We start from the raw sequence: 56,249 nt of genomic DNA, 5'->3' as shown, positions 1-56,249 counted from the left end.
GCATCTGCTCAAGGCCCAGCGTCACCTGGTCGACAAGGGTGCCGAGGTGCTGCTGGAAATGATCCAGCCGGTGCCGAATGCCGCGCTGCTGACTCCCGGCATTGTCGACGTGACCCAGGTGGCTGAGCGCATCGACGAAGAGTTTTTCGGCCCGCTGCTGCAGGTGATCCGCTATGACGGCTTCGATGCCGCCATTGCCGAGGCCAACAACACCCAGTACGGCCTGGCCGCCGGCCTGTTGTCCGAGTCCGCCGAGCGCTACCAGCAGTTCCTCGTCGAGAGCCGCGCCGGCATCGTCAACTGGAACAAGCAGCTGACCGGCGCCGCCAGCAGCGCGCCGTTCGGCGGCGTGGGCGCCTCCGGCAACCATCGCGCCAGTGCCTACTACGCCGCCGATTACTGCGCCTACCCGGTCGCCTCGCTGGAAAGTGAAACCCTGAGCCTGCCTGCCACCCTGACCCCGGGAGTGAGTCTGTGATGTCCGCCTATGAAATGAACTTCGACGGCCTGGTCGGCCCGACCCACAACTACGGTGGCCTGTCCTACGGCAACGTGGCGTCGCAGAGCAACAGCCAGGCGGTGTCCAACCCCAAGGAAGCCGCCAAGCAGGGCCTGGGCAAGATGAAGGCGCTGATGGACATGGGCTTCAAGCAGGGCGTGTTCGCCCCGCAGGAGCGCCAGGACGTCGCCGCCCTGCGCAGCCTGGGCTTCACCGGCAGCGATGCCGAGGTGATCGCCAAAGCCGCCAAGGAGGCCATGCCGCTGCTGGCCGCCTGCAGCTCCGCCTCCAGCATGTGGACCGCCAACTCCTGCACCGTCAGCCCCAGTGCCGACACCGCGGACGGCCGCGTGCACTTCACCGCCGCCAACCTCAACTGCAAGTTCCACCGCTCGATCGAGCACCCGACCACCAGCCGCGTGCTGCGTGCCATGTTCAGCAACGAGCAGCACTTCGCCCACCACGCCGCGCTGCCGGCGGTGGGCCAGTTCGGCGACGAGGGCGCGGCCAACCACACGCGCTTCTGCAAGAGCTACGGCGAGGCCGGCGTGGAGTTCTTCGTGTTCGGCCGCAGCGCCTTCGACAGCCGCTTCCCGGCACCGCAGCGCTACCCGGCGCGGCAGACCCTGGAAGCCTGCCAGGCGGTGGCCCGCCTGCACGGCCTGGGTGACGAGGGCGTGGTCTATGCCCAGCAGAACCCGGCGGTGATCGACCAGGGTGTATTCCACAATGACGTGATCTCGGTGGGCAACGGCGAAGTGCTGTTCTACCACCAGGACGCCTTCCTCGATACCGACAAGGTACTGGCCGAGCTGGGCGACAAGCTGGCCCGCCGCGGCGGCAACTTCCAGGCCGTGCGCGTGCCGGCCAGCGCGGTGAGCGTGGAGGATGCGGTGCGCTCCTACCTGTTCAACAGCCAGCTGCTGACCCGCGCTGACGGCAGCATGCTGCTGATCGTGCCGGAGGAGTGCCGCAACAACGCCAATGTGTGGAACTACCTGAGCGAGCTGACCCGCGGCAACGGCCCGATCCGCGAGGTGAAGGTGTTCGACCTCAAGCAGAGCATGCAGAACGGCGGTGGCCCGGCCTGCCTGCGCCTGCGTGTGGCGCTCAAGGAGCACGAGCTGGCAGCGGTGAATCCGGGCGTGGTGATGACCCCCGAGCTGTTCACCACTCTCAATGCCTGGGTCGACAAGCACTACCGTGACCGCCTGGCGGAAAGCGACCTGGCCGACCCGCAACTGCTGATCGAGTGCCGCACGGCATTGGATGAATTGACGCAGATCCTTAAACTGGGCTCCGTGTACCCTTTCCAACTCGCCTGAGAGCACTGAAACATGTCCGACGCCCTGCAACTGATCCTCGAAGATTCCGACGGCACCCAGCTGGAGACCTCCTGCACCCGCTTCGCTGTCGTCTGGCAGGGCAAGGAAGTGTGGATCCAGGCGGTTGGCGACCAACTGCTGATCGGCGTGGACGTGGAGGAGGGTGATACCGAGTACGCCAACCTGCTGCTGCGCCCGCAGGCCACCAACCTGGTCGGCCTGCAGCTAGAGATGGAGCCGGCGGATCTCGCCGGTGACGACGAGGATCATGTGCACGGTCCTGACTGCAATCACTGAGCCCGACTGAGGTAATCCCATGCTCGCCCTCGGCAAACTGCTCGAACTCACCCTGGCCGGCCGCGAGCCGACCGAGAAGATTCAGCTGACCCGCGAGGGCGCGCGCCTGCACTGGCTGGGTGAGGGTGTGCTGGAAGTGACGCCCACCGCGCAGGATGACAGCGGCCTCGACCTGCTGCTGTCGGCCGGTATCCATGGCAACGAGACGGCGCCGATCGAGCTGCTCGATCGCCTGCTGCAGGCCGTCGCCTCGGGGCAGTTGCTGCCCAGGGCGCGCATCCTCTTCCTGCTCGGCAACCCCGAGGCCATGCGCCGTGGCGAGCGTTTCGTGGAACAGGACATCAACCGCCTGTTCGACGGCCGCCATGAGCAGAGCAGTGGTTTCGAGGCGCTGCGCGCCAACGAGCTGGAGCGCTTCGCGGCTGCCTTCTTCAGCAAGGAAGGCCGGGCGCGCCTACATTACGACCTGCACACGGCGATCCGCGGCTCGAAGATCGAGCAGTTTGCCCTCTATCCCTATGTCGAAGGCCGCGAACACTCGCGTGCCGAGCTGGCGCGCCTGCGTGCCGCCGGCATCGACGCGGTGCTGCTGCAGCGCAAGACCGGCATCACCTTCAGCTCCTTCACCTACGCGCGCCTGGGCGCCGAGGCTTTCACTCTGGAACTGGGCAAGGCGCGCCCCTTTGGCCAGAACCAGCAGGTCAACCTCGACCTGCTGGAGAAGCGCCTGCGCGAACTGGTAGAGAATTGCGAGCCGCAGGCCGACTCGCTGGACGGCATGCAGCTGTTCGCCGTGTCCCGCGAGGTGATCAAGCACAGCGATGCCTTCAAGCTGCACCTGCCGGCCGACATCGAGAACTTCACCGAGCTTGCGCCGGGCTTCCTGTTGGCCGAGGACATCGCCGGCACCCGCTGGCTGGTGGAAGAGCAGGGCGCACGCATCATCTTCCCCAATCCCAAGGTCAAGAACGGCCTGCGCGCCGGCATCCTGATCGTCCCCACCACGCTCTGACCGGGTTCTGGCTGGCGGATTCGGGTCACAACGTGGCCCGATAGAGGCTTTCTATCCAAATTCCCCGTAAACGGGCTGTCCCTGCAGCGCCGGGCCGATATAATGCGGCCCTTTGCCGGCGTTTGCCGTGCTGTCGTTTGCCTGGATGAAATCAATGAAAAGCGCAGAAATCCGTGAAGCCTTCCTCCGCTTCTTCGAAGAGAAGGGGCACACCCGCGTCGCCTCCAGTTCGCTGATCCCCGCGAACGACCCGACCCTGTTGTTCACCAACGCCGGCATGAACCAGTTCAAGGACTGCTTCCTCGGCCTGGAGAAGCGTGCCTACACCCGCGCCACCACCAGCCAGAAGTGCGTACGCGCCGGCGGCAAGCACAACGACCTGGAAAACGTCGGCTACACCGCGCGCCACCACACCTTCTTCGAAATGCTGGGCAACTTCAGCTTCGGCGACTATTTCAAGCGCGACGCCATCACCTACGCCTGGGAATTCCTGACCAGCGACAAGTGGCTGAACCTGCCGAAGGAAAAGCTCTGGGTCACCGTCTACGCCACCGACGACGAGGCCTACGACATCTGGACCCAGGAAGTCGGCATCCCGGCCGAGCGCATGGTGCGCATCGGTGACAACAAGGGCGCACCCTACGCCTCCGACAACTTCTGGGCGATGGGCGACACCGGCCCCTGCGGCCCTTGCACCGAGATCTTCTTCGACCACGGCGAGCATATCTGGGGCGGCCCGCCCGGCTCGCCGGAAGAAGATGGTGACCGCTACATCGAGATCTGGAACAACGTGTTCATGCAGTTCAACCGCACCGCGGACGGCGTGCTGCACCCGCTGCCGGCGCCGAGCGTGGACACCGGCATGGGCCTGGAGCGCATCAGCGCCGTGCTGCAGCACGTCAACTCGAACTACGAGATCGACCTGTTCCAGAGCCTGCTGAATGCCGCGGCCAAGGCCATCGGCTGCGCCAACGAAGGCCAGGCTTCGCTGAAAGTCGTCGCCGACCATATCCGCTCCTGCGGCTTCCTGATCGCCGACGGCGTGACCCCGTCCAATGAAGGCCGTGGCTACGTGCTGCGCCGCATCATCCGCCGCGCCTGCCGCCACGGTAACAAGCTGGGCGCCAAGGGTAGCTTCTTCTACCAGATCGTCGCCGCGCTGGTGGCGGAGATGGGCGAAGCCTTCCCCGAGCTGAAGCAGCAGCAGGCGCATATCGAGCGCGTGCTGAAGACCGAAGAAGAGCAGTTCGCCAAGACCCTGGAGCAGGGCCTGAAGATCCTCGAGCAGGACCTGGCCGAACTCAAGGGCAGCGTCATTCCTGGCGACGTGGTGTTCAAGCTGTACGACACCTACGGCTTCCCGGTCGACCTGACCGGCGACATCGCCCGCGAGCGCGAGCTGACCCTCGACGAGGAAGGCTTCGAGCGCGAGATGGAGGCCCAGCGCGAGCGCGCCCGTTCCGCCAGCTCCTTCGGCATGGACTACAACAGTCTGGTCAAGGTCGACAGCGACACCGTCTTCCTCGGCTACCAGGGCACCAGCGGCAGCGGCAAGATCGTCGCCCTGTTCAAGGCCGGCGCCGCCGTCGACAGCCTCGCCGAGGGCGAGGAGGGCGTGGTGGTGCTGGACCAGACCCCGTTCTACGCCGAGTCCGGCGGCCAGGTCGGTGACTGCGGTTACCTTGAGAGTGCCGGTGTGCGTTTCGACGTGCGCGATACCACCAAGGCCGGCGGCGCCTTCCTGCACCACGGCGTGGTCGCCGAGGGCGGCCTGTCCGTTGGCACTTCGCTGAAGGCCGAGGTTGACGCCTCGGTGCGTCAGGCTACCGCGCTGAACCACTCGGCGACCCACCTGCTGCACGCCGCGCTGCGCCAGGTGCTGGGCGAGCACGTGCAGCAGAAGGGCTCGCTGGTCGACAGCCAGCGCCTGCGCTTCGACTTCAGCCACTTCGAGGCGATCAAGCCCGAGCAGCTGAAGGCCCTGGAAGAGCTGGTCAACGCCGAGATTCGCAAGAACTCCGCGGTCGAGACCGAGGAAACCGACATCGAGACCGCCAAGGCCAAGGGCGCCATGGCGCTGTTCGGCGAGAAATACGGCGATGACGTGCGCGTGCTGACCATGGGCGGCGGCTTCTCCGTCGAGCTGTGCGGCGGTACCCACGTGTCGCGTACCGGCGACATCGGTCTGTTCAAGATCACCAGCGAAGGCGGCGTAGCCGCCGGCGTGCGTCGTATCGAGGGCGTCACCGGTGCCGCCGCGCTGGCCTGGCTGAATGGCGCGGAAGAGCAGCTGAAAGAAGCCGCGGCGCTGGTCAAGGGCAGCCGCGACAACGTGCTGGACAAGTTGTCCGGCCTGATCGAGCGCAACCGCCAGCTGGAAAAGGAGCTGGAGCAGCTCAAGGCCAGGGCCGCCAGCGCCGCCGGCAATGACCTGGCCGGTTCGGCCGTGGAGGTCAAGGGCGTCAAGGTACTGGCCGCGCGTCTCGATGGCCTGGAGGGCAAGGCCCTGCTGGCCATGGTCGACCAGCTGAAGAACAAGCTGGGCAGTGCGGTGATCCTGCTCGGTGGCGTATTCGAGGATAAGGTGGTGCTGGTTGCCGGTGTCACCCAGGACCTGACTGCCAGGCTCAAGGCCGGCGACCTGATGCGTCAGGCCGCCGCCGCCGTGGGTGGCAAGGGCGGTGGTCGCCCGGACATGGCTCAGGGCGGCGGCGTCGATGCCGGCAAGCTGGACGAGGCGCTGGCCCTGGCGGCGACCTTCGTCGAACAAGGCGCCTAAAAGCAGGGAAACCAGGGCTCGCAGTGCGTCCGGCGGGCCTTGGCAGTGTGACCCGATGCGGGTTTAATGGGCGCCCTTCGAGGAATCAGGCGGCTTTTTGACATGGCTTTGATCGTACAGAAGTTTGGGGGCACCTCAGTCGGCACCGTGGAGCGTATCCAGCAGGTTGCCGAGAAGGTGAAGAAATTCCGCGAGCGCGGCGACGACATCGTCGTCGTGGTTTCCGCCATGAGCGGTGAGACCAATCGTCTGATCGACCTGGCCAAGCAGGTCAGCGACGGCCAGCCGGTTCCGCGCGAGCTGGACGTGATGGTTTCCACCGGTGAGCAGGTGACCATCGCCCTGCTGGCCATGGCCCTGATCCAGCGCGGCGTGCCGGCGGTGTCCTACACCGGCAACCAGGTGCGCATCCTCACCGACAGCGCGCATACCAAGGCGCGCATCCTGCAGATCGATGACCAGAAGATCCGTGCCGACCTCAAGGCCGGCAAGGTCGTGGTGGTCGCCGGCTTCCAGGGTGTGGACGAGCAGGGCAACATCACCACGCTCGGTCGTGGCGGCTCCGATACCACCGGCGTGGCCCTGGCCGCCGCGCTGAAAGCCGATGAGTGCCAGATCTATACCGACGTCGATGGCGTCTATACCACCGATCCGCGCGTGGTGCCGAAGGCCCAGCGCCTGGACAAGATCACCTTCGAGGAGATGCTGGAAATGGCCAGCCTCGGCTCCAAGGTGCTGCAGATCCGCTCGGTGGAATTCGCCGGCAAGTACAACGTCCCGCTGCGCGTGCTGCACAGCTTCCAGGAGGGTCCGGGCACCCTCATTACCCTTGATGAAGAGGAATCCATGGAACAGCCGATCATCTCCGGCATCGCCTTCAATCGCGACGAAGCCAAGCTGACCATCCGTGGCGTACCGGATATCCCCGGCGTGGCCTTCAAGATCCTCGGCCCGATCAGTGCCGCGAACATCGAAGTGGACATGATCGTGCAGAACGTGGCGCACGATAACACCACCGACTTCACCTTCACTGTGCACCGCAACGACTACAACAACGCCATGGGCGTGTTGGAGAACACCGCGCGCGAGCTGGGTGCCCGCGAGGTAATCGGCGACACCAATATCGCCAAGGTCTCCATCGTCGGTGTTGGTATGCGCTCGCACGCCGGTGTCGCCAGCCGCATGTTCGAGGCGCTGGCCAAGGAAACCATCAATATCCAGATGATCTCCACCTCCGAGATCAAGGTCTCCGTGGTCATCGAGGAGAAGTACCTGGAGCTGGCCGTGCGCGCGCTGCACACTGCCTTCGATCTGGACGCTCCGGCCCGACAGGCCGAGTGATGCTCTACCCGAAAGGCGCGGCGATCCGCGCCTTTCGCTTTTTTGGTCGGTTTGGCGGGGAACTTTCCTTTTGTCCGGGCTGGTCAATACTTGGGTGAAGGCGTCGCACTTGATATGCGCGGGGCTGCCACCATTTTATTTCTGCAGACTGTTGTCCCGTAATTGAATCCGTAAGGAGAAAGGAATGCTGATTCTGACTCGCCGGGTCGGAGAGACCCTGATGGTGGGTGATGATGTCACCGTCACCGTGTTGGGCGTGAAAGGTAATCAGGTGCGCATTGGCGTCAATGCTCCCAAGGAAGTCGCCGTGCACCGCGAAGAGATTTACCAGCGCATCCAGAAAGAGAAGGGCGACGAACCAAGCCACTAATTTTTCTCGAAATTTTGTCTTTGCAAACGGGGAAAACATGGTTATCATGCGCCCCGTGTTGCGGAGAGGTGGCCGAGTGGCCGAAGGCGCTCCCCTGCTAAGGGAGTACACCTCAAAAGGGTGTCGGGGGTTCGAATCCCCCCTTCTCCGCCATATTCACAACCTTGGTTGTGTTTGCGCTAAGTCCGATAAGTTATTGAAATTATTCGGAAAAGTGCTTGACCTGATGGTTAAGATCACTAAAATGCGCAACCCACGCACTCATAGCTCAGCTGGATAGAGTACCCGGCTACGAACCGGGCGGTCGGAGGTTCGAATCCTCCTGAGTGCGCCATACAGCAAAAGGCTCGCAGCGATGCGGGCCTTTTGTCTTTTCAGCGTTTGCCTTTTGCCTTCACACAGCCGTATTCGTCGAAGTTCACCTTGCGCTTGTTGCCCTTGTCGTCGGCGTAGTGATAGCGCGTCTGGCCGTCGTTGGTGGTGATCTTGTCAGGCTTGCCGAGTGCGCTCTCCACATCGCGCTGGGTCATTCCGCCGCGGACCTGCTGGCGAATCACCGCGCGGCGCCGTTCGCTGCTGCTGAGCCGGTTGCCGCAGCCGTCCTGCTTGGTGCCGACCACGACCAACTGTTCGTTCTTGTCTTTGCCCTTGGCCTTGCTATGCGGCTTCTTGGTCTTGGCCAGGGGCACGGCCTTGCCTTTTCCGGGCGTGGGGTTGTGGGCTTCCTGCAGGTCCAGGCTGGCGCTCTCCGGGCAGCCGTGCAGCGTGTAGGTGATGTGGCCTTTGCTGTCTTCGCAGCGGAAGACCGTGGAGGCTGAGGCCGGGGCGGAAGGGTAGAGCAGAAGTGCGCAAATTCCTGCGCAGATTGAGCGCTGCATGATTCGTCCTCCTTGACGAGTGCCATTGCAGCCTAGCCTCGCTTTTCGATGTTGCCAGTGTGCCTTGTGATCGGCTGCTTGCGTCGGAAAAGCAGGTTGTGTGCTGGTCTAGGAAAATGGCGCAAGCGCTTGTTCTAGGCTCGATTTTGTCGCGCCCAAACAAGTCGCAGTGCTATCATTGTCGTGTCAGCCCCGCCGGGGCTTGTGGATAACCACCATGGACTTACCCAGTAGTTACTCAAATTTCCTTCCGCCCGATCTGATCGATTGAGCCCCGCGGCGCGCCCTGCTGCTGGGGTGGAGCGTGCCGTATGACTGAAGTAGAAGCTAAAAAGCCGCAAGAGAGCCTGCAGGACCGCCTCGCACAGGTGGTTGATCTGCTGCATCGCCATAAGCTTGTGGAGGGCCTGACTCACCGCCAGGAAGGCCTGCACCGTGACCTGGTGGAAAACCTGGTTCACCGGCAGAACCTCGCTGAACTGCAGCGCAAGCTTGATGAGCTGCACTCCGCCGACGTTGCCCATATTCTCGAAGCCCTGCCGCTGGCTGATCGCCTGACCGTCTGGCAGCTGGTCAAGGCTGAGCGTGACGGTGACATCCTCCTCGAAGTGTCCGATGCGGTCCGTGAGTCGCTGATCGCGGACATGGATGACCATGAAATCCTTGCTGCGGCCAAGGAGATGGATGCGGACGAGCTGGCGGACCTGGCGCCGGAGCTGCCGCGTGACGTGGTGCTCGAGCTTATGGAGTCGCTCGACGCACAGCAGCGTGAGCGGGTGCGGTCAGCGCTGTCCTACGAGGATGACCAGGTCGGCGCGCTGATGGACTTCGAGATGGTCACCATCCGCGAGGACGTCAGTCTGGAGGTGGTGCTGCGCTATCTGCGCCGCCTCAAGGAGCTGCCAGGGCACACTGACAAGCTGTTCGTGGTCGACTACGACGGCGTGCTCAAGGGCGTTCTGCCGATCAAGCGACTGCTGGTCAACGACCCCGACAAACAGGTCGGTGAGGTGATGGCCAGTGATCCGGTGAGTTTCCAGCCGGGCGAGGACGCTCACGACGCGGCGCAGGCCTTCGAGCGCTACGACCTGATTTCCGCGCCGGTCGTGGATGGAGAGGGGCGGCTGATCGGTCGTCTGACCATCGACGAGATGGTCGACCTGATCCGTGAAGAGAGCGAAAGCGAAGTGCTCAACATGGCCGGTCTGCGTGAGGAAGAGGACATCTTCGCCTCGGTGTGGAAGTCGGTTGGCAACCGCTGGGCCTGGCTGGCCATCAACCTGATCACGGCTTTTATCGCTTCGCGGGTGATCGGTCTGTTCGAGGGTTCCATCGAGAAGCTGGTGGCGTTGGCTGCCCTGATGCCGATCGTGGCGGGCATTGGTGGTAACTCGGGCAACCAGACCATCACCATGATTGTGCGTGCCCTGGCGCTGGATCAGGTCAGCACCGGCAACACCTCGCGGCTGATGCGCAAGGAGCTGGGGGTGGCGCTGATCAACGGTGTGCTATGGGGTGGGGTGATCGGTGTGGTTGCCTACCTGCTGTATGGCAGCTGGTCGCTCGGCCTGGTGATGACCGGCGCCATGACGCTCAATTTGCTGCTGGCGGCGCTCATGGGGGTGTTGATTCCCATGACGCTGATGCGCGCGGGGCGAGACCCTGCGATGGGCGCCAGCGTGATGATCACTGCGATGACCGACAGCGGTGGCTTCTTCATCTTCCTGGGGCTTGCGACGCTGTTCCTGCTCTGATCGAAGGGCATAAAAAAGCCGGCGTGAGCCGGCTTTTTTATTGGTTGGGCGATCAGGCCTCTTCGGCAGCCATCTCGGCATCGTGGGCGATCAGGGAGACCAGGGCATTCTGCTGGCGACGCGACAGCTGACGGAAGCGCTGCAGCAGCTCGCGCTCGTGCAGGGATAGCTCGGGGCTGTCCAGGCGCAGGTTCAGCTCATCGCCCAGAGAGTCCTCCTGGATCAGACTCTGCTCCAGGCGAGCGATGATCTCCGAGTTCATGCTGCGGTGATGATTACGCGCCACGTCGGCGATGCGTTCACGCATACCGTCGGGCAGGCGGACTACAAACTTGTCAGCCGTACGGCTGGAATAGATGGCCTGTTTCATAGGGCGTATACATTAAACCGGTTAGTTCAGGAAAGCGATGCTGGCATTCAGCTATTGATTGTCGCTGCTTTGACCATGATAGGCACTAGCCGTTCAGCCGGGATTCGCATCGGATTATTGGGGCGCCGGACAACTAATTGACGCCAATTACATGTCAAAGTGTGGTCCTAGTGGCGGCGCTTTGCCAGCACCAGTTGTCCGAAATGCGTACAGATAGGCAAAAGCAGTCGCGCCTTTTTGCGTGCTGCATTCTGTGATGCCCATTCTAGAGCCTTCTCGCTGGATTTTGCGGATTTCTGTTGGTGGCCGGAAAACGGCTGCGCGGTCATGGTTGCCGATAGTGAATAGCTGGCCGATTCCATGCTGCGAATGGCATGACAAATGCGCGACCGACCGTTAACATGCCGCCCCGTTGTGTGTCCCAGTAGCTCAATCGGATAGAGCATCCCCCTCCTAAGGGGAAGGTTGGAGGTTCGACCCCTCTCTGGGACGCCAGAATGTCAAAAGCCCGCAGCCATTCAGGCGTGCGGGCTTTTTTGTGGGGGCATAAACGAAAAAACCGGCCTAGGGCCGGTTTTTTCTGATCGACTTTCGTCGATTCGGGGATTGGTCGGAGCGACTGGATTCGAACCAGCGACCTTCTCGTCCCGAACGAGACGCGCTACCAAGCTGCGCTACGCTCCGAAGATGGCGCGCATTTTACCGAAAAAGTTTTGCTGCACAAGGGGTTAGCTGAAAAGTTTTTTTGCCCCACGTCCCTGTGGGGTAATGCATCAGAGTTCCTTGACGGTAATCACCTGATCCTTGTTGATCTTCGCGGGTTTGCCGTCGAGCTGTTCGAACTCGTAGAAGCCCGAATCCTCATCGAATGCCGGGGTGTCCACGGTCTGGATCTGGCTGCCATCGTTGAGGGTAATCACGCTGGGGGTCGAGCAGCCGGCGAGGACAATGAAGCCGAGGCTGGCGAAGAGGATGGGCAGCTTCCGTCGGTTCATGGGTAACTCCTTGATTTGCTGGTGAGTACCGTTGGTCTGACGGAATCCTGCGGCTCAAGTTCAACCCGCTGTGGTTTGCGACAGCAGCTGGGGGGTATTCAGATTGGCCAGGCGTGGGTCGTCCAGGGCGCAGCGGCAGGCGCGCGCATCCAGGCGCAGCAGGGCCCGCAGGGGGCTGCGTTGGCCTTTTTGCCACTCCTCGTGCAGCCGCCCGAGTGCAGATCTGGGCAGCAGGCAGAACATGGGCTGCCACTGCTCGTCCTGCTTCACCATCACCGGCGTTGCCGGGTTGCCTTCTGCCGTTTCGCGCAGCGCCTGCAACAGGGCGTGATCAATCAGCGGGGCGTCGCAGGGCAGCACCAGAAGCCAGTCATGGCGGGCGGCGGCGAGGCCGGCGAGGATGCCGGCCAGCGGGCCGGGGAAGTCGCTCTCGGCATCGCTCACCAAACGGTCGGCGTAGGCCGCGTAGCGCTCGGCGTTGCGATTGCAGGAGATGATCAGGTCGTCGGTCAGGGGGCGTACCGCCTCATGCAGGTGGGCAATCAGCGGCTGGCCGCGCCATTCGATCAGCCCTTTGTCCTGCCCGCCCATGCGCTGGCCACGGCCACCGGCGAGCAGCAGGATGGAGCAGGGCGGCAGGTCCGGGCGGGTCATGGCAGGCGCTCTGGTGCGGGGCCTGTGATATAACACCGGCCAGTTTTCACCACAACCGGACCCTGCCATGAGCCACAAGGCCGAGGCGGCTTTCGTGCCGCTGAACATCGCCGTTCTTACCGTCAGCGATACCCGTTCCCTGGATACCGACACCTCCGGCCAGCTGTTCGTCGACCGCCTCAGCGCTGCCGGCCATCACCTGGCCGCACGGGTGCTGCTCAAGGACGACCTGTACCGCATCCGCGCCCAGGTGGCGCAGTGGATTGCCGAGGATGAGGTGCAGGTGGTGCTGATCACCGGCGGCACCGGTTTCACCGGCCGCGACAGCACGCCCGAAGCGGTGGCCTGCCTGCTGGACAAGCAGGTGGATGGCTTCGGCGAGTACTTCCGGCAGATCTCGGTGGCTGATATCGGTACCTCCAGCATGCAGTCGCGCGCCCTGGCCGGCCTGGCCAACGGCACCCTGGTGTGCTGCCTGCCGGGCTCGACCAATGCCTGTCGCACCGCCTGGGACGGCATCCTCGACGAGCAGCTGGACAATCGCCATCGCCCCTGCAACTTCGTCCCGCACCTGAAGCAGGCGGCGCCCTGCGGTAGCCGCGGATGAGCCTGCTGCCGGTCGAGGAAGCGCTGGGTCGCCTGCTGGCGCTGGCCGAGGCGACGCCGATCGATGCACGTGAGATCGTTTCGCTGGCCGCTGCCGATGGACGTGTGCTGGCCACCGATCTGGTCGCCGGTCTCGACCTGCCGCCCTGGCCAAACAGCGCCATGGATGGCTATACCCTGCGTCTGGCCGACTGGCAGGGGGAGCCGCTGGCGGTGAGCCAGCGCATCCTTGCAGGCCAGGCGCCGGAACCGCTGCAGCCGGGTACCTGTGCGCGCATCTTTACCGGCGCGCCGCTGCCGGCGGGCGCCGACACGGTGGAAATGCAGGAGAACGCCGAGATTCTGGCGGATGGCCGGGTGCGCTTCCTTGAGCCGATCAAGGTCGGGCAGAACGTCCGCCCCCAGGGGCAGGAGACCCGTGCCGGTGAAGTGGTGCTGCCGGCCGGCACCCGCCTGGGGCCGGTCGAGCTGGGGCTGGCCGCCTCGCTCGGTTGCGCGGTGCTGGTGGTGCGACGCAGGCCGCGAGTGGCGGTGGTGTCGACCGGTGACGAGCTGGTCGAGCCCGGGCAGCCGCTCGGTCCGGGGCAGATCTACAACAGCAACCGCAGCCTGCTCTGCGCCTGGTTGCAGCGCCTCGGCTGCGAGGTACGCGACGCCGGCATCCTGCCGGACGATGCGCAGCGCACCCGCGAGGCGCTGGCCGCTCTCGGCGACGCCGACCTGATCCTCTCCACTGGCGGCGTGTCGGTGGGCGAGGCCGATCACCTCGGCCAGGTGCTGCGCGAGGAGGGCGAACTGGCCCTGTGGAAGCTGGCGATCAAACCGGGCAAGCCGCTCACCTGCGGGCATTTCCGTGGCGTACCGGTGCTTGGTCTGCCGGGCAATCCGGCCTCTACCCTGGTGACGTTCGCCCTGCTGGCCAGGCCCTACCTGTTACGCCGCCTCGGCGTGCAGCGGGTCGCGCCGCTGAGCGTCGAGGTCGCGGCCGGCTTCGCCTGGAGCAAGCCGGGCAAGCGCCGCGAGTACCTGCGCGCGCGCCTGGAAAACGGCCGCGCCGTGCTCTACCCGAACCAGAGTTCCGGCGTGCTGCGCAGCGCGGCCTGGGCTGATGGCCTGGTGGAGGTGCTGGAAGAGCGGAGCTATGCCGAAGGCGATGTGCTGCGTTTCATTCCGCTGAGCGAAGTGTTGGGCTAGGTCCGAGGCGCGGGTTTCACCCGCCCTACAGGCGCCCAGTAGGGCGGGTGAAACCCGCGCGGCCGATGCAGCAGTTCAGAGCGGCGCGCCCTTGCGCCGCTCGCGGTACTCGCCCGGGGTCATGCCGGTCCAGGCCTTGAAGCTGCGGTGGAAGGAGCGCGATTCGGTGAAGCCGAGGTAGCTGGCGATGTCCTGGATCGCCAGGTCGCTGCGCAGCAGGTAGTGCTCGGCCAGTTCCTGGCGCAGCTGATCGAGGATTTCCTGGTAGCTGGTGCCGGCCTGCTGCAGGTGGCGCTGCAGGGTGCGTACCGTCATGTGGAATTTCTCGGCGACCTTTTCCTTGCGTGGCAGGCCGTCCTTGAGCAGCAGGCGCAGGGCGTTCTTCACCCGTTGCGGCAGCGGCTCGTTGTCGTCCAGGCCGGCCATCATGGTCAGCGCGTGTTCTTCCAGGGTGCGCAGCAGGTTGGCGTCGGCCTGGCGCAGCGGGATGGCCAGGTAGTCCAGCGGCACCAGCAGGGCGTTGCACGGCTGGCCGAAGCGCACCGGGCAGCCGAAGAAGGCCTCGTAATCCTCCTGCGGCGCCTCGGCGGGGCGCTCATGCTCCAGCCAGACCTCGCGCGGCGACCTGTCCATGTCGGCGATCCAGCGCGCGTAGAGCATCCACGAGGCCAGCACGTTCTCCACCATGTGGCGGCGGATGCCGGCGCTCTCGTGGCGGCAGTTCCAGATCAGCCGTACATGGTCGCCGGCCATCTCCAGGCGGCTGGTGCCCATGTCGCCGACCAGTTTCTCGTAGGGCACGATGCGGCTCATGGCCTCGCCCAGGGTCGCGCAGTTCATGGTGATGTAGCCGAGCACGCTCCAGGAGCCCGGCTGCACGTAGCGCGCCGAATGCAGGCCGAACAGCGGGTCGCCGGAGACCTGCATCAGGTGCTGCAGCAGGCGCTCGTGGGCTTCGCTGGGGATGCGCCGGCCGTTGTCGGCCAGGTCTTCGAGGGTCACGCCAGCGGCGCTGCGCGCGGCCTCCAGGTCCAGGCCGAGGGCTTCGGCATGGCGCAGGTACTTGAGCAGGGCGGGAACCGAGGTATAGCCGAGGGTCAGCATGGTTTTCTTGTTGTTCTGCTTGTCATGATTGGCGACAGCCGCTGGCCCGATCCGACAGTGACCGGCGCGGGCGGCTGGCTAGTATAGGCAGCCATCGAGAATGACCGGAATAGTGGGAGCACGCATGCGACGTTGGAATGGATGGGGCGACGAGGCCACCGTGGTGGAGCTGCCGGCGCATGGCGCGGCCTTCCTGGAGAACCTGGTCGGCAGCGGGCAGCGCCTGAAGGATGCCACGCTCGAACAGGTACTGGCGCAGGTGCCCGAATCGCGTCTGAGCCTGCGTCATCCGCTGATCAGCGTCGATGCCGAAGTGCGCGTGCGCCACGCCCGCGGCCAGAGCCTGCCGGACTGGCTGGCCATGCGTTCCGGCGAGTTCGGCGTGTTCCCCGACGGTGTCGCCCTGCCGGAAACCGCCGCGCAGATCCGCGAGCTGCTGGCCTGGGCCAAGGAGCAGGACGCCATCGTCATCCCCTACGGTGGCGGCACCTCGGTGGCCGGGCACATCAACCCAGTCGAGTCCGCCAAGCCGGTGCTGACCCTGTCGCTGGAGCGCATGACCCAGCTGCTCGACCTCGACGAGCAGAGCCAGATCGCCACCTTCGGCCCCGGTGCCAACGGCCCGCAGGTGGAAGCGCAGCTGCACGCGCGCGGCTACACCCTTGGCCACTTCCCGCAGTCCTGGGAGCTGTCCACCCTCGGCGGCTGGGTCGCCAGCCGCTCCAGCGGCCAGCAGTCGCTGCGCTACGGGCGCATCGAGCAGCTGTTCGCTGGCGGCAAGGTCGAGACCTTCGCCGGCACCCTGGACATCCCGACCTTCCCGGCCTCGGCCGCCGGGCCGGACCTGCGCGAGCTGATCCTCGGCAGCGAAGGCCGCTTCGGCGTGATCTCCGAGGTCAAGGTGCGCGTCACCAAGCTGGCCGAGCAGGAGAAGTTCTTCGCCGTGTTCCTGCCCAGCTGGCAGCAGGCCCTGGCCGGGATCCGCGCCCTGGTCCAGGCACGCATCCCGCTATCCATGCTGCGCCTGTCCAACGCCATCGAGACCGAGACCCAGCTGGCCCTGGCCGGCCACCCCGAGCAGATCGCCCTGCTGGAGAAGTACCTGGCCCTGCGCGGCGCGCGCGCCGGCAAGTGCATGCTGACCTTCGGCGTCACCGGCAACCGCAGCCAGAATGCACTGTCGGTGAAGCAGGCGAAAAAGCTGCTGAAGAGCTTTGGCGGCGTGTTCACCGGCACCCTGCTGGGCAAGAAATGGGCGGAGAACCGCTTCCGCTTCCCCTACCTGCGCCACGGCCTGTGGGAGGCCGGCTACGCGGTGGATACCCTGGAGACGGCCACCGACTGGAACAACGTCGACCACCTGCTGAACCAGGTCGAGGCCAGTCTGCGCCAGGGCCTGGCGGAGGAGGGGGAGCGGGTCCACGTGTTCACCCACCTGTCGCACGTCTACGGCCAGGGTTCGAGCATCTACACCACCTACGTGTTCCGCCCGGGCGACAGCTACGCAACTACCCTGGCGCGCTGGACCAAGCTCAAGCGGGCGGCCAGCCAGACCATCGCCGCCAACCGCGGCACCATCAGCCACCAGCACGGCGTCGGTCGCGACCACGCGCCGTACCTGGCGGCGGAGAAGGGCGAGCTGGGCATGGCGGCGCTCAAGGCCATGGCGCAGCACTTCGACCCCGAACGCCGCTTGGCGCCCGGCGTGTTGCTGGAAGACTGAGATGAGCTGGAACGCGCAGTGGCGCGAAGCCGCGCTGCCCGAGCTGGCGGCGCGCGACTGGGACCTGATCGTCGTCGGCGGCGGCATCAGCGGCGCCGGCATCCTGCGCGAGGCGGCGCGACGTGGCTGGAGCTGCCTGCTGCTGGAGCAGCGCGATTTCGCCTGGGGCACCTCCAGCCGTTCGTCGAAGATGGTCCACGGCGGCCTGCGCTATATCGCCAAGGGCCAGCTGGGCCTGACACGCGACTCGGTGCGCGAGCGCCAGCGCCTGCTCGGCGAGGCGCCGGGGCTGGTCGATGTGCTGCCGTTCCTGTTCCCGCACTACCGTGGCAAGTTTCCCGGCCCCCGAGTGTTCGGCGGCCTGCTCGGCGTCTACGACGCCCTGGCTGGCCAGCGTCTGCACCGCTACCACCCGGCCGGCGAGCTGCGCTACCTGGCGCCGGGGCTGAACGATACGGAGCTGCTAGGCGGCACCCTGTTCACCGATGCGGTCACCGACGACGCGCGCCTGGTGATGCGTGTGCTGGGCGAGGCGCGGGCCGAGGGCGGCGAGGCGCTCAATGGCATGCGCGTGATCCAACTCAGTCGCGACGGCGAGCGGGTGAACGGCCTGGTCGCCGAGGACAGCGAAAGCGGCCGGCGTTTCAGCTTCCGCGCCCGCGCCGTGGCCCAGGCTACCGGTGCCTGGGCTGACGAGCTGCGCCAGAAGAGCGGCCTGGAACATATCCGCCCGCTGCGCGGTAGCCATCTGCTGCTGCCGGCCTGGCGCCTGCCGGTGGCCCAGGCCATCAGCTTTATGCACCCGGAAGATGGCAGACCCGTCTTCGTGTTTCCCTGGGAAGGCGCCACGGTGATCGGCACCACCGACCTGGACCATGGCGAGGCGCTGAATCGCGACGCGCGGATCACGGAGGATGAGGTCGAGTACCTGCTGGCGGCCTGCGCCAGCGTGTTCCCGCATGCCAAGGTCGGTCGCGCCGACGTGCTGTCTACCTGGGCCGGCGTGCGCCCGGTGGTTAGCGAGGGCGAAAGCACCGGCAAGAAGCCGTCGGACGAGAAGCGCGAGCACGCCCTATGGGTCGAGTCCGGCTGCGTGACCCTGGCCGGCGGCAAGCTGACCACCTTCCGCCTGCTGGCCCTGGAAGTGCTGCGCGCCTGTGCGCCGATGCTCGGGCGCGAGGTGGCGGATGTGGGCCAGGCGCTATTCCATGCCGCGCCGCCAGTGGCGCTGCCCGGCCTGAGCCTGAGCCAACAGCGCCGCCTGGCCGGGCGCCATGGCCAGGCGCTGCCGCGTCTGGCTGCGCTGATTGGCGAGCTGGGTAGCGAGTGCATCGGCGCCAGCACCACGCTTTGGGCCGAGCTGGCCCTGGCCTGTGACGACGAACTGGTGCTGCAGCTGGACGACCTGCTGCTGCGCCGCACCCGTATCGGCCTGCTGCTGGCGGGTGGCGCTGCCGCCGAGCTGCCGCGCATCCGCGCCCTGTGCCAGCCGCGCCTGGGCTGGAGCGATGCGCGCTGGGACGAACAACAACAACGCTATCTGGCGCTCTGGCGCCAGTGCTACAGCCTGCCGGGTGAATCTTCGTGAGCGAACAACGCTATCTGCTGGCCATCGACAACGGCACCCAGAGCGTGCGCGCGTTGCTCTTCGACCTGGCCGGCAACCTGGTCGGCAAGGGCAAGGTGGAGCTGGAACCCTACTATTCCGAGCATCCCGGCTGGGCCGAGCAGGACCCGGAATACTACTGGCGCAGCCTCGGCGAGGCCTGTCGGCAGCTGTGGGCCAGCGTCGACATCGATAAAAGCCAGATTGCCGGTGTGTCGCTGACTACCCAGCGCGGCACCCTGATCAATGTCGACGCGGCCGGTAAGCCGCTGCGCCCGGCCATCCTCTGGCTCGACCAGCGCCGCGCCGACGTGGCGGGTCGCATGCAGGGCCCCTGGGGCTGGCTGTTCAAGCTGATCCGCGAAGAGGAGACCATCGACTACTTCCGCAGCCAGGCCGAAGCCAACTGGATCGCCCAGCAGCAGCCGGATATCTGGGCGCGCACGCACAAGTTCCTGCTGCTGTCGGGGTTCCTCACCCACCGCCTGTGCGGCCGCTTCGCCGACTCGGTGGGCAGCTGCGTGGCCTACCTGCCGTTCGACTATAAGCGCCTGTGCTGGGCCAAGCCGAGCGACTGGAAGTGGCAGGCGATTCCGGTGCGCCAGGACATGCTGCCGGAGCTGGTCAAGCCGGGCGAGCGTATTGGCGCCATCAGCGTCGAGGCCAGCCGGCACACGGGCATTCCCGAGGGCCTGCCGCTGATCGCCGCCGCTTCGGACAAGGCCTGCGAGGTGATCGGCGCCGGCGGCGTGGAGCCGAGCACGGCCTGCCTGTCCTACGGCACCACGGCGACCATCAACACCACCCGCAGCCAGTATCTGGAAACCATCCCGCTGATCCCGCCGTACCCGGCGGCGATTCCCGACCACTACAACACCGAGGTCATGGTGTTTCGCGGCTTCTGGATGGTCAGCTGGTTCAAGGAGCAGTTCGGCCATGCCGAGCGCCAGCGTGGCCTGGAGCTGGGGGTGGAGGCCGAGACGCTGTTCGACGAGCTGGTCGAGAGCGTGCCGCCGGGCTCCATGGGTCTGATGTTGCAGCCGTTCTGGTCGCCGGGCATCCGCGAGCCAGGGCTGGAGGCCAAGGGCTCGATCATCGGCTTCGGCGACGTGCACACCCGTGCGCACCTCTACCGCGCCATCCTCGAAGGCCTGGCCTATGCGCTGCGCCAGGGGCGCGAGAAGATCGAGCGGCGCTCCGGCACGCGCATCCAGCGTTTGCGCATCTCCGGCGGCGGCTCGCAGAGCGATGCGGCCATGCAGCTGACTGCCGACATCTTCAACCTGCCGGCCGAGCGCCCGCACCTGTACGAGACATCCGGCCTCGGCGCGGCCATCGACTGCGCCGTCGGCCTCGGCCTGCACCCGGACTTCCCCAGCGCCATCGCCGCCATGACCCGGGTCGGCAAGGTGTTCCAGCCCAACCCACAGGCCGTGGCGGTGTACGAGCGGCTGTACCGCGAGGTCTACCTGCGCATGTATCAGCAGCTGAGGCCTTTGTACCGCAGCATTCGCGAGATCACCGGCTACCCGGCTTAACCATTGCCTAGTCGCTGCGCGGCGTCGGAAACTGCCGCGGTATGACTGCCGACAGGGATGTGCATGAAGATCGTATGGGGTTTGGTAATCGGGATCTCGATCCTGCATTACGCGGTGATGGGTTACGCGGGCGACTACCCCTCGCGTGAGGCGGAGAACCTGATGAGCTGGGCCTTCGCCCTGATGTTGGCCTACTGGTGCCTGGCGGATGCCAAGCGGCGTGGCTATCACCGCCCCTATGAGTTTGGCGCCTTTCTATTCTTCCTCTGGCCAGTGGTTCTACCGGCCTATCTGCTACATACCCGTGGCTGGCGTGGCCTGCCGCTCTGTGCTGGTCTATTCGTACTTGCCCTCCTGCCCTGGTTGAGTGGGGTTGCGGCGTATTACGCATACTGAAAAGCGCAGGGCTTTGGCGAGGGCACTTCATTCATCGGTGGCGGTCTGCTGTATTCGAGCAAGGGAGAGGATATGGCTACAGAGCGCAAGGCACTGTTGATCCTGCATGGCAAGCAGGCGCAGAACGAGGAGGTGCGCGCCGCCGTGCTGGCGTTGCGCGAACGCGGCTGGCAGTTGGCCGTGCGCCTGACCTGGGAGGGTGGAGATGCGGCGCGCCTGGTGCAGGAAGCGCTGGCTGCCGGCTATCCCACCCTGATCGCCGGCGGTGGTGACGGTACTCTGCGCGAAGTGGCGGAGGCCATGGCCCTGGCCCGTAGCGAGGCATCCCTGGCGCTGCTGCCGCTGGGCACTGCCAATGATTTCTGCCGTGCCGCCGGTATTCCGCTGCTGCCGGCTGAGGCGCTGGCGCTGCTGGAATGCGAGCCGCGCCCGATCGACCTCGGCGAGGTGGATGGCCAGCTGTTCCTCAATATGGCCACCGGCGGCTTCGGCTCCAGGGTGACCGCCAATACCTCGGAAGAACTTAAGAAACTGCTGGGTGGCGCCGCCTATTTCCTTACCGGGCTGAGCCGCTTTGCCGAGGTACATTCGGCGTTCGGGCGCTTCGGTGGGCCCGGTTTCGCCTGGGAGGGTGATTTCCTCGCCCTGGGCATTGGCAACGGGCGCCAGGCCGGCGGCGGCCATGTGCTCTGCCCGCAGGCGCAGGTAGACGACGGCCTGCTCGACGTGTGCATCGTGCCGGCGTCGCAGGATGTGGTGGGTACCCTGGGGACGCTGCTGTCCGGCGGCATTCTCGGCCTGGAGGCGGTGTCCGTCAGTGCACGCCTGCCCTGGCTGGAGGTCGAGGCCCCGGAAGGGCTGGACATCAATCTGGATGGCGAACCGCTGGAGAGTCGTCACCTGCGTTTCGCGGCGCGGCCTGGAGCGCTGCGCGTGCACCTGCCAGACTCCTCGCCGCTGCTCGGCGGTGGCGCTGGCGGGGTGCCTGCGGCATGATGGCTTGAGGCCATGATCTGCAGTTTCTGAACAACTGGCCGATAGCAGCTAGACTCGATTCAAACATGAGGAAAATTCGATGGCCGGCATTCTCGATACAGTGGATCAGCGCACCCAACTGGTGGGCGAGAACCGCCTGGAGATCCTCATGTTCCGCCTGGCGGGGCGTCAGCTGTTCGCCATCAACGTGTTCAAGGTGCAGGAAGTCCTGCAGCTGCCCAAACTGACCCTGATGCCGCACCGTCACCCCTATGTCTGCGGCGTGGTCAACCTGCGCGGCCAGACCCTGCCGGTAATCGACCTGTCCCAGGCCATCGGCATGCGCCCGCTGACGCCCAACGAGAACAGCACCATCATCGTCACCGAGTACAACCGCTCGGTACAGGCCTTCCTGGTCGGCGGTGTGGACCGCATCCTCAACCTCAACTGGGAATCCATCCTGCCGCCGCCGGGTGGAGCGGGGCGCCAGCACTATCTCACCGCCATTACCAAGGTGGACGACCAGATCGTCGAGATCATCGACGTGGAGAAGGTGCTTTCGGAGATCGCGCCGATGAGTACCAAGGTCTCCGACGAGAAGCTGGCCGACCCGCTGCTGGCCAAGGCGGTCGGCCGCGAGGTGCTGCTGGTGGATGACTCCAGCGTGGCCCTCAACCAGCTGCGCGAGACCATGTCTCAGCTGGGACTGCGTACACATTCGGCCAGCGACGGCCTCAAGGCTCTGCAGTTGTTGAAGAAATGGGCCGACAGCGGCGAGGTGATGACCGACAAGCTGCTGATGATCTTCACCGACGCCGAAATGCCGGAGATGGATGGCTACCGCCTGACCACCGAGATTCGCAACGACCCGCGCCTCAAGGATCTCTACGTGGTGCTGCACACCTCGCTGTCCGGCAGTTTCAACGAAGCGATGGTGAAGAAGGTCGGCTGCGACAACTTCCTCTCCAAGTTCCAGCCGGACAAGCTGGTCGACGTGATCCACCAGCGCCTCGAACTCGATCGCTGATCGCCAGACTTGAGCGCCTCGTGCGCTCCCCGTATAACCGGCATTTCTAGATCCCAGGATGCCGGTCCCATGCAACTCTCCGCTCTCTACCGATACCCGCTGAAGTCCGCCCGTGGCGAAAGCCTGACCCAATCGCCGCTGGAGGCGCTGGGCTTGCGCGGTGACCGGCGCTGGATGCTGGTGGAGCCGGAGAGCGGGCGCTTCCTCACCCAGCGCCTGTTGCCGCAGATGAGCCAGCTGAGCGCGCTGTACAACGCAGACGGCGGCCTGAACCTGAGTGCGCCCGGCTTCGGCAGCCTCAAGGTGGCACTGCCGCAGCCGGACCAGGATCTGCGTGGCGTGACTGTCTGGCGCGACAGCCTGCGCGTGCCGGATGCCGGTGATGCGGCGGCCGAATGGCTGAGCGCCTTCATCGGTCGGCCCTGCCGCCTGGTGCAGGTGCCGGAGGCGCGCGCCCGCCAGGTCGACACCGGCTATGCCCAGCCGGGTGACAAGGTGGCGTTCTCCGACGGTTTCCCCCTGCTGCTGATCGGCCAGGCCTCGCTGGATGACCTGTCGGCGCGGGTCGGCCGGCCGCTGGAGATGCTGCGCTTTCGTCCTAACCTGGTGATCGAGGGCAGCGCGCCCTACGCCGAGGACGGCTGGAAGCGCATCCGCATCGGCGAGCTGGAGTTCGAGGTTGCCAAGGGCTGCAGCCGTTGCATCCTCACCACCATCGATCCGCAGACCGGCGAGCGCAACGCTGACCGCGAGCCGCTGAGTACCCTGAAGACCTACCGCGAGCGCGACGGTGATGTGTATTTCGGCCAGAACCTGCTGCCACGCGGTTTCGGCGAGCTGCGCGTGGGCATGCCGGTGGAAGTGCTGGAGTAAGGTGGTGTGTAAATGAAAAGGGCGCCTTGAGCGCCCTTTTTGTTTACTGATCGTCGAAGAAGCGCTCGTGCCAGTCCACCAGCTTCTGCGGCGAGCCGAGCTTCTGGCCGTAGATCACCGAGTAGGACAGCACGTTCTGCACGTACTGACGGGTCTCGTCGAACGGAATGTTCTCCACCCACACGTCGAACGCCAAGTGGTCGGCGCCGCGCAGCCACTGGCGCACGCGGCCGGGACCGGCGTTGTAGGCGGCGGAGGCGAGCACCCGGTTGCCATTGAACTGGCCGTGCACCTGGCTCAGGTAGGCGGCACCGAGCTGGATGTTCTTCTCCGGCGCCAGGGCCTGTTTGGGGTCGGCCAGCGGGATGCCGAACTTGCGTGCGGTCTCCTTGGCGGTGCCCGGCATCAGCTGCATCAGGCCCATGGCGCCGACCGGCGAGCGGGCGTCGGCCATGAAGGCGCTCTCCTGGCGGGTGATGGCGAACACCCAGCTGGAGTGCAGGCCGCGCAGCTTGGCCTGCTGGGTCAGGCTGCTCTTGTGCGCCATGGGGAAGCGGATATCCAGGTCATCCCAGTACTGCGCCTGGCTGATGGTGCGGATAGCCGGGAAGTACCAGCCCTTGTCGTAGGCCAGTTTGGCCTGGGCGACCATTTCGTCGCGGCTGAACAGGCGGCTGACGTGGTACCACTCGCGGCGACCGTCGACGATCTGGCCGCGATCGTGGAACTCCAGGGCGCGACGGATGCCTGCCGTGTTGCGCACTTTCTGCATCACCTGCGGATTGATGGGCATCGGCTTGTGGTTGAGGCTGTAGGGCACCTCGATGCGGTCGGCGGCGAGGAAGCCGTAGAAGTCGCGCTCCTTGGCCAGCGGCTGGTACAGGGCGACGGCCTGCTGGCCCTGGGGTTGGGCCAGTTGCAGGCTGCGCGCCTGCCAGTAGCGCCAGCGACTGGTGGTGGCGAGGGGGCTCGGCATGCGACTGGTCAGCTGGTAGGCCTCGTCCCAGCGACCGTGGCGCAACAGCAGGCGCGCACGCCATTCGGAGACGGTGTTGTCGCGCAGCTCCGGGTCGTATTGGGCCATGACCTTGAGCGCGCGGATATCGAAGCGCTTGGCCAGGGTCAGGCCGATTTCGCGGGCGATGGCGACCTTTTCCTCGGCGGAGAAGGGCAGTTTGCCGGCATAGACGTCCAGCAGGCTCAGGGCCTTTTCCGGATCCTGGCGTGCCAGGCGACGCAGGCCGAGGCCGGCGGCGTCGGCCATGTAGCGATCGGCCGGGGCGAAACGTGCGGTCTGGCTCATCATCTGCGGCCTCTGCGCCGCATCGAGCATCAGCTGGCCCTGCTTGCCGAGGTTGGGCAGGCCCTTGATCAGGTAGCTGGCCAGGCCGTAGTTGCGCGCCTCGGCGGCCAGCTTGGCGCGCTGCCAGCGGCGATCCTCGTTGAGCTGGCCATCGGCGCGCCAGGTGCTGAACAGCGTGTCGCAGGCCTCGGGCTGGGATTTGCCGACCAGCCACAGCTTCTCGGCGGCGACCCGGGCTTCGGCTTTCATGCCCTGTTTGTACAGGTACTGGCCATACAGGCAGTCCAGTTCAGTGAAGTTGAGCTTGGGGTCGTAGTGGTTGGCGAAGGTCTGCCACTCGCCGCGCTCGGCCAGCCAGCGCAGCCAGCGCAGTTTCATCCAGCCGGCCTGGGGCAGGTCGCCGTGCTCGGTGAGAAACGCCTCGATCTCGTCGTTGCTGGCCCATTTCAGGCGGGTGGTGAGCTCGTCGTAGGCCAGGTAGGGCTCCAGCGGATAGTCACGCAGGGCATTGGCGTAGCGCAGGTAAGGGCCCTTGTCGCCCTTGGCCAGGGCGCGCTTGGCTTCGTCATACATCTGCCGCTGCTGGGCCAGATTGGCGGCCTGAGCGCTGGCGAGGCCGAGGGAGCAGGAAAGGAACGCGGAAAGCAGGCAGAACAGAGGGCGGCGCATGACACATCCGGACAGAGAAAACGAAATGGAGCTTTCGCCTAGCTTAGCCTGACTAAGCAGCAGAATGGCACCGCAGCGTGCGACAACGCGCCAGCATTGGGCCAGCTCAACTCGGTTAGAATGCGCGCCTGTTCACGAAGGTGGTAGTCATGACCCTGCTCAAGTTTTCCGATGTTTCCCTGGCCTACGGCGCAATGCCCCTGCTGGACGGGGTGTCCTGGCAGATAGCCCGGGGAGAGCGGGTGTGCATCATCGGCCGCAACGGCACCGGCAAGTCGAGCATGCTGCGCCTGGTCAAGGGCGAGCAGATGCCCGATGACGGCGAAATCTGGCGCGCGCCGGCGCTGAAGATCGGCGAGCTGCCGCAGGAGTTGCCGCGTGCCGACGAGCGCACGGTATTCGATGTGGTGGCCGAGGGCCTGGCCGGGGTCGGCGAGCTGCTGGCGCGCTATCACCACCTGAGCCAGAACATCCAGGGCGAGGACGATCTCAACCAGCTGATGCATGTCCAGCAGGAGCTGGAGGCGAAGGATGGCTGGCGCCTGCAACAGCTGGTCGACAGCACCCTGAGCCGCCTGCAGCTGCCGGCCGACAAGACCCTGGCCGAGCTCTCCGGTGGCTGGCGCCGCCGCGTGCTGCTGGCCCAGGCGCTGGTCTCCGAACCGGACCTGCTGCTGCTCGACGAGCCGACCAACCACCTGGACATCGGTGCCATCGCCTGGCTGGAAGAGGCGCTGAAGGACTTCGCCGGCGCCGTGCTGTTCATCACCCACGACCGTTCCTTCCTGCAGAACCTGGCCACGCGCATTCTCGAGCTGGACCGTGGCGGGCTGATCGACTGGAACGGCGACTACGCCAGCTTCCTGGTGCACAAGGAGCAGCAACTGGCCGCCGAGGAAACCGCCAACGCGCTGTTCGACAAGCGTCTGGCCCAGGAAGAGGTGTGGATTCGCCAGGGCATCAAGGCCCGCCGCACCCGCAACGAGGGCCGCGTACGCGCGCTCAAGGCGATGCGCCAGGAACGCAGCGAGCGCCGCGAGCGCCAGGGCAAGGCCAACATCCAGCTGGAGTCGGCGGAGAAGTCCGGCAAGCAGGTGATAGTGGCGGAAAATGTCAGTTTTGCGCACGCAGGGGGACCTACCCTGATCCGCGACTGCTCGCTGGTGCTGCAGCGCGGCGACCGCATCGGCCTGCTCGGGGCCAACGGAACCGGCAAGACCACGCTGCTGAAACTGCTGCTTGGCGACCTGCAGCCCACTAGTGGCACGATAGTGGCAGGGACGAAGATCGAAGTGGCGTATTTCGATCAGCTGCGCCATCAGCTGGAGCCGGAAAAGACGGTGATCGACAACGTCGCGGAAGGTCGCGACTTCATCAGCATCGATGGTCAGAGCCGCCACGTGCTGAGCTATCTGGGTGACTTCCTGTTCAGTCCGCAGCGGGCACGTACGCCGGTCAAGGCGTTGTCCGGTGGCGAGAGGGCGCGCCTGTTACTGGCTAAGCTGTTCAGCAAACCGGCCAACCTGCTGGTGCTGGACGAGCCGACCAACGACCTGGACGTGGAAACCCTCGAGCTGCTCGAGGAGGTTCTGCTGAATTTCCCCGGCACCGTGCTGATGGTCAGCCACGACCGGGCCTTCCTCGACAACGTGGTGACCAGCACGCTGGTCTTCGAGGGCGAAGGCAGGGTGCGCGAGTACGTCGGCGGCTACCAGGACTGGTTGCGCCAGGGCGGTTCGCCACGCCTGCTGGGTGTTGGCGAGAGCAAGTCGGGCAAGGCGGAGCTGAGCGCAGTGGCACCCGCTGCGCCGGTGACAGAGACAGTGAAAGAGGCGGCTCCGGCCGCGAAGAAGCTCAGCTACAAGCTGCAGCGAGAGCTGGAGGCCATTCCCGGGCAGATCGACGCCCTGGAGGCCCAGCTGGCAGAACTGCAGGGGCAGATCGCCGATCCGGCCTTCTACCAGCAGGCACCGACCATTACCGGGCCGGTGCTGCAGCGCCTGCAGAGCCTGCAAGAGGAGTTGGACCAGTTGCTGGAGCGCTGGGCCGAATTGGAAGCCTAAAACGCTTGTCGGAGACATGCATGGCGATTGAGTACCGCATCACCCTGGATGACAACCATCAGTTCAGCTACAGGATCGAGCTGGACCGTCAGTACGACCCCCAGGGTGCCGAGGCGACGCCGAAGTGGACGCGCCTGGAAAACAATCAGTGCAGCAACTGCCCACTGAAGAAGGATGAATTCAGCCGCTGCCCGGCAGCGGTCGACCTGCACCGGGTGATTGAGGACTTCCAGGGCCTGCCGGCCTTCAAGAAGGCCCAGGTGTGGGTGCGTACGCCGGAGCGCGAGTACAGCAAGCAGGTTGGCCTGGAAGAGGGGCTGCGCTCGCTGCTCGGGGTGATCATGGCGACCAGTGCCTGCCCGGTGCTGGGCAAGCTCAAGCCGATGGCGCACAACCACCTGCCGTTCGCCAGCAGCCAGGAATTCATCCTGCGCACCATTTCGCTGTACCTGACCCGGCAGTACTTCTGTGGGATGCAAATAAAGTTTCATCCTTAGAAATAAAGTGTCATCCCGAGCAATCGGGTTCTGGCCTTGTCCGCCCCCTGGAACCCCCAATGATTGCGGCCTGCAAGGCCGCAATCAGGGAGGAAATTAGCAAGGTCACAATAGAAATCAACGACTTACGATTTCAGGTAAGGATGACACTTTATTCGCATGGCTCCGGGGTTTTCCGACCATTTGAAGGCCGCTGCGAGGCATTAGGATGAGGCTTTAGGTACAGGTCGGGCAGTGAGCTTCCCAGCCAGCCCAGCAAATCGTTCCCGTTAGGATGAAACTTTATTTGCATCCCACAACTTCAACTTCCGCGAGGGGCGCCTCGCCGACTGGGAGCTCAAGGGGCTGGTCAAGCAGTTCCAGCAGCTGCAGCTGGTCAACCAGGCGTTCTGGCAGCGCATTCACGATGTCTGCGAAGGGGATTCCAACCTCAAGGCCTTCCTCACCTTCTTCTCCATGTCGTCGAGCATGACGGTGTCGATGGAGACCCAGCTGCAGAAGATCCGCCCGCTGGTCATGAGCGCCGGCGACGTTCCGGAGTGAGTTGCAGGGCCCGTTGCCGGGCCCGGCGTTATTCCTTGGTTTTCTTCAGGCGCACCGCCAGCACGTCGCACGGGGCGCCGTGCAGCACGTCGTTGGCGGTGGAGCCCAGCAGCAGGGCGAGGCCGTGGCGGCCGTGACTGCCCACCACGATCAGGTCGCAGCCCTGTTCCTCGGCCAGTCGATGCAGCTCCTGACGCGGCTGGCCGTAGGCCAGGTGGCGCTGCTCGGCGCCCAGTTGCGGGTAGCGCCCGGCAAAGCTCTGCAGGCGCTCGCGGGCCTGGTCGAACTGCTGCTGCTGGAGCAGTGACAGGTCCATCGGGACGTCGCCGCCGAACGCCATGGCCATGGGCTCGACGATGTGCACCAGTGCGGCCTTGGCGCCGCTGCTGGCGGCGATGGCCAGGGCACGCTCGACGACCGGGTGGCATTCGTCAGTCAGGTCGATGGCAATCAGGATGTGCTGGTAGGGCATGGTGAATTTCCTCCACTCCAGTGGGCATGCTTGCAGTAAGTTCTGCTTCCTTCATAACACAGACCCTAGCAGTAACAAGAGAGAGATATGACCTGGTGGATAGTGCTTTTGCTCGTCGGTGCGGCCCTCAGTCCGCTGGTATGGCTGCGCCCCTCGCCGCAGCAGCGCGGGCAGATGGAATTGCGCCTGGCCGCGCGGCGCCTGGGGCTTGGCATGCAGCTGGGGCAGCAGCAGTGGCCGCACTGGCTGGAGAAACAGCCGCCGGAACGCTGTGCCCAGTACCATCGGGGGCGCCGCGCGGGGCGCAGTGACAGCTGGAGCTACTGGCAGGTCGCGCCGGGACAGTGGTGCAACCAGTGGCGCGAGCCCTGCGCCGATGCGGCCATGCTGGAACGCCTGCAGGCCTTGCCGGCGGACGTCTACAAGGTCGAGGCCACCCCGCAGATGATTTCCCTGTTCTGGGGCGAGCGCGGCGGCGAAGAGGAGCTGCGGGCCGTGGCGGCATTGCTGGCGCAACTGGCCTGATGGCATTTGCTTATTGACATTATTCAGCTGCTGAATGCTGGTGCCAGAGGGCTTGAGCGGCCATGCGTGACCCTGCGGCAGCTTCTGGTCATCGAGTGGCTCTGCACCCATTCGGGGCTTCTGCGACGGGCAATTGACAATTGCCGGGTTTTCACTGAATGTACGCCCACCCAAATCAAACGGGCGTATGAATTGAGCGATCTGCCCCTATGGCAGCGCCTTTACAGCCCGATTATCGCGTCGGCGGGTGTGTCGGATCGATTGGGACTATGCTCGACGGCTCTGTGCCTAGAGCGGCCCCGGCCGGTTGGCTCCGATGTGTACAGTTCAGCTTCCATACCGTGGAGATCAGTTGATGATTTACGAAGGTAAAGCCATCACGGTTAAGGCTCTTGAGGGCGGCATCGTCGAATTGAATTTCGACCTCAAGGGTGAGTCCGTTAACAAGTTCAACCGTCTCACCCTGACCGAGCTGCGTCAGTCCGTGGATGCCATCAAGGCCGACGGTTCGATCAAGGGCGTAATCGTCACCAGCGGCAAAGACGTGTTCATCGTCGGCGCCGACATCACCGAATTCGTCGACAACTTCAAGCTGCCCGACGAAGAGCTGGTTGCCGGCAACCTCGAAGCCAACAAGATCTTCAGCGATTTCGAAGACCTGGCCGTTCCGACCGTTATCGCCATCAACGGCATCGCCCTGGGCGGCGGTTTCGAAATGTGCCTGGCCGGTGACTACCGTGTCGCCGCCGAGAGCGCCAAGATCGGCCTGCCGGAAGTCAAGCTGGGCATCTACCCGGGCTTCGGCGGCACCGTCCGTCTGCCGCGCGTGATCGGTACCGACAACGCCATCGAGTGGATTGCTTCCGGTAAGGAAAGCAAGGCCGCCGACGCCCTGAAAGTAGGTGCCGTCGACGCCGTCGTCGCTCCTGCCAAGCTTAAGGACGCCGCTCTGGACCTGGTCAAGCGCGCCATCTCCGGCGAGCTGGACTACAAGGCCAAGCGTCAGCCCAAGCTGGAAAAGATCAAGCTCAATGCCATCGAGCAGATGATGGCCTTCGAAACCGCCAAAGGTTTCGTCGCTGGCCAGGCCGGCCCGAACTACCCGGCTCCGGTCGAGGCCATCAAGACCATCCAGAAAGCCGCCAACTTCGGTCGCGACAAGGCTCTGGAAGTCGAGGCCGCTGGCTTCGTCAAGCTGGCCAAGACCTCCGTTGCCGAAAGCCTGATCGGTCTGTTCCTGAATGACCAGGAGCTGAAGAAGAAGGCCAAGCAGCACGACGAGATCGCCCGCGACGTGAAACTGGCCGCCGTACTCGGCGCCGGCATCATGGGTGGCGGTATCGCCTACCAGTCGGCTTCCAAAGGCACTCCGATCCTGATGAAGGATATCCGCGAAGAGGGTATCCAGATGGGTCTGAACGAGGCCTCCAAGCTGCTCGGCAAGCGCGTCGAAAAAGGCCGCATGACTCCGGCCAAGATGGCCGAAGCCCTCAACGCCATTCGCCCGACCATGTCCTACGGTGACTTCGGTGCCGTCGACATCGTGGTCGAAGCCGTGGTCGAGAACCCGAAGGTCAAGCAGATCGTGCTGGCCGAGGTGGAAGGCGTGGTGAAGGAAGATGCCATCCTGGCTTCCAACACCTCCACCATCTCGATCAACCTGCTGGCCAAGGCCCTCAAGCGTCCGGAAAACTTCGTCGGCATGCACTTCTTCAACCCGGTGCACATGATGCCGCTGGTTGAGGTCATCCGTGGCGAGAAGTCCAGCGACGTGGCCGTTGCCACCACCGTGGCCTACGCCAAGAAGATGGGCAAGAACCCGATCGTGGTCAACGACTGCCCGGGCTTCCTGGTCAACCGCGTGCTGTTCCCGTACTTCGGTGGCTTCTCCAAGCTGCTGGGCTTCGGTGTCGACTTCGTGCGCATCGACAAGATCATGGAGAAGTTCGGCTGGCCCATGGGCCCGGCCTACCTGTCCGACGTGGTCGGCATCGACACCGGCCACCATGGCCGTGACGTGATGGCTGAAGGCTTCCCGGATCGTATGGGCGTTGAAGGCAAGACCGCCGTCGACGTGATGTACGAAGCCAATCGCCTGGGTCAGAAGAACGGCAAGGGCTTCTACGCCTACGAGACCGACAAGCGCGGCAAGCCGAAGAAAGTCTCCGACCCGGCCGCCTACGAGCTGCTGAAGTCGATCGTCGTCGAGCAGCGTGAGCTGAGCGACGAAGACATCATCAACTTCATGATGATCCCGCTGTGCCTGGAAACCGTTCGTTGCCTGGAAGACGGTATCGTCGAAACCGCAGCTGAGGCCGACATGGGCCTGATCTACGGTATCGGCTTCCCTCCCTTCCGCGGTGGTGCTCTGCGTTACATCGATTCCATCGGTGTGGCCGAGTTCGTCGCCCTGGCCGACAAGTACGCCGAGCTGGGCGCCCTGTACCACCCGACCGCCAAGCTTCGTGAAATGGCCGCCAAGGGCCAGAAGTTCTTCGGTTAATCGCGCAGCGAACAGAGCGAGAGTAGAAATATGAGCCTGAATCCGAGAGACGCAGTCATTGTCGACTTCGGTCGTACCCCGATGGGTCGTTCCAAGGGCGGCATGCACCGCAACACCCGTGCCGAGACCATGTCGGCACACCTGATCAGCGGCGTCCTGGCGCGTAACACCAAGCTGGACCCGGCTGAAGTCGAAGACGTGATCTGGGGTTGCGTCAACCAGACCCTGGAGCAGGGCTGGAACATCGCGCGCATGGCGTCGCTGATGACCCAGATCCCGCACACCAGCGCCGGCCAGACCGTCAGCCGTCTGTGCGGTTCTTCCATGAGCGCCCTGCACACCGCCGTGCAGGCCATCCAGACCGGCAACGGCGACGTATTCGTCGTCGGCGGTGTGGAGCACATGGGCCACGTTGGCATGATGCACGGCGTCGATCCGAACCCGCACCTGTCCCTGTACGCCGCCAAGGCGTCGGGCATGATGGGTCTGACCGCCGAGATGCTGGGCAAGATGCATGGCATCAGCCGCGAGCAGCAGGATGCCTTCGGTGAGCGTTCGCACCGTCTGGCGCACAAGGCCACCGTCGAAGGCAAGTTCAAGGATGAAATCATCCCGATGCAAGGCTACGACGAGAACGGCTTCCTGAAGGTGTTCGACTTCGACGAAACCATTCGTCCGGAGACCACCCTGGAAAGCCTGGCGGCCCTGAAGCCGGCGTTCAACCCGAAAGGCGGCACCGTGACTGCAGGTACTTCCTCGCAGATCACCGACGGCGCTTCCTGCATGATCGTCATGAGTGCCCAGCGCGCTCAGGATCTGGGCATCCAGCCGATGGCCGTGGTTCGCGCCATGGCGGTGGCCGGTGTCGATCCTGCGATCATGGGCTACGGTCCGGTTCCGTCCACTCAGAAGGCACTGAAGCGTGCCGGCCTGACCATGGACGACATCGACTTCGTCGAGCTGAACGAAGCCTTCGCCGCCCAGGCTCTGCCGGTGCTGAAGGACCTGAAACTCCTCGACAAGATGGAGCAGAAGGTCAACCTGCACGGTGGCGCCATCGCCCTGGGTCACCCGTTCGGCTGCTCCGGTGCGCGTATCTCCGGCACCCTGCTCAACGTGATGAAGCAGAACGGCGGTACTCTGGGCGTGTCCACCATGTGTGTGGGTCTCGGCCAGGGCATCACCACCATCTTCGAACGCATCTAAGCGTTAGTCGATGCGAAGACCGGGGCCTGGTGCCCCGGTTTTTGTTTTTCAGGAGAACTCCCATGCAACTGCAACCCGGTCTCTACCGCCACTACAAGGGTCCGCAGTACCGCGTGTTCGGTACCGCGCGCCATTCGGAAAGCGAGGAGTGGCTGGTGGTCTATCAGGCGCTCTATGGCGATTTCGGCCTGTGGGTGCGGCCACTGGAGATGTTCTGTGGCACGGTCGAACTGGACGGCGAGACGGTGCCGCGCTTTGCTCTGATCGAGGCCGAACCGGCAGTGATCGGGCAGGGGGCTGCTGGGAATCGCGCTTGACCGCAACTCGGCAGCCACTATATATAGCGGTGCCTTGATAGGCTCCCGCCGCTTATTCTTTCTTTTTCGTATTCAGGAATTCTCCAGTCCATGGGCAAATCGCTGGTCATCGTGGAATCCCCGGCCAAGGCCAAGACCATCAACAAGTACCTGGGCAACCAGTTTGTGGTGAAGTCGAGCATCGGCCATATTCGTGACCTGCCCACCAGCGGTTCCGCCAGTGCCAACAAGGAGCCAGTAAAGCGCGGCAAGGCTGCGGCCGCCGAGGCGCCGGCCCTGTCGCCCAAGGAGAAGGCCAAGCGTCAGCTGTTCGCGCGCATGGGCGTCGATCCCGAGCATGGCTGGAAAGCCAAGTACGAGATCCTGCCCGGCAAGGAGAAGGTGATCGAGGAATTGCGCCGCCTGGCCAAGGATGCCGACACCATCTACCTCGCAACCGACTTGGACCGCGAAGGAGAGGCCATCGCCTGGCACCTGCGCGAGGCCATCGGCGGTGACGACAGCCGTTACAAGCGCGTGGTGTTCAACGAGATCACCAAGAAGGCCATTCAGGAGGCCTTCTCCCAGCCCGGCGAGCTGGACATCAACCGCGTCAACGCGCAGCAGGCACGTCGCTTCCTCGATCGCGTGGTGGGCTACATGGTCTCGCCGCTGCTGTGGGCCAAGATCGCCCGTGGCCTCTCCGCCGGTCGCGTGCAGTCGGTGGCGGTGAAGCTGGTGGTGGAGCGCGAGAAGGAAATCCGCGCCTTCGTCCCGGAAGAATACTGGGAAGTGCACGCTGACCTGGGCACCGCCAAGAGCGACAAGGTGCGCTTCGAGGTGGTCCGCGAGAACGGCGAGGCCTTCAAGCCGCTGAATGAAGCACAGGCCATGGCGGCGCTGGAGAAGCTCAAGGCCTCCAGCTACAGCGTGGTCAAGCGCGAGGACAAGCCGACCTCGAGCAAACCGTCCGCGCCCTTCATTACCTCCACCCTGCAGCAGGCGGCGAGCAATCGTCTCGGCTTCGGCGTGAAGAAGACCATGATGATGGCCCAGCGTCTGTACGAGGCGGGCTACATCACCTATATGCGTACCGACTCGACCAACCTGTCGAACGACGCCATCGACATGGTGCGCGGCTTCATCGACAACGAGTTCGGCCAGAAATACCTGCCGGCCAAGCCGAACCTGTACTCCAGCAAGGAGGGCGCCCAGGAGGCGCACGAGGCGATCCGCCCGTCCGACGTCAACCTACGCCCGACCCAGCTGTCCGGCATGGAGCGTGACGCCGAGCGCCTGTACGAGCTGATCTGGCGCCAGTTCGTGGCCTGCCAGATGCCGCCGGCCGAATACCTGTCCACCAGCGTCAGCGTGGCGGCCAGTGGCTTCGAACTGCGTGCCAAGGGCCGCATCCTCAAGTTCGACGGCTACACCCGCGTGCTGCCGCAACAGAGCAAGCCGGGCGAAGACGACGTACTGCCGGAGATGAAGGAAGGCGAAGCGCTCAAGCTGCTCAAGCTCGACCCTAGCCAGCACTTCACCAAGCCGCCGGCGCGCTTCTCCGAAGCCAGTCTGGTCAAGGAGCTGGAGAAGCGCGGCATCGGCCGCCCGTCCACCTATGCGGCGATCATCTCCACCATCCAGGAGCGTGGCTACGTCACCGTACACAACCGGCGCTTCTATGCCGAGAAGATGGGCGACATCGTCACCGAGCGCCTCGACGAGAGCTTCGCCAACCTGATGGACTACGGCTTCACCGCCGCCATGGAAGAGCATCTGGACGACGTGGCCCAGGGCGAGCGCGACTGGAAGCACCTGCTCGACGAGTTCTATGGCGACTTCAAGAAGAAGCTCGAAGTGGCCGAGACGGCGGACAAGGGCATGCGTGCCAATCAGCCGACCCCGACCGATATAGCCTGCCGTGACTGCGGCCGGCCGATGATGATCCGCACCGCTTCCACCGGCGTGTTCCTCGGCTGTTCGGGCTATGCGCTGCCGCCGAAAGAGCGCTGCAAGGCTACCCTCAACCTGATCCCGGGCGACGAGATCGCCGCGGACGACGAGGGTGAGTCCGAATCGCGCGTGCTGCTGGGCAAGCACCGCTGCCCGATCTGCGCCACCGCGATGGATGCCTATCTGCTGGATGAGACCCGCAAGCTGCATATCTGCGGTAACAACCCGGATTGCGCCGGCTACGAGATCGAGCAGGGCCAGTACCGCATCAAGGGCTATGAAGGTCCGAGCCTGGAATGCGACAAGTGCGGCAGCGATATGCAGCTGAAGACCGGGCGTTTCGGCAAGTTCTTCGGTTGCACCAATGCCAGCTGCAAGAACACCCGCAAGCTGCTGAAGAATGGCGAGGCGGCGCCGCCGAAGATGGATGCGGTGCCGATGCCGGAGCTCAAGTGCGAGAAGGTCGACGACACCTACGTGCTGCGTGACGGGGCTTCCGGCCTGTTCCTCGCCGCCAGCGGCTTCCCCAAGAACCGTGAGACCCGTGCGCCGCTGGTGCTGGAGCTGATCCCGCACAAGGACGAGATCGATCCCAAGTACCACTTCCTGCTGGCTGCTCCGGCCAAGGATCCTGATGGCCGTCCGGCAGTGATCCGCTACAGCCGCAAGACCAAGGAGCAGTATGTGCAGAGCGAGGTGGACGGCAAGCCCACCGGCTGGCGCGCCTTCTTCGATGGCGGCAAGTGGAAGGTCGAAGACAAGCGCTGATCTCTGTTGCCCTCTGATACCGGGTGCTGATGCACCCGGCATGTTCCGCTCTCGCAGTCGAGGAGTAGGCCATGGCTCACGAGCCTTATACCCGTACCAATCAGAAGATCTTCTTCGCCGGCCTGGCGCTGGAGAGTCTGCGCAAAGCCGAGGCCGGCGAGGCCGTGAATGCCCAGGCGCTGATGCAGGCCGAACGTGAGGCCGTATTGTTCCATCTGCATGGCGCGGTACTGGCGCTGTGCCACGAGATTGCCGACTACTACAAGCTGGCTGAAGCGCGCGCCCCTCGCGTCGAGCTGCTGCTGAATCAGGACGTCCTGCAGCGCTCCCCGACGCCCGAGCTTGCCGAGCTGATGGAAATCGCGGCTCAGCCGGAGAGTTGGTTGGCGCAGTTGCTGGCGGCTCATGCCGCGCTGTTCCTGCCGCCGCAGGCGCCGAAGACGGCCAAGGTGGACCCGACCCTGCCGCTGATCCAGACGGTCAGCCTGGAGCCAGAAGAGGCGCCGCAGTTGGGGTACGCCGAGCTGGAGAGCTGGCGCCAGCAGCTCAAGCAGCTGGTACTGCGTTACCGGGAGTCGCTCAGCGAGTGCTGAGATTCGCGGCGGGTCGCTTGCATGGCGACACGCCGGCCTCTGGAATGCATATCTTCGGTAATCAGTGCAGCTGCAATGCGGCTTGCCCCGGGGCCGTTTGCGGCTACCGGGCTAGGGCCTGAGGGCGGGTACTGTTACACTGGCGTCCTGCTAGGAGAACCGCACCATGTCCACTTCCTTCCTCGAAATCGTCGAACTGCCCGATGGGCGCATCATTCTGCGCCGCGCCGAGGATGAAGAAGTGCTGGTGACGCTGGACTTCTCGGCGGATGCCAAGGCTTTCCTGCAGGGCCATCATGTCGAAGTGGCCAAGGCCATGCTCAATGTCGGCGTGCAGATGGCCGGCCGCCTGGCCGAAGGCGATATCGAGCAGGATGAGCAGCCGCGCGTGCTGCACTGATCGATTGACGGGCCGCCCATGGCCCTCTGAAGCCTTGCTCCGAAACGCCTCAATCCAGACGGATATTCAGACTCTGCGCGCTACCCAGGCGGGCCGCACTGCTCAGGCTGGCTCGCTGGCCGGGTAGCAGGCTGATCCAGCTCACCACGGTATGGCTGCGGCCCAGGCGCAAGGCCTCACGAGCCAGCTCCAGAGCATCCTGGCCGGCGCGCGGCTGCAGCACCAGCAGTCGATCGAGATTGAGCCCGGCGCTACGTAACCAGGCGTTGGTGATCGCGGCTGGCGGAGCGACCAGGGTCAGCCAGCGGGCGTCCTGGTTCAGGCTCAGTTCGCGCAGCACCGGACCGAGCAGGTGCCGGCAGTTGCCGAGCGAGCCGGACAGGCGCAGTTCGCTGAAGGGTTCCGGCTCGTCGAGCCAGGGCGACTGCACGGCTTCGTCGAGCAGTGGCAGGTGGGTGCCGAGGAAAGCTTCAAACAGCGGAAGTTGCGAACGATTCAGCGACTGCGGGAACTGCATGAAGCTCTCCTTGATACTTAGCGGCGGATCACGCCGACACTCAGGCCTTCGATCACCAGATCCTGTTCTTCCAGGTTCACCTCGATAGGCGCGAACTCCGGGTTCTCGGCGATCAGCAGCACCTTGTTGCCGTTGCGCTGGAAGCGCTTGACGGTGACTTCGTCGTCGATGCGTGCCACCACGATCTGGCCGTTGCGGGCCTCGCGGGTGGTATGCACGGCCAGCAGGTCACCGTCGAAGATGCCGATGTCCTTCATGCTCATGCCGCGCACGCGCAGCAGGTAATCGGCCTTGGGATGGAAGAACTCCGGGTTGATCTTGCAGGAGTCTTCCACGTTCTGCTGGGCGAGAATCGGTGCGCCGGCAGCGACACGGCCGATCACCGGCAGGCCTTCCTCTTCATTGGCGGCCGGTTCGAAGCCGGGGATGCGGATGCCGCGGGAAGCACCCGGGGTCATCTCGATCGCGCCCTTGCGGGCGAGGGCTTTGAGATGCTCCTCGGCGGCATTGGGCGATTTGAAGCCCAGTTCCTGAGCGATCTCGGCGCGTGTCGGCGGGTAGCCGTTGTCTTCCAGGCAGCGTTTGATGAAGGCGAGGATTTCGGATTGTCGCGGCGTCAGTTTGAGCATGCTGGCGGTCTGTCTGTTTATACAGTTGCTGTGATTATATACAGTGATTCTCTGCTGGCAACCTTTCTTTGCGGCCAGGCGTGGCACGGCCATTCCCACCACCCTGGCGGGTGGGTTGGGATTTCCTCTATCTGGCCTATGGTTAAATGCGTGACCGACCAGCCATGAATGGTCCTGTCAGACTTGACAGGCGGATAGCCTGAAACGTATGTTTCAAACAAGTGTTTGTCAGGTGAGGGTGTCATGGCTCAATCAGAAACTGTTGAGCGCATTTTGGATGCTGCCGAGCAGCTGTTCGCGGAGAAGGGCTTCGCCGAGACGTCTCTGCGTCTGATTACCAGCAAGGCCGGGGTCAACCTGGCGGCCGTCAACTATCACTTCGGCTCCAAGAAGGCGCTGATCCAGGCGGTGTTCTCGCGTTTCCTCGGGCCGTTCTGCATCAGTCTCGAGCGCGAGCTGGACCGGCGCATGGCCAAGCCGGAGGTCAAGCCCAGCCTCGAAGAGCTGCTGGAGATGCTGGTGGAGCAGGCCCTGGCGGTAAAACCGCGCAGTGGCAATGATCTGTCGATCTTCATGCGTCTGCTCGGCCTGGCGTTCAGTCAAAGCCAGGGACACCTGCGCAAGTATCTGGAAGAGGTCTACGGCAAGGTCTTCCGCCGCTACATGCTGTTGCTCAACGAGGTCGCGCCCAGGCTGCCGCCGCTGGAGATCTTCTGGCGCGTGCATTTCATGCTCGGCGCCGCGGCGTTCAGCATGTCCGGTATCAAGGCCCTGCGCGCCATCGCCGAGAACGACTTCGGCGTGGATACCTCGATCGAGCAGGTCATGCGCCTGATGGTGCCGTTCCTTGCCGCCGGCATGCGCGCCGAAAGCGGCGTGACCGACGAGGCGCTGGCCAACGCCCAGTTCAAGCCGCGCAGCAAGGCGCAGGTAGCCGCCAAGGCCGTCTGAGGCTGTGCCCGTGCGGGCCGATGGGCTAAGCTAGCCGCCCATGCGCCCGCTCGACCTTCTGCATATATCCATCGCCGACCAGTGCCTGTACGGATTTACCGACGGGCAGCTGGTCGTGCGCCTGCTGGTTTCCACCGCGTTGAACGGGGCGGGCGAGCAGAGCGGTTCGAACTGCACGCCGCGCGGCCGCCATCAGGTGCGTGCGAAGATCGGCGACGGCCTGCCCGAGGGCGCCGTGTTGCGCGGCCGACGCTGGACCGGCGAAGTCTGGTCGGAGGCGCTGGAGGCGCAGTTCCCGGGTCGCGACTGGATCCTCACCCGCATCCTCTGGCTCAGCGGCTGCGAGCCCGGTCGCAATCGCCTGGGTCAGGTCGATACTTTCCGCCGCTACATCTATCTGCACGGTACGCCGGACAATCAACCCATGGGTGTGCCGCTGTCGCACGGCTGTGTGCGTCTGCGCAACGCCGACCTGTTGAACCTCTTTCCCCGCGTGCCCTCTCACTGCGCGGTGATGATCGACGAAGCGCCGTGCCCGCAGTGGGCAGCGGCCGATCTCGTTTAAGGACTTCTCTGTGACGACCCTGTTTGGTTCCCTGATGCTGGACATCCACGGTACTTGGCTGACCGCCGAGGACCGCCGGATTCTGCGCCAGCCCGAGGTGGGCGGCCTGATCCTGTTTGCCCGCAATATCGAAGATCCGCGCCAGGTACGCGAGCTGTGCGCTTCCATTCGCGCCGTGCGCCCGGACCTGCTGCTGGCGGTGGACCAGGAAGGTGGCCGCGTGCAGCGCCTGCGCAACGGCTTTGTGCGCCTGCCGGCGATGCGCGCCCTGGCTGACAACGACAACGCCGAGCAGCTGGCCGAGCACTGTGGCTGGCTGATGGCGACCGAGGTGCTGGCCGTGGGCCTGGACCTCAGCTTCGCCCCGGTGCTGGACCTGGATCACCAGCGCAGCGCCGTGGTCGGCAGCCGCAGCTTCGAGGGCGATGCCGAGTTGGCCACGCGCCTCGCCGGTGCCTTCATCCGCGGCATGGATGCGGCGGGCATGGCCGCCACCGGCAAGCACTTCCCCGGCCACGGCTGGGCTGAGGCCGATTCGCACGTGGCCATCCCGGTGGACGAGCGCAGCCTGGACGAGATCCGTGCCAGGGACTTGGTACCGTTCAAGCGCCTGAGCCAGCAGCTGGCGGCGGTGATGCCGGCGCATGTGATCTACCCGCAGGTGGACGCCGGCCCGGCCGGATTCTCGCGGCGCTGGCTTCAGGACATCCTGCGCGGCGAACTGGGCTTCGATGGCGTGATCTTCAGCGACGACCTGTCCATGGCCGGCGCCCATGTGGTGGGCGATGCCGCCAGCCGTATCGAAGCGGCGCTGAACGCCGGCTGCGACATGGGCCTGGTGTGCAACGACCGCGCCTCGGCTGAGCTGGCTCTTGGCGCCCTGCAGCGCCTCAAGGTGCAGCCGCCCAAGGGCCTGGCACGCATGCGCGGGCGTGGCTTCGCCCGTACCGACTACCGCGAACAGCCGCGCTGGCTGCAGGCCGTTGCCGCGCTGCGCGCCGCGCAGCTGATCGATTGATTAAGGAAGCAGCATGACCATCTACGCCATCATCGGCGGCACCGGCCTGACCCAGCTGGAAGGCCTCACCCTCAAGCAGGCGCAGAACATCGATACGCCTTACGGTGCGCCCTCTGCGCCGGTGCTGCGCGGCGAGTACGCTGGCCAGGAGGTGCTGTTCCTCGCGCGCCACGGCCATCCGCACCGCATCCCGCCGCACCAGGTGAACTACCGCGCCAACCTCTGGGCGCTGCAGCAGGCCGGCGCCGAGGCGATCATCGCGGTCAACGCGGTGGGTGGCATCCACGCAGCCATGGGCAGCGGCCACCTGTGTGTGGCGCACCAGGTGATCGATTACACCTGGGGCAGGGCGCACACCTTCTTCGAGGGCGAGATCGATCACGTCACCCATATCGACTTCAGCTATCCCTATGACGAAGCGCTGCGCGGCAAGCTGATCACCGCATTGCAAGAGCTCGGCTACCCGCACAGCAGCCATGGCGTGTATGGCGCCACCCAGGGGCCGCGCCTGGAGACGGTGGCGGAGATCGCCCGCATGGAGCGCGACGGCTGCGACATCGTCGGCATGACCGGCATGCCCGAAGCTGCTCTGGCCCGCGAACTGGAGCTGCCTTACGCCTGCCTGGCGCTGGTGGTCAATCCGGCGGCCGGCAAGTCCAGCGGCATCATCACCATGGCCGAGATCGAGGCCGAACTGGCCCGCGGCATCGATAAGGTGCGTGCCGTGCTCGGGCATGTGTTGAGCGCCTGAATCATCCGGCCGGAATAAAAAAGCCCCGCAGTGCGGGGCTTTTTTCATGTGGCGCGATCAGGGCTGGGTGATCTTCACCAGCACGCCCAGGCTGCCGTTGTCCAGGTAGGTCAGCTCGTTCGGTTTCAGGCGGGTCTTCTGCCGCACGCGCTCGCTGCCGGTGAGCAGGCCGTCGCTGTCGAAGCGGTTGATCCAGAAGTCGGCTTCCAGGTCGATCAGGCGCTGCTGTTCGCTCAAAGACACCACGCCCTCCACCGGGAAGTGGCCGAACTGTTCGTTGCCGGTGCTCAGTGCTGCCTTGCTCGGCGCGGCAGTCAGGTTCTGCGCCCAGGCCTTGTGCAGCAGCACTTCATAGCCATTGCCCGGATTGAGCTTGGCGGCCTCGCCGTCCAGCGCGGTGCCTCGCTCGTTGCCGGTGATGGGCGCGGCGCCCACGGCCCAGTCATCCGGTGCCGGCTGGCTGCTGGACAGCGCTTCGCCGGCCTGGCGGAAGACGATCACTTCGATCTGGAACAGGCCGTCGGCGAAGGCCTGCGGGGCCATCAGGCAGAGCAGCATCAGGAGGGGGCGAAGCACGCGCATGGGTCAGTCCTTTCAGGCGGATGGCGGGGCGAGGCGCTCCAGCAGCGCCTCCAGGGTATTGAAACGTTCTTCCGGGCGCTCCATCGGCACCTGGAATTTGAACAGGGTGGCGCCCTCGAACTTGTAGCGGTTCGGTTGGCCCTGGATCAGCTTGATCAGCACCAGCGGGTCGACGCAGGTGTCGGCGGCGAACTCGATGCGCCCGCCCTGGGGGCCGGCGTCGACTTTCTTGATGCCGAGTTTCTCCGCCTGCAGCTTGAGCAGGGTCAGGCGCATCAGGTTCTTGGTCGGCTCCGGCAGCAGGCCGAAGCGGTCGATCATCTCCACCTGCAGCTCTTTAAGGCCGTCTTCGTCGGCGGCCGAGGCGATGCGCTTGTAGAGGATCAGGCGGGTGTGCACGTCCGGCAGGTAGTCGTCGGGAATCAGTGCCGGCACCCGCAGGTTGACCTCTGGACCACCGCCCAGCGGTTGCTCCAGGTTGGGCTGCTCGCCCTTGCGGATGGCTTTGACGGCCCGCTCCAGCATTTCCATATAGAGGGTGAAACCGACCGCCTGGATCTGCCCGCTCTGGCCGTCGCCAAGCAGCTCGCCGGCGCCGCGGATTTCCAGGTCGTGGGTGGCCAGGACGAAGCCGGCACCGAGGTCCTGGGCGTTGGCGATGGCCTCCAGGCGCTTCTGCGCGTCTTCGGTCATGCCCTTGCGCGGCGGGGTGAGCAGGTAGGCGTAGGCCTGGTGGTGACTACGACCGACGCGGCCGCGCAGCTGGTGCAGCTGGGCCAGGCCGAACTTGTCGGCGCGCTCGATGAGGATGGTGTTGGCACTGGGCACGTCGATGCCGGTCTCGATGATGGTCGAGGCCACCAGCACGTTGAAGCGCTTGTGGTAGAAGTCGCTCATCACCCGTTCCAGCTCGCGCTCGTGCATCTGCCCGTGGCCGATGCCGACGCGTGCCTCGGGCACCAGGGCCTGCAGGTCGGCGGCGCACTTCTCGATGGTCTTCACGTCGTTGTGCAGGTAGTACACCTGGCCGCCGCGCAGCAGTTCGCGCAGCAGCGCTTCCTTGATCACCGAGTCCTGCTGCTCCAGGACGAAGGTGCGCACCGACAGGCGGCGGGCCGGCGGGGTGGCGATGATCGACAGGTCGCGCATGCCCGATACCGCCATATTCAGCGTTCTCGGGATCGGCGTGGCGGTGAGGGTGAGGATATCGACTTCGCTGCGCAGGGCCTTGAGCTGCTCCTTCTGACGCACGCCGAAGCGGTGCTCCTCGTCGATGATGCACAGGCCGAGGTCCTTGAAGCGCACATCGTCCTGCAGCAGCTTGTGGGTGCCGATAACGATATCGATCTTGCCTTCGGCCAGCTTGGCCACCGCTTCGTTGACTTCCTTGGCGCTCTTGAAGCGGCTCATCACCTCGACCGTTACCGGCCAGTCGGCGAAGCGGTCGCGGAAGCTGTTGTAGTGCTGCTGGGCGAGCAGGGTGGTGGGCACCAGCACCGCCACCTGCTTGCCGCTGTGCACGGCGATAAAGGCCGCGCGCATGGCCACCTCGGTCTTGCCGAAGCCGACGTCGCCGCACACCAGGCGGTCCATCGGCTTGCCGGCCAGCATGTCGGCGCGCACCGCGTCGATGGCGGCCTGCTGGTCCGGGGTTTCCTCGAAGGGGAAGCCGGCGCTGAAGGTGGCGTAGTCGACGGCCGGGTCCTTGAACGCATGGCCCTCGCGGGCGGCGCGGCGGGCGTAGATGTCGAGCAATTCGGCGGCCACATCGCGCACCTGCTCGGCGGCCTTGCGCTTGGCCTTCTGCCAGGTCTCCGAGCCCAGGCGATGCAGCGGCGCCAGGGCGTCGTCGCTGCCGGTGTAGCGGGCGATCAGGTGCAGGCTGGCCACCGGCACGTAGAGCTTGGCTTCCTCGGCGTACATCAGGGCGAGGAATTCGGCAGCCTGGCCGTCGAACTCCATGGTCACCAGGCCCAGGTAGCGGCCGACTCCGTGGTCGATATGCACCACCGGCGCGCCTTCGCGCAGCTCGGTGAGGTTCTTGATCACGTTGTCGCCACCGTCGCGCGACTTCTCGCGGCGGCGGCGCTGCATCACCCGTTGGCCGAACAGCGGGCTCTCGGCGATCAGCGCGATCTGGTCGAGCAGCAGGCCTTCGTCCAGCGGGGCGATGCAGATGGCCAGGCGCTCGCGGCTGGCGGTGAATTCATGCCAGTTGGCCACTTCCAGCGGCTTGAGCTTGAGCCGCGCCAGCAGCTCCAGCAGCACCTCGCGGCGGCCGGCGGACTCGGCGCAGAACAGCACGCGTCCGGGATATTCCTCGATGAAGCGGCGTAGGGCGGCCAGCGGCTCGCTGGCCTTGGCCTGGATGGCCAGGTCGGGCAGGGCGCGGGCGTCGAAGCGCTCGCGGCCGACGCCGACCTCGACGTCCTCCTGGCTGACCACCACGCGCGGCCAGTGTTTCAGGCGGGCGAAGCAGTCCTCCACCGGCAGGAAGATGTCGGCCGGTGGCAGCAGCGGGCGTTCCGGGTCGACGCGGCGGTCTTCGTAGCGGGTGCGCGCATCCAGCCAGAACTGCTCGGCGGCCTGTTCGATGCCCGGCAGGGAGAACACCTGGGTGTCGCTCGGCAGGTAGTCGAACAGGGTGCCGGTTTCCTCGAAGAACAGTGGCAGGTAGTACTCGATGCCGGCCGGGGTGATGCCGGAGGCGAGGTCCTGGTAGATCGGGCAGCGGCGGTAATCGACGTCGAAGCGCTCGCGGAAGCGCCCGCGGAAGTCGGTAACGGCCTTTTTCTCCAAGGGAAATTCGCGGGCCGGCAGCAGGCGGATCGACTCGACCTTGTCCACCGAACGCTGGGTTTCCGGGTCGAAGGTGCGCAGCGTCTCGATTTCGTCGTCGAACAGGTCGATGCGATAGGGCGTCTCGCTGCCCATCGGGAACAGGTCGATCAGCGCACCACGCACGGCGAACTCGCCATGCTCGTAGACGGTGTCCACGCAGCGGTAGCCCGCGGCCTCCAGGCGGGCGCGCATTTCTTCCACGTCGAGCTTCTGGCCGACGTCCAGCAACAGGCCGGAACCGAGCAGGAAACGGGTCGGCGCCAGGCGGTGCAGGGCGGTGGCGATCGGTACCACCAGCACGCCGTGTTTGATCTCCGGTAGGCGATAGAGGGTGGCGATGCGCTGGGAAATGATGTCCTGGTGCGGCGAAAACACGTCGTAGGGCAGGGTTTCCCAGTCCGGGAAGTGCAGCACGGGCAGGTCGGGGGCGAAGAACGCCAGCTCTTCCTGCAGGCGCTCGGCGCTCTGGCTATCGGCGGTCAGCAGCAGGGTGAAGCGCTTGGCGGCGCTGGCCGCTTCGGCCACGGCCAGGCTCAGCGCGGCGCCGGGCAGGTTGCCCCAGTGCTGTTTGCCGGCGGCGCCCGGCAGTTTCGGCAGTTGCAGTACGGACACGGGTGTCGCGGCCCCAGGCGAAAAGAAGTGCGCGATTGTAGCGAGGCGAGGTGGCGGCTGTCAGTGGCGACAGGCGCGCATTGCTCGGGGCTGAGTCACGGCATATCATGTAGCCCCTTTTTTCAGCCCCTACATGTGGAAGGTATTGCTCGTGACTCAGAAGCCCGACCAGTGTCTCGGTGAGTGGATTGACCGTGAAGCCCTCGCGGAAGCGATGATTCCGCTGATCGGTCAGCTCTACCGCAACAACAACGTCGTGACCTCGATCTACGGCCGTGGCCTGATCAACCGTTCGGTGATCGATATCCTGAAGGCACACCGCTTCGCCCGTCACCGCCTGGAAGGCGAGACCGAACTGTCCGTGCATGACACTTTCCCCATCCTCAAGACCATGAGCGAGCTCAAGCTGGGCGCCGCTTCCGTGGACCTGGGCAAGATGGTTGCCAAGTTCAAGGCCGAAGGTGCTGGTCGCAGCATCGAGCAGTTCACCAAGGACGTGCTGGCTGACGTGGCTGGCAAGCAGAACGGCGCCGGCCGCGAAGGCACCGACGTGGTCCTGTATGGCTTCGGCCGCATCGGCCGCCTGCTGGCGCGCATCCTGATCGAGAAGACCGGTGGTGGCGACGGCCTGCGCCTGCGCGCCATCGTCGTGCGCAAGGGTGCCAGCAACGACCTGGTCAAGCGCGCCAGCCTGCTGCGTCGCGACTCCGTGCATGGTCCGTTCAACGGCACCATCACCATCGACGAAGAAAACAACACCCTGACCGCCAACGGCAACCTGATCCAGGTGATCTATGCCAAGGACCCGAAGGAAGTCGACTACACCCAGTACGGCATCAAGAACGCCCTGCTGGTCGACAACACCGGCGTCTGGCGTGATGCCGAGGGCCTGGGTCAGCACCTGGCCTGCCCGGGTATCGACCGCGTGGTGCTGACCGCGCCGGGCAAGGGCGCGCTGAAGAACATCGTGCATGGCATCAACCATGGCGACATCACCGCCGATGACAAGATCATCTCCGCGGCTTCCTGCACCACCAACGCCATCGTGCCGGTGCTGAAGGCCGTGAATGACCAATACGGCATCGTCAACGGCCACGTCGAAACCGTTCACTCGTACACCAACGACCAGAACCTGATCGACAACTTCCACAAGGGCAGCCGTCGTGGCCGCAGCGCCGCGCTGAACATGGTGATCACCGAGACCGGTGCCGCCACTGCAGCCGCCAAGGCTCTGCCGGTGCTGAAGGGCAAGCTGACCGGCAACGCCATTCGCGTACCGACGCCGAACGTCTCCATGGCCATCCTCAACCTGAATCTGGAGAAGGCCACCACTCGCGAAGAGATCAACGAGTACCTGCGCCAGATGGCCATGCACTCGGACCTGCAGAAGCAGATCGACTTCGTCAACTCGCAGGAAGTGGTGTCCACCGACTTCGTCGGCTCGCGCCACGCCGGTGTGGTCGATGCCGAAGCCACCATCGCCAACGACAACCGCGTCGTGCTCTACGTGTGGTACGACAACGAGTTCGGCTACAGCTGCCAGGTCGTGCGCGTGATGGAAGACATGGCTGGGGTCAACCCGCCGGCCTTCCCGCAGTAAGCGTCAGGGCAATCCACAAAACGGGAGCTTCGGCTCCCGTTTTGCTTTTTGGCGCTGGCCTCGCCGGGGCTGCTGAGCGCCCAGACGGTAAGGGCTTCAGGCCGGCGGGCGCGGTTGGCCGTGTTACCGTTTGTTGCGACTCTCTGGTCTAAAGCGGTACTCATGGGTGGGCATGCCGCGGATATCTCCTTATAATTCTTGAGTTTTTTGCTCCGCTTTGGTGCGTGCTCCGGTTCCTTCGGGTGGGCCGTGGCGGAACTCCAACCTTGCTGCACACCGGCTCCGGTGTCTGGAAGCTCTAATGATAAAGATCAAACGCGGGCTGGATTTGCCCCTTGCCGGCGCGCCCGAACAGCGCATCGAGCCGGCACGCGCCGTACGCAGCGTGGCTGTGCTCGGCTGCGACTATCACGGGATGAAGCCGACCATGGCGGTCCAGGTGGGCGACCGGGTCAAGCTTGGCCAGGTCCTGTTCTCCGACAAGAAAAACCCGGGCGTGCATTTCACCGCGCCGGGTGCTGGCGTGGTCAGTGCCATCCATCGCGGCGAGCAGCGCGTGCTGCAGTCGGTGGTGATCGACCTGGAGGGCGATGACGCCGTCGAGTTCGCCCGCTATGACGCCGCGCAGTTACCGGCTCTCGATCCCCAGACGGTGCGTGACAACCTGCAGCAGTCCGGCCTGTGGACTGCACTGCGTACGCGTCCGTTCAGCAAGGTGCCGGCGGTCGACGCGGTGCCCAGCTCGATTTTCGTGACGGCCATCGATACCCATCCGCTGGCGGCCGACCCGGCCGTGGTGATCGGCGAAAGGCCGGCCGACTTTGCCAATGGCCTGGCCGTGTTGGCCCGTCTGGGCAACGTGCACCTGTGCAAGGCCTCGGGCGTCGGCCTGTCGGGCGAGGTGCAGGCGAATGTCCAGCCTCACGAGTTTGCCGGCCCGCATCCGGCCGGTCTGGCCGGTACCCATATTCATTTCCTCGACCCGGTGTCCGCCGGCAAGAGCGTCTGGCAGATCGGTTATCAGGACGTGATCGCCATCGGCGCGCTGTTCAGCCGTGGCCAGCTGGACGTCACCCGCGTGGTCGCCCTGGGTGGCCCGGTGGTGGACAAGCCGCGCCTGCTGCGGACCCGCCTGGGCGCCAGCCTGGAGGAGCTCACCGCGGGTGAGTTGCAGGCCGGCAGCAATCGCATCATTTCCGGCTCGGTGCTGGGTGGGCGCACTTCGCGTGGCGCCTTCGCCTTCCTCGGTCGCTACCACGTGCAGGTCTCCTGCCTGCACGAGGGCCGCGAGCGCGAGCTGCTGCATTACCTGCGCGCCGGGGTGAACAAGCACTCGGTGCTGAACATCTTCGTTTCCAAGCTGATGGGCGGCCGCAAGCTGGCCATGGATACCAGCACCAACGGCAGCCCGCGCGCCATGGTGCCGGTGGGCAACTACGAGGCGGTGATGCCGCTGGATATCCTGCCCACCCAGCTGCTGCGCTACCTGATCGTCGGCGACACCGAGATGGCACAGAAGCTCGGCTGCCTGGAACTGGACGAAGAAGACCTGGCCCTGTGCACCTACGTGTGCGCCGGCAAGTACGAGTACGGCCCGATCCTGCGGGACAACCTGGCTCGCATCGAGAAGGAGGGCTGATCCATGTCCTTGCGTAAATTCCTCGACAAGATCGAGCACAACTTCGAGCAGGGCGGCAAGTACGAGAAGTGGTACGCGCTGTACGAGGCGGTGGATACCTTCTTCTACCGCCCCGGCAGCGTGACCAAGAGCACCGCCCACGTGCGCGACGGCATCGACCTCAAGCGCATGATGATCACCGTGTGGCTGTGCACCTTCCCGGCCATGCTGTTCGGCATGTGGAACATCGGCTACCAGGCCAACAGCATCTTCGCCGGCAACGCCGAGCTGCTGGCGGCCCAGGACGGCTGGCGCTTCGGCCTGATCGGCGCGCTGGCCGGTTTCGACCCGAACAGCCTGTGGGACAACTTCATCCAGGGCGCGGCGTTCTTCCTGCCGGTGTACCTGACCACCTTCATCGTCGGCGGTTTCTGGGAGGTGCTGTTCGCCTCCATCCGTCGCCACGAGGTCAATGAAGGTTTCTTCGTCACCTCCGTACTGTTCGCCCTGACCCTGCCGCCGGACATCCCGCTGTGGCAGGTGGCCCTGGGCATCAGCTTCGGCGTGGTGATCGGCAAGGAAGTGTTTGGCGGTACCGGCAAGAACTTCCTCAACCCGGCCCTGGTCGGCCGCGCCTTCCTGTTCTTCGCCTATCCGGCGGATATGTCCGGCGACATGGTGTGGACCTCGGTGGACGGCTACGCCGGCGCGACCACGCTGTCCGTGGCCGCTGCCGGCGGCATGGAACAGGTCATGGCCAACGGTCTGACCTGGTGGAATGCCTTCGTTGGCCTGGAGCACGGCTCCATGGGCGAGACCAGCACCCTGGCCATCTTCATCGGCGGTGCCTTCCTGCTGCTGACCAAGATCGCCTCCTGGCGCATCGTCTCCGGCGTGCTGCTCGGCATGATCGCCACCAGCATGCTGTTCAACAGCATCGGCTCGGACACCAACCCGATGTTCGCCATGCCCTGGTACTGGCACCTGGTGGTCGGCGGCTTCGCCTTCGGCATGATCTTCATGGCCACCGACCCGGTGTCGGCGTCCATGACCAATACCGGCAAGTGGATCTTCGGTGCGCTGATCGGCCTGATGGTCGTGCTGATCCGCGTGGTCAACCCGGCCTTCCCGGAAGGCATGATGCTGGCGATTCTGTTCGCCAACCTGTGCGCCCCGCTGATCGACCATTTCGTGGTGCAGGCCAACATCAAGCGGAGGATCGCCCGTGGCTAACAAGGAATCGACCGTCCGTACCCTGACCGTCGCAGTGCTGGTGTGCCTGGTCTGCTCGGTATTCGTCGCAGGCGCGGCCGTGGCGCTCAAGCCGACTCAGGCGGAGAACCGTCAGCTGGACAAGCAGCGCAGCATCCTGGCCATCGCCGGCCTGGGTGAGGCGGGCATGTCCGCCAAAGAGGTGAAGGCGCTGTTCGCCGAGCGCATCCGCGCCCGCGTGGTGGACCTGGATAAAGGCGCCTTCAGCGATGCCCAGGATGCCGCCAGCTTCGACCCGCTCAAGGCGGCCAAGGACCCCGAGCTGTCACAGGCCCTACCGGCGGAGCAGGACATCGCTTCGATCAAGCGCCGCGAGCATTTCTCCACCGTGTACATGGTGGAGAAGGATGGCGCGCTGGAAACCCTGATCCTGCCGGTGCGCGGCTACGGCCTGTGGTCGACCCTGTACGGCTTCGTCGCGGTCAAGGGCGACCTCAACACAGTGGTTGGTTTCGGCTTCTACCAGCACGGCGAGACCCCCGGTCTCGGCGGCGAGGTGGACAATCCGAAGTGGAAGGCGCTGTGGACCGGCAAGACCCTGTTCGACGAGCAGGGCCAACTGGCCGTGGAGATCATCAAGGGCAGTGTCGATCCGCAGTCGGCCAGAGCCACTCACCAGGTCGACGGCCTGGCCGGCGCCACTCTGACCAGCAAGGGCGTCAACAATCTGCTGCATTTCTGGCTCGGCGAGAACGGCTTCGGTCCGCTGCTGGCCAACCTGAAGAAAGGGGAGGCATAAGCATGTCGCAACCCACCTACAAGAGCGTGCTGCTCGACCCGATCGTGCACAACAACCCCATCGGCCTGCAGATCCTTGGTATCTGCTCGGCGCTGGCGGTGACCTCCAACCTGAAGACTGCGCTGGTGATGTCGATCGCCCTGACCCTGGTGACCGGCTTCTCCAACCTGTTCATCTCGATGATCCGCCAGCAGATACCCAGCAGCATCCGCATGATCGTGCAGATGGTGATCATTGCCTCGCTGGTGATCGTGGTCGACCAGGTGCTCAAGGCCTTTGCCTATTCGTTGTCCAAGCAGCTGTCGGTGTTCGTCGGCCTGATCATCACCAACTGCATCGTCATGGGCCGCGCCGAGGCCTTCGCCATGCAGAACCCGCCGCTGCTGTCGTTCTGCGACGGCATCGGCAACGGCCTGGGCTACAGCGCCATGCTGATCGTGCTCGGGGTGGTCCGCGAGCTGTTCGGCGCCGGCAAACTGTTGGGCTACAGCGTGTTGCCGACCATCAATGACGGCGGCTGGTATCAGCCCAACGGCATGCTGCTGCTGCCGCCTTCGGCGTTCTTCCTGATCGGTCTGATCATCTGGGCGCTGCGCAGCTGGAAGCCGGCGCAGAAGGAAAAACCGGCCTTCCGCATGGCCCCGCAGGTTTCGGATAAGGAGGCCTACTGATGGAGCACTACCTCAGCCTGTTCGTGAAGGCCGTGTTCATCGAGAACATGGCGCTGGCCTTCTTCCTTGGCATGTGTACCTTCATCGCCATTTCCAAGAAGGTCGAAACGGCCATCGGCCTCGGTATCGCCGTGGTAGTGGTGCAGGCCATCACCGTGCCGGCCAACAACCTGCTGTACACCTACCTGCTCAAGGAAGGCGCATTGGCCTGGGCCGGGTTGCCGGAGGTGGACCTGTCCTTCCTCGGTCTGCTCAGCTACATCGGGGTGATCGCCGCCATCGTGCAGATCCTCGAGATGCTCCTGGATAAATACGTGCCGGCGCTCTACAACGCCCTCGGCGTGTTCCTGCCGCTGATCACGGTGAACTGCGCCATCATGGCCGGCTCGCTGTTCATGGTCGAGCGCGACTACAACCTGGCCGAAAGCGTGACCTACGGCCTCGGTTCCGGCTTCTCCTGGGCCCTGGCCATTGCGCTGCTGGCCGGCATCCGCGAGAAGCTCAAGTACAGCGATGTTCCCGAAGGCCTGCAGGGCCTGGGCATCACCTTCATCACCATCGGTCTGATGTCGTTGGGCTTCATGTCCTTCGGCGGCATTCAGCTGTAAGGAGCGTCTGATGGGTTTTGAAATTGCATTGGCCATCGGCATGTTCACCGCCATCGTCCTGGCGCTGGTGGTGGTCATCCTGGCGGCGCGCGCCAAGCTGGTTTCCAGCGGCGACGTGAACATCGTCATCAACGGCGAACGCACCCTGACCGTACCGGCCGGCGGCAAGTTGCTGCAGACCCTGGCGGCGAACAACGTGTTCCTGTCCTCGGCCTGTGGCGGCGGCGGCACCTGTGCGCAGTGCAAGTGCATCGTCGAAAGCGGCGGTGGCGAGATGCTGCCGACCGAAGAGTCGCACTTCACCAAGCGCGAGGCCAAGGCCGGCTGGCGCCTGTCCTGCCAGACCCCGGTCAAGCAGGACATGCACATCGAGGTGGAAGAGTCGGTGTTCGGCGTGAAGAAGTGGGAATGCACGGTGGAGTCCAACCCCAACGTGGCCACCTTTATCAAGGAGCTGACCCTGCGTCTGCCGGAAGGCGAGAGCGTGGACTTCCGCGCCGGCGGCTACGTGCAGCTGGAATGCCCGCCGCACGTGGTCAACTACAAGGACTTCGACATCCAGCCCGAGTACCGTGGCGACTGGGACAAGTTCAACCAGTGGAAGTACGTGTCCAAGGTCGAGGAGCCGGTGATCCGCGCCTACTCCATGGCCAACTACCCGGACGAGAAGGGCATCGTCAAATTCAACATCCGCATCGCCTCGCCGCCACCGGGTAAGGATCACTTGCCGCCGGGCCAGATGTCGTCGTGGGTGTTCAACCTCAAGCCAGGTGACAAGGTCACCGTGTACGGCCCGTTTGGCGAGTTCTTCGCCAAAGAAACGGAAGCGGAAATGGTCTTTATCGGCGGCGGCGCTGGCATGGCGCCGATGCGCTCGCACATCTTCGACCAGCTCAAGCGCCTCAAGTCCAAGCGCAAGATCAGCTTCTGGTATGGCGCCCGCTCGCTGCGCGAGGCGTTCTACGTCGAGGAGTACGACCAGCTTGCCGCGGAAAATCCCAACTTCGAGTGGCACCTGGCGCTGTCCGATCCGCAGCCGGAGGACAACTGGACCGGCCTCAAGGGCTTTATCCACAACGTGCTGTTCGAGCAATACCTCAAGGACCATCCGGCCCCCGAGGACTGTGAGTTCTACATGTGCGGCCCGCCCATGATGAACGCCGCCGTGATCAAGATGCTGCTGGACCTGGGCGTCGAGCGAGAAAATATTCTGCTGGACGATTTCGGTGGTTAAACCCGCGTTGTTCGTCCTGCTGGCCAGCATCCTGCTGGCCGGTTGTGGCGAGAAGATCGAGGAGTTCGGCGGCCCGACCATGGGCAGCCACTACTCGCTGAAATACGTGGCAGGCGAGGGCACGCCTGAGCCTGCCACGCTCAAGGCCGATGTCGAAGCTCTGCTGGCCGAGGTGGACCAGCAGATGTCCACCTGGCGCGCCGATTCCGATCTTTCCGAATTCAACCGCCTGCCGGCTGGCAGCTGCCGCGTCATGCCTGCTCCGGTGCTGGAGCTGGTGCGTTTCGGCGAGCGGCTCTCTGCCGATAGTGATGGCGCTTTCGACCTGACCCTCGAGCCGCTCCTCGATCTCTGGGGCTTCGGCCCGCAGTCGCGTGGCGAGCGGGTGCCGACGGCGGAGGAAATCGCCGAAGTGCGCCAGCGCACGGGGCATCATCACCTGCGCATCGACGGCGAGCAGCTGTGCAAGGACGCCGCCGTGCAGCTCGATCTCAACAGCATCGCCGCCGGCCACACGGTCGACCGCATCGCCGCGCGCCTGGCCGAGCTGGGGGTGCGCAGCTATCTGCTGGATGTCACCGGCGAGCTCAAGGCGCTCGGGCGCAAGCCGGATGGCAGTGCCTGGCGCATCGCCATCGAGGCGCCGCGCGATGATCGCCAGGTAGCGCAGAAGGTGCTGACCCTGGATGGCCTGGGCGTGTCGACCTCCGGCGACTACCGCAACTACTTCGAGCAGGGCGGCAAGCGCTATTCGCACACCCTAGACCCGCAGACCGGGGCGCCGATCAGCCATCGCCTGGCGGCGGTGACGGTGGTCGATTCCTCGACCTTGCGTGCCGACGGGCTGTCTACGCTATTGATGGTGCTGGGCCCCGAGCGTGGCTACACCTTCGCCGAACAGGCACAGGTGGCAGCCTTCTTCGTGACTCGCACCGACCAGGGCTTCGCCACCCGCGCGACGCCCGCATTCGAGCGCCGGTTCGGCGCAGGAGAAACACCATGACCTGGTTGCTGGTATTCGGTCTCATGCTGCTGGTGGTGCTGGGCATGGCCGTCGGCGTGATCATGGGGCGCAAGCCCATCGCCGGCTCCTGCGGCGGCATCGCCAACCTCGGCATCGAGAAGGAATGTTCGATCTGTGGTGGCAGCCGCGAGAAGTGCGAAGAGATCAATCGCGAGCAGAAAGGCGATGTAGTGGACGCAAAGCTCGCCTACGACGCGACCAAGCGCTAATGTGCCGGGCAAATTCACCCGGCTAAGCTGTGGTGAGCATTCAAGCGCCGCGACCATGGGGTGTTGCGGCCTATCCGGGCGCCGCGTGACGCGCCCGGTGCGTGATGAGGAGTAAGCATGGCGGTCTACAACTACGACGTGGTGGTGCTCGGTTCCGGCCCGGCGGGCGAGGGTGCGGCGATGAACGCGGCCAAGGCCGGGCGCAAGGTGGCGGTGGTCGACAACCGCCCGCTGGTCGGCGGCAACTGCACCCACCTCGGTACCATCCCGTCCAAGGCCCTGCGCCACTCGGTGCGGCAGATCATGCAGTACAACACCAATCCGCTGTTCCGCCAGATCGGCGAACCGCGCTGGTTCTCCTTCCCTGATGTGCTGAAAAGTGCCGAGCGAGTGATCGCCAAGCAGGTCGCCTCGCGCACCGGCTACTACGCGCGCAACCGCATCGACGTGTTCTTCGGCACTGCCAGCTTCTCCGACGAGCAGACCGTGGAAGTGGTCTGCGCCAGCGGAGTGGTGGAAAAACTGGTGGCCAAGCAGATCGTCATCGCCACCGGCTCGCGCCCCTACCGCCCGGCGGACGTGGACTTCCACCACCCACGCATCTACGACAGCGACACCATCCTCAGCCTCACTCACACGCCGCGCCGCATCATCATCTACGGCGCCGGCGTGATCGGTTCCGAGTACGCCTCGATCTTCAGTGGCCTGGGCGTGCTGGTCGACCTGATCGACAACCGCGATCAGCTGCTCAGCTTCCTCGACGACGAGATCTCCGATGCGCTGAGCTACCACCTGCGCAACAACAACGTGCTGATTCGTCACAACGAGGAGTACGAGCGCATCGAGGGCCTGGAGCACGGGGTGATCCTGCACCTCAAGTCGGGCAAGAAGATCAAGGCCGACTGCCTGCTGTGGTGCAACGGTCGTACCGGCAACACCGACAAGCTGGGCCTGGAGAACATCGGCATCAAGGTCAACAGCCGTGGCCAGATCGAGGTCGACCAGGCCTACCGTACCCAGGTCAGCAACATCTTCGCCGCCGGCGACGTGATCGGCTGGCCGAGCCTGGCCAGCGCCGCCTATGACCAGGGCCGCTCGGCCGCCGGCAGCGCGGTGGAGAACGACAGCTGGCGTTTCGTCGATGACGTGCCGACCGGTATCTACACCATTCCGGAGATCAGCTCGATCGGCAAGAACGAGAAGGAGCTGACCCAGGCCAAGATCCCATACGAGGTCGGCAAGGCGTTCTTCAAGGGCATGGCGCGGGCGCAGATTTCCCACGAGCCGGTGGGCATGCTGAAGATCCTGTTCCACCGCGAGACCCTGGAGATCCTCGGTGTCCACTGCTTCGGCTACCAGGCCTCGGAGATCGTGCATATCGGCCAGGCGATCATGAACCAGAAGGGCGAGGCGAACTCCATCAAGTACTTCGTCAACACCACCTTCAACTACCCGACCATGGCCGAGGCCTACCGGGTGGCGGCGTTCGATGGGCTCAACCGGCTTTTTTGAGCGGCTCCGACCGGTGGCCTGAACCGGTCGGGGGGGACCCCCTCGGCGACTCCCGCAGCTGGCGCTGGCCGAACCGGGAGAGCTTCTGACCAGGCGCGCTGCTGCAACAAAAAACCGGCCCAATGGCCGGTTTTTTCATTTCGCCCCTCTCCCGCTGGCGGGAGAGGGGCTGGGGGAGAGGGCGGGCTA

Annotated in this window: 51 protein-coding genes, 4 tRNA genes and 2 pseudogenes (1 of these 57 running past the window's edge); 44 read left to right on the top strand and 13 right to left on the bottom strand. The window is 64.8% G+C overall.

Going from position 1 to position 56,249, the window contains the following annotated elements:
- The 9 genes from astD to PA6_RS08735 form a co-directional block, all read left to right on the top strand.
- Positions 1 to 478, top strand: the 3' end of a protein-coding gene (gene astD, locus PA6_RS08775; protein WP_021700546.1) for a succinylglutamate-semialdehyde dehydrogenase. It extends 986 nt beyond the left edge of the window; only the last 478 of its 1,464 coding nucleotides appear in the window; its start codon lies off the left edge, out of view; the stop codon is at positions 476 to 478.
- Positions 478 to 1,824 (top strand): N-succinylarginine dihydrolase, encoded by a 1,347-nt coding sequence (astB, locus tag PA6_RS08770; protein WP_021700545.1) that lies wholly within the window; start codon positions 478 to 480, stop codon positions 1,822 to 1,824. The genes astD and astB overlap by 1 nt, the downstream gene beginning before the upstream one ends.
- A 12-nt stretch (positions 1,825 to 1,836) precedes the next feature.
- Complete coding sequence (locus tag PA6_RS08765; protein ID WP_021700544.1) at positions 1,837 to 2,121, top strand: hypothetical protein; 285 nt, start codon at positions 1,837 to 1,839, stop codon at positions 2,119 to 2,121.
- 19 nt (positions 2,122 to 2,140) lie between these two features.
- Positions 2,141 to 3,133: a succinylglutamate desuccinylase gene (gene astE, locus PA6_RS08760; protein WP_021700543.1), complete on the top strand. Its 993-nt coding sequence runs from the start codon at positions 2,141 to 2,143 to the stop codon at positions 3,131 to 3,133.
- 154 nt (positions 3,134 to 3,287) lie between these two features.
- Positions 3,288 to 5,912: an alanine--tRNA ligase gene (gene alaS / locus PA6_RS08755; protein WP_021700542.1), complete on the top strand. Its 2,625-nt coding sequence runs from the start codon at positions 3,288 to 3,290 to the stop codon at positions 5,910 to 5,912.
- 102 nt (positions 5,913 to 6,014) lie between these two features.
- Positions 6,015 to 7,253, top strand: a complete 1,239-nt coding sequence (locus PA6_RS08750; protein WP_021700541.1) for an aspartate kinase — start codon at positions 6,015 to 6,017, stop codon at positions 7,251 to 7,253.
- A gap of 184 nt (positions 7,254 to 7,437) precedes the next feature.
- Complete coding sequence (gene csrA / locus PA6_RS08745; RefSeq protein ID WP_003244478.1) at positions 7,438 to 7,623, top strand: carbon storage regulator CsrA; 186 nt, start codon at positions 7,438 to 7,440, stop codon at positions 7,621 to 7,623.
- Positions 7,624 to 7,685: 62 nt separating this feature from the next.
- Positions 7,686 to 7,776, top strand: a tRNA-Ser gene (locus PA6_RS08740).
- Positions 7,777 to 7,880: 104 nt separating this feature from the next.
- Positions 7,881 to 7,957 (top strand) — tRNA-Arg (locus PA6_RS08735).
- 40 nt (positions 7,958 to 7,997) lie between these two features.
- Here PA6_RS08735 and PA6_RS08730 read toward each other — a convergent pair.
- Entirely contained in the window at positions 7,998 to 8,501 is a 504-nt protein-coding gene (locus PA6_RS08730; protein ID WP_021700540.1) for a DUF4124 domain-containing protein, read from the bottom strand.
- 311 nt (positions 8,502 to 8,812) lie between these two features.
- Between PA6_RS08730 and mgtE the strand changes: the two genes are divergently transcribed.
- Positions 8,813 to 10,255: a magnesium transporter gene (gene mgtE / locus PA6_RS08725; RefSeq protein ID WP_021700539.1), complete on the top strand. Its 1,443-nt coding sequence runs from the start codon at positions 8,813 to 8,815 to the stop codon at positions 10,253 to 10,255.
- Positions 10,256 to 10,307: 52 nt separating this feature from the next.
- Here mgtE and PA6_RS08720 read toward each other — a convergent pair whose 3' ends face one another.
- Both PA6_RS08720 and PA6_RS23370 read right to left on the bottom strand, forming a co-directional pair.
- Positions 10,308 to 10,634, bottom strand: coding sequence for an Arc family DNA-binding protein (locus PA6_RS08720; protein ID WP_043216473.1), 327 nt, complete (start codon positions 10,632 to 10,634; stop codon positions 10,308 to 10,310).
- Between the two features lie 158 nt (positions 10,635 to 10,792).
- Positions 10,793 to 11,071 carry a hypothetical protein gene (locus PA6_RS23370; protein ID WP_147289535.1) on the bottom strand — a complete coding sequence of 93 codons (279 nt, stop codon included), beginning with the start codon at positions 11,069 to 11,071 and terminating at the stop codon, positions 10,793 to 10,795.
- On the opposite strand from PA6_RS23370, the gene PA6_RS08715 reads away from it, so the two are divergent.
- A tRNA-Arg gene (locus tag PA6_RS08715) sits at positions 11,044 to 11,120 on the top strand. The genes PA6_RS23370 and PA6_RS08715 overlap by 28 nt on opposite strands.
- A 112-nt stretch (positions 11,121 to 11,232) precedes the next feature.
- Here PA6_RS08715 and PA6_RS08710 read toward each other — a convergent pair.
- The 3 genes from PA6_RS08710 to mobA form a co-directional block, all read right to left on the bottom strand.
- Positions 11,233 to 11,309, bottom strand: a tRNA-Pro gene (locus PA6_RS08710).
- Between the two features lie 89 nt (positions 11,310 to 11,398).
- On the bottom strand, positions 11,399 to 11,620 hold the full coding sequence (locus PA6_RS08705; protein WP_021700537.1) for a YgdI/YgdR family lipoprotein: 222 nt from the start codon (positions 11,618 to 11,620) through the stop codon (positions 11,399 to 11,401).
- A gap of 60 nt (positions 11,621 to 11,680) precedes the next feature.
- A complete protein-coding gene (mobA, locus tag PA6_RS08700) occupies positions 11,681 to 12,274 on the bottom strand; it encodes a molybdenum cofactor guanylyltransferase MobA (RefSeq protein ID WP_021700536.1) in 594 nt (197 codons plus the stop codon).
- A 67-nt stretch (positions 12,275 to 12,341) separates the two neighbouring features.
- Between mobA and moaB the strand changes: the two genes are divergently transcribed.
- Positions 12,342 to 12,881, top strand: a complete 540-nt coding sequence (gene moaB / locus PA6_RS08695) for a molybdenum cofactor biosynthesis protein B (protein WP_021700535.1) — start codon at positions 12,342 to 12,344, stop codon at positions 12,879 to 12,881.
- Entirely contained in the window at positions 12,878 to 14,074 is a 1,197-nt protein-coding gene (locus tag PA6_RS08690) for a molybdopterin molybdotransferase MoeA (protein ID WP_021700534.1), read from the top strand. The genes moaB and PA6_RS08690 overlap by 4 nt, the downstream gene beginning before the upstream one ends.
- Positions 14,075 to 14,149: 75 nt before the next feature.
- Here the strand turns inward: PA6_RS08690 and gliR are convergent, their stop codons facing one another.
- Positions 14,150 to 15,178 carry an AraC family transcriptional regulator GliR gene (gliR, locus tag PA6_RS08685; RefSeq protein ID WP_021700533.1) on the bottom strand — a complete coding sequence of 343 codons (1,029 nt, stop codon included), beginning with the start codon at positions 15,176 to 15,178 and terminating at the stop codon, positions 14,150 to 14,152.
- Between the two features lie 124 nt (positions 15,179 to 15,302).
- Between gliR and PA6_RS08680 the strand changes: the two genes are divergently transcribed.
- The 7 genes from PA6_RS08680 (at position 15,303) to PA6_RS08650 (ending at position 23,316) form a co-directional block, all read left to right on the top strand.
- Positions 15,303 to 16,901: an FAD-binding oxidoreductase gene (locus PA6_RS08680; protein WP_021700532.1), complete on the top strand. Its 1,599-nt coding sequence runs from the start codon at positions 15,303 to 15,305 to the stop codon at positions 16,899 to 16,901.
- A gap of 1 nt (position 16,902) precedes the next feature.
- Entirely contained in the window at positions 16,903 to 18,489 is a 1,587-nt protein-coding gene (locus PA6_RS08675; RefSeq protein WP_021700531.1) for a glycerol-3-phosphate dehydrogenase/oxidase, read from the top strand.
- Complete coding sequence (locus tag PA6_RS08670; RefSeq protein ID WP_021700530.1) at positions 18,486 to 20,045, top strand: FGGY-family carbohydrate kinase; 1,560 nt, start codon at positions 18,486 to 18,488, stop codon at positions 20,043 to 20,045. Before PA6_RS08675 ends, PA6_RS08670 begins: the two co-directional genes overlap by 4 nt.
- A gap of 63 nt (positions 20,046 to 20,108) precedes the next feature.
- Positions 20,109 to 20,441, top strand: coding sequence for a hypothetical protein (locus PA6_RS08665; protein WP_021700529.1), 333 nt, complete (start codon positions 20,109 to 20,111; stop codon positions 20,439 to 20,441).
- 72 nt (positions 20,442 to 20,513) lie between these two features.
- Positions 20,514 to 21,437: a lipid kinase YegS gene (gene yegS, locus PA6_RS08660; protein WP_021700528.1), complete on the top strand. Its 924-nt coding sequence runs from the start codon at positions 20,514 to 20,516 to the stop codon at positions 21,435 to 21,437.
- A gap of 79 nt (positions 21,438 to 21,516) precedes the next feature.
- Positions 21,517 to 22,443 carry a chemotaxis protein CheV gene (locus PA6_RS08655; protein ID WP_021700527.1) on the top strand — a complete coding sequence of 309 codons (927 nt, stop codon included), beginning with the start codon at positions 21,517 to 21,519 and terminating at the stop codon, positions 22,441 to 22,443.
- 69 nt (positions 22,444 to 22,512) lie between these two features.
- Positions 22,513 to 23,316 carry an MOSC domain-containing protein gene (locus tag PA6_RS08650; protein WP_021700526.1) on the top strand — a complete coding sequence of 268 codons (804 nt, stop codon included), beginning with the start codon at positions 22,513 to 22,515 and terminating at the stop codon, positions 23,314 to 23,316.
- Positions 23,317 to 23,359: 43 nt separating this feature from the next.
- Here PA6_RS08650 and PA6_RS08645 read toward each other — a convergent pair whose 3' ends face one another.
- A complete protein-coding gene (locus tag PA6_RS08645) occupies positions 23,360 to 25,288 on the bottom strand; it encodes a transglycosylase SLT domain-containing protein (RefSeq protein WP_021700525.1) in 1,929 nt (642 codons plus the stop codon).
- A gap of 149 nt (positions 25,289 to 25,437) precedes the next feature.
- Between PA6_RS08645 and PA6_RS08640 the strand changes: the two genes are divergently transcribed.
- From PA6_RS08640 to PA6_RS24765, 3 genes and pseudogenes are all read left to right on the top strand, one after another.
- Entirely contained in the window at positions 25,438 to 27,351 is a 1,914-nt protein-coding gene (locus PA6_RS08640) for an ATP-binding cassette domain-containing protein (protein WP_021700524.1), read from the top strand.
- A 20-nt stretch (positions 27,352 to 27,371) separates the two neighbouring features.
- A pseudogene (locus tag PA6_RS08635) lies at positions 27,372 to 27,818 on the top strand (DUF6901 family protein); the annotation flags it as partial.
- A gap of 333 nt (positions 27,819 to 28,151) precedes the next feature.
- Positions 28,152 to 28,391 (top strand): annotated as a pseudogene (locus PA6_RS24765) (DUF6901 family protein); the annotation flags it as partial.
- Positions 28,392 to 28,419: 28 nt separating this feature from the next.
- On the opposite strand, the gene PA6_RS08630 reads toward PA6_RS24765, so the two are convergent.
- Positions 28,420 to 28,863 (bottom strand): universal stress protein, encoded by a 444-nt coding sequence (locus tag PA6_RS08630; protein ID WP_021700522.1) that lies wholly within the window; start codon positions 28,861 to 28,863, stop codon positions 28,420 to 28,422.
- Positions 28,864 to 28,950: 87 nt separating this feature from the next.
- Here PA6_RS08630 and PA6_RS08625 point away from each other — a divergent pair, with 87 nt between their 5' ends.
- The 7 genes from PA6_RS08625 to PA6_RS08595 all read left to right on the top strand — a co-directional run bounded on the left by PA6_RS08625 (position 28,951) and on the right by PA6_RS08595 (position 37,107).
- Positions 28,951 to 29,388, top strand: coding sequence for a hypothetical protein (locus PA6_RS08625; RefSeq protein ID WP_021700521.1), 438 nt, complete (start codon positions 28,951 to 28,953; stop codon positions 29,386 to 29,388).
- Positions 29,389 to 29,743: 355 nt separating this feature from the next.
- Positions 29,744 to 31,891, top strand: a complete 2,148-nt coding sequence (gene fadB / locus PA6_RS08620; RefSeq protein WP_021700520.1) for a fatty acid oxidation complex subunit alpha FadB — start codon at positions 29,744 to 29,746, stop codon at positions 31,889 to 31,891.
- A gap of 30 nt (positions 31,892 to 31,921) precedes the next feature.
- Positions 31,922 to 33,097, top strand: coding sequence for an acetyl-CoA C-acyltransferase FadA (gene fadA / locus PA6_RS08615; protein WP_021700519.1), 1,176 nt, complete (start codon positions 31,922 to 31,924; stop codon positions 33,095 to 33,097).
- A gap of 62 nt (positions 33,098 to 33,159) precedes the next feature.
- Positions 33,160 to 33,414: a DUF1653 domain-containing protein gene (locus PA6_RS08610; protein WP_021700518.1), complete on the top strand. Its 255-nt coding sequence runs from the start codon at positions 33,160 to 33,162 to the stop codon at positions 33,412 to 33,414.
- Between the two features lie 90 nt (positions 33,415 to 33,504).
- Complete coding sequence (topA, locus tag PA6_RS08605) at positions 33,505 to 36,114, top strand: type I DNA topoisomerase (protein ID WP_021700517.1); 2,610 nt, start codon at positions 33,505 to 33,507, stop codon at positions 36,112 to 36,114.
- Between the two features lie 71 nt (positions 36,115 to 36,185).
- Complete coding sequence (locus PA6_RS08600) at positions 36,186 to 36,707, top strand: DUF6586 family protein (RefSeq protein WP_021700516.1); 522 nt, start codon at positions 36,186 to 36,188, stop codon at positions 36,705 to 36,707.
- Positions 36,708 to 36,873: 166 nt separating this feature from the next.
- A complete protein-coding gene (locus PA6_RS08595) occupies positions 36,874 to 37,107 on the top strand; it encodes a hypothetical protein (protein ID WP_021700515.1) in 234 nt (77 codons plus the stop codon).
- 49 nt (positions 37,108 to 37,156) lie between these two features.
- Here the strand turns inward: PA6_RS08595 and sulA are convergent, their stop codons facing one another.
- Complete coding sequence (gene sulA / locus PA6_RS08590; RefSeq protein WP_021700514.1) at positions 37,157 to 37,624, bottom strand: SOS-induced cell division inhibitor SulA; 468 nt, start codon at positions 37,622 to 37,624, stop codon at positions 37,157 to 37,159.
- 17 nt (positions 37,625 to 37,641) lie between these two features.
- Positions 37,642 to 38,253 (bottom strand): transcriptional repressor LexA, encoded by a 612-nt coding sequence (lexA, locus tag PA6_RS08585; protein WP_021700513.1) that lies wholly within the window; start codon positions 38,251 to 38,253, stop codon positions 37,642 to 37,644.
- Between the two features lie 243 nt (positions 38,254 to 38,496).
- Between lexA and PA6_RS08580 the strand changes: the two genes are divergently transcribed.
- From PA6_RS08580 to PA6_RS08565, 4 genes are read left to right on the top strand one after another with little or no spacing between them, the layout of a single operon-like run.
- The gene (locus tag PA6_RS08580) at positions 38,497 to 39,204 is read left to right on the top strand and encodes a TetR/AcrR family transcriptional regulator (protein WP_021700512.1); all 708 of its coding nucleotides are present in this window, start codon (positions 38,497 to 38,499) and stop codon (positions 39,202 to 39,204) included.
- 40 nt (positions 39,205 to 39,244) lie between these two features.
- Positions 39,245 to 39,769: a L,D-transpeptidase gene (locus PA6_RS08575; RefSeq protein WP_021700511.1), complete on the top strand. Its 525-nt coding sequence runs from the start codon at positions 39,245 to 39,247 to the stop codon at positions 39,767 to 39,769.
- 19 nt (positions 39,770 to 39,788) lie between these two features.
- Positions 39,789 to 40,787, top strand: coding sequence for a beta-N-acetylhexosaminidase (gene nagZ / locus PA6_RS08570; RefSeq protein ID WP_115288036.1), 999 nt, complete (start codon positions 39,789 to 39,791; stop codon positions 40,785 to 40,787).
- A 13-nt stretch (positions 40,788 to 40,800) separates the two neighbouring features.
- Complete coding sequence (locus PA6_RS08565) at positions 40,801 to 41,538, top strand: S-methyl-5'-thioinosine phosphorylase (RefSeq protein WP_021700509.1); 738 nt, start codon at positions 40,801 to 40,803, stop codon at positions 41,536 to 41,538.
- Between the two features lie 57 nt (positions 41,539 to 41,595).
- On the opposite strand, the gene PA6_RS08560 is transcribed toward PA6_RS08565, so the two are convergent.
- Both PA6_RS08560 and mfd read right to left on the bottom strand, forming a co-directional pair.
- On the bottom strand, positions 41,596 to 42,120 hold the full coding sequence (locus PA6_RS08560) for a CsiV family protein (RefSeq protein ID WP_021700508.1): 525 nt from the start codon (positions 42,118 to 42,120) through the stop codon (positions 41,596 to 41,598).
- Between the two features lie 12 nt (positions 42,121 to 42,132).
- Positions 42,133 to 45,573, bottom strand: coding sequence for a transcription-repair coupling factor (mfd, locus tag PA6_RS08555; RefSeq protein WP_021700507.1), 3,441 nt, complete (start codon positions 45,571 to 45,573; stop codon positions 42,133 to 42,135).
- A gap of 133 nt (positions 45,574 to 45,706) precedes the next feature.
- Here mfd and PA6_RS08550 point away from each other — a divergent pair, with 133 nt between their 5' ends.
- From PA6_RS08550 to sthA, 10 genes are all read left to right on the top strand, one after another.
- The gene (locus PA6_RS08550) at positions 45,707 to 47,173 is read left to right on the top strand and encodes a glyceraldehyde-3-phosphate dehydrogenase (protein WP_021700506.1); all 1,467 of its coding nucleotides are present in this window, start codon (positions 45,707 to 45,709) and stop codon (positions 47,171 to 47,173) included.
- A 301-nt stretch (positions 47,174 to 47,474) separates the two neighbouring features.
- Entirely contained in the window at positions 47,475 to 48,812 is a 1,338-nt protein-coding gene (locus PA6_RS08545; RefSeq protein WP_021700505.1) for a Na(+)-translocating NADH-quinone reductase subunit A, read from the top strand.
- Positions 48,813 to 48,815: 3 nt separating this feature from the next.
- On the top strand, positions 48,816 to 50,024 hold the full coding sequence (locus tag PA6_RS08540) for an NADH:ubiquinone reductase (Na(+)-transporting) subunit B (protein ID WP_021700504.1): 1,209 nt from the start codon (positions 48,816 to 48,818) through the stop codon (positions 50,022 to 50,024).
- Positions 50,017 to 50,802, top strand: coding sequence for a Na(+)-translocating NADH-quinone reductase subunit C (locus PA6_RS08535; RefSeq protein ID WP_021700503.1), 786 nt, complete (start codon positions 50,017 to 50,019; stop codon positions 50,800 to 50,802). Before PA6_RS08540 ends, PA6_RS08535 begins: the two co-directional genes overlap by 8 nt.
- Positions 50,799 to 51,473: an NADH:ubiquinone reductase (Na(+)-transporting) subunit D gene (locus tag PA6_RS08530; protein ID WP_169919787.1), complete on the top strand. Its 675-nt coding sequence runs from the start codon at positions 50,799 to 50,801 to the stop codon at positions 51,471 to 51,473. Before PA6_RS08535 ends, PA6_RS08530 begins: the two co-directional genes overlap by 4 nt.
- On the top strand, positions 51,473 to 52,081 hold the full coding sequence (nqrE, locus tag PA6_RS08525) for an NADH:ubiquinone reductase (Na(+)-transporting) subunit E (protein WP_021700501.1): 609 nt from the start codon (positions 51,473 to 51,475) through the stop codon (positions 52,079 to 52,081). The genes PA6_RS08530 and nqrE overlap by 1 nt, the downstream gene beginning before the upstream one ends.
- Before the next feature lie 7 nt (positions 52,082 to 52,088).
- On the top strand, positions 52,089 to 53,315 hold the full coding sequence (gene nqrF, locus PA6_RS08520) for an NADH:ubiquinone reductase (Na(+)-transporting) subunit F (protein ID WP_172491650.1): 1,227 nt from the start codon (positions 52,089 to 52,091) through the stop codon (positions 53,313 to 53,315).
- Positions 53,308 to 54,318: an FAD:protein FMN transferase gene (locus tag PA6_RS08515; RefSeq protein WP_021700499.1), complete on the top strand. Its 1,011-nt coding sequence runs from the start codon at positions 53,308 to 53,310 to the stop codon at positions 54,316 to 54,318. Before nqrF ends, PA6_RS08515 begins: the two co-directional genes overlap by 8 nt.
- The gene (gene nqrM, locus PA6_RS08510) at positions 54,315 to 54,548 is read left to right on the top strand and encodes a (Na+)-NQR maturation NqrM (RefSeq protein ID WP_021700498.1); all 234 of its coding nucleotides are present in this window, start codon (positions 54,315 to 54,317) and stop codon (positions 54,546 to 54,548) included. Before PA6_RS08515 ends, nqrM begins: the two co-directional genes overlap by 4 nt.
- Positions 54,549 to 54,665: 117 nt before the next feature.
- Positions 54,666 to 56,060 (top strand): Si-specific NAD(P)(+) transhydrogenase, encoded by a 1,395-nt coding sequence (sthA, locus tag PA6_RS08505; RefSeq protein WP_021700497.1) that lies wholly within the window; start codon positions 54,666 to 54,668, stop codon positions 56,058 to 56,060.
- Positions 56,061 to 56,249 lie beyond the last annotated feature (189 nt).

The organism is Aquipseudomonas alcaligenes NBRC 14159 (genome assembly GCF_000467105.1).
Taxonomy (GTDB): Bacteria; Pseudomonadota; Gammaproteobacteria; order Pseudomonadales; family Pseudomonadaceae; genus Aquipseudomonas; species Aquipseudomonas alcaligenes.
The sequence above is the reverse complement of the archived record's forward strand: the minus strand, read 5'-3'. Positions and strand labels throughout refer to the sequence as shown.

Coding starts and splice junctions, on each gene's coding strand:
- PA6_RS08580 (WP_021700512.1), top strand. CDS start 38,497: ATGGCTCAATCAGAAACTGTTGAGCGCATTTTGGATGCTGCCGAGCAG.
- PA6_RS08650 (WP_021700526.1), top strand. CDS start 22,513: ATGCAACTCTCCGCTCTCTACCGATACCCGCTGAAGTCCGCCCGTGGC.
- mobA (WP_021700536.1), bottom strand. CDS start 12,274: ATGACCCGCCCGGACCTGCCGCCCTGCTCCATCCTGCTGCTCGCCGGT.
- nqrM (WP_021700498.1), top strand. CDS start 54,315: ATGACCTGGTTGCTGGTATTCGGTCTCATGCTGCTGGTGGTGCTGGGC.
- PA6_RS08680 (WP_021700532.1), top strand. CDS start 15,303: ATGCGACGTTGGAATGGATGGGGCGACGAGGCCACCGTGGTGGAGCTG.
- fadB (WP_021700520.1), top strand. CDS start 29,744: ATGATTTACGAAGGTAAAGCCATCACGGTTAAGGCTCTTGAGGGCGGC.
- PA6_RS08595 (WP_021700515.1), top strand. CDS start 36,874: ATGTCCACTTCCTTCCTCGAAATCGTCGAACTGCCCGATGGGCGCATC.
- PA6_RS08560 (WP_021700508.1), bottom strand. CDS start 42,120: ATGCGCGTGCTTCGCCCCCTCCTGATGCTGCTCTGCCTGATGGCCCCG.
- alaS (WP_021700542.1), top strand. CDS start 3,288: ATGAAAAGCGCAGAAATCCGTGAAGCCTTCCTCCGCTTCTTCGAAGAG.
- PA6_RS23370 (WP_147289535.1), bottom strand. CDS start 11,071: ATGCTCTATCCGATTGAGCTACTGGGACACACAACGGGGCGGCATGTT.
- PA6_RS08625 (WP_021700521.1), top strand. CDS start 28,951: ATGACCTGGTGGATAGTGCTTTTGCTCGTCGGTGCGGCCCTCAGTCCG.
- PA6_RS08545 (WP_021700505.1), top strand. CDS start 47,475: ATGATAAAGATCAAACGCGGGCTGGATTTGCCCCTTGCCGGCGCGCCC.
- lexA (WP_021700513.1), bottom strand. CDS start 38,253: ATGCTCAAACTGACGCCGCGACAATCCGAAATCCTCGCCTTCATCAAA.
- sthA (WP_021700497.1), top strand. CDS start 54,666: ATGGCGGTCTACAACTACGACGTGGTGGTGCTCGGTTCCGGCCCGGCG.
- PA6_RS08610 (WP_021700518.1), top strand. CDS start 33,160: ATGCAACTGCAACCCGGTCTCTACCGCCACTACAAGGGTCCGCAGTAC.
- fadA (WP_021700519.1), top strand. CDS start 31,922: ATGAGCCTGAATCCGAGAGACGCAGTCATTGTCGACTTCGGTCGTACC.
- mgtE (WP_021700539.1), top strand. CDS start 8,813: ATGACTGAAGTAGAAGCTAAAAAGCCGCAAGAGAGCCTGCAGGACCGC.
- PA6_RS08765 (WP_021700544.1), top strand. CDS start 1,837: ATGTCCGACGCCCTGCAACTGATCCTCGAAGATTCCGACGGCACCCAG.
- PA6_RS08690 (WP_021700534.1), top strand. CDS start 12,878: ATGAGCCTGCTGCCGGTCGAGGAAGCGCTGGGTCGCCTGCTGGCGCTG.
- PA6_RS08550 (WP_021700506.1), top strand. CDS start 45,707: ATGTGGAAGGTATTGCTCGTGACTCAGAAGCCCGACCAGTGTCTCGGT.
- gliR (WP_021700533.1), bottom strand. CDS start 15,178: ATGCTGACCCTCGGCTATACCTCGGTTCCCGCCCTGCTCAAGTACCTG.
- PA6_RS08665 (WP_021700529.1), top strand. CDS start 20,109: ATGAAGATCGTATGGGGTTTGGTAATCGGGATCTCGATCCTGCATTAC.
- PA6_RS08645 (WP_021700525.1), bottom strand. CDS start 25,288: ATGCGCCGCCCTCTGTTCTGCCTGCTTTCCGCGTTCCTTTCCTGCTCC.
- moaB (WP_021700535.1), top strand. CDS start 12,342: ATGAGCCACAAGGCCGAGGCGGCTTTCGTGCCGCTGAACATCGCCGTT.
- PA6_RS08630 (WP_021700522.1), bottom strand. CDS start 28,863: ATGCCCTACCAGCACATCCTGATTGCCATCGACCTGACTGACGAATGC.
- PA6_RS08640 (WP_021700524.1), top strand. CDS start 25,438: ATGACCCTGCTCAAGTTTTCCGATGTTTCCCTGGCCTACGGCGCAATG.
- PA6_RS08750 (WP_021700541.1), top strand. CDS start 6,015: ATGGCTTTGATCGTACAGAAGTTTGGGGGCACCTCAGTCGGCACCGTG.
- sulA (WP_021700514.1), bottom strand. CDS start 37,624: ATGCAGTTCCCGCAGTCGCTGAATCGTTCGCAACTTCCGCTGTTTGAA.
- yegS (WP_021700528.1), top strand. CDS start 20,514: ATGGCTACAGAGCGCAAGGCACTGTTGATCCTGCATGGCAAGCAGGCG.
- nqrE (WP_021700501.1), top strand. CDS start 51,473: ATGGAGCACTACCTCAGCCTGTTCGTGAAGGCCGTGTTCATCGAGAAC.
- PA6_RS08705 (WP_021700537.1), bottom strand. CDS start 11,620: ATGAACCGACGGAAGCTGCCCATCCTCTTCGCCAGCCTCGGCTTCATT.
- astE (WP_021700543.1), top strand. CDS start 2,141: ATGCTCGCCCTCGGCAAACTGCTCGAACTCACCCTGGCCGGCCGCGAG.
- PA6_RS08565 (WP_021700509.1), top strand. CDS start 40,801: ATGACCATCTACGCCATCATCGGCGGCACCGGCCTGACCCAGCTGGAA.
- PA6_RS08655 (WP_021700527.1), top strand. CDS start 21,517: ATGGCCGGCATTCTCGATACAGTGGATCAGCGCACCCAACTGGTGGGC.
- PA6_RS08540 (WP_021700504.1), top strand. CDS start 48,816: ATGTCCTTGCGTAAATTCCTCGACAAGATCGAGCACAACTTCGAGCAG.
- csrA (WP_003244478.1), top strand. CDS start 7,438: ATGCTGATTCTGACTCGCCGGGTCGGAGAGACCCTGATGGTGGGTGAT.
- PA6_RS08675 (WP_021700531.1), top strand. CDS start 16,903: ATGAGCTGGAACGCGCAGTGGCGCGAAGCCGCGCTGCCCGAGCTGGCG.
- PA6_RS08730 (WP_021700540.1), bottom strand. CDS start 8,501: ATGCAGCGCTCAATCTGCGCAGGAATTTGCGCACTTCTGCTCTACCCT.
- astB (WP_021700545.1), top strand. CDS start 478: ATGTCCGCCTATGAAATGAACTTCGACGGCCTGGTCGGCCCGACCCAC.
- PA6_RS08600 (WP_021700516.1), top strand. CDS start 36,186: ATGGCTCACGAGCCTTATACCCGTACCAATCAGAAGATCTTCTTCGCC.
- topA (WP_021700517.1), top strand. CDS start 33,505: ATGGGCAAATCGCTGGTCATCGTGGAATCCCCGGCCAAGGCCAAGACC.
- PA6_RS08575 (WP_021700511.1), top strand. CDS start 39,245: ATGCGCCCGCTCGACCTTCTGCATATATCCATCGCCGACCAGTGCCTG.